This is a genomic window from Hymenobacter glacialis (assembly GCF_001816165.1).
GTDB lineage: Bacteria > Bacteroidota > Bacteroidia > Cytophagales > Hymenobacteraceae > Hymenobacter > Hymenobacter glacialis.
Genome location: NZ_MDZC01000123.1, coordinates 115,344 through 172,097, shown reverse-complemented (window position 1 = coordinate 172,097; position 56,754 = coordinate 115,344). Strand labels below are relative to the sequence as shown.

Genomic DNA, 56,754 nt, shown 5'->3' with positions numbered 1-56,754 from the left:
AAAAAGCGGGCCTCCCCGACACCGTGGAATGCACCACCGTGAACAAAGTGTGTGCCTCCGGCACGAAGGCCATCATGTATGCCTCCCAGGCCATTATGCTGGGGCAGGCCGACGTGGTATTGGCCGGCGGCATGGAGAGCATGAGCAACGTGCCCTATTACCTCGACAAAGCCCGTTTCGGGGCTAAATACGGCCACGGCCAGATGATAGACGGCCTGGTGCGCGACGGCCTCTGGGACCCCTACAACGACTACGCCATGGGCAACGCGGCCGAAAACACGGCCAAGGAAATGGGCTTTACCCGCGAGCAGCAGGATGCTTTCGCCGTGGAGAGCTACACCCGCAGCGCGGCCGCAGCCAAAGCTGGCAAGAAGAAAGACGAAATCATTCCCGTGACCATCGAGAGCCGCGGCAAAACCACGGTAATTTCCGACGACGAGGAGTACCTGAAAGTGGATTTCGCCAAGGTTCCCGGCTTGAAGCCCGCCTTTATCAAGGAAAATGGCACCGTGACTGCGGCCAACGCTTCCACGCTGAACGACGGCGCCGCCGCCGTGCTGCTGATGAGCCGCGAGAAGGCCGACGCCCTGGGCCTCACGCCCATCGGACGCATTTTGGGCTTCGCCGATGCCGAGCAGGCCCCGGAGTGGTTCACTACGTCGCCCGCGCTGGCCATTCCCAAGGCGTTGAAGAACGCTGGTAAAACTGCTGCCGATGTGGATTTCTACGAAATCAACGAGGCATTCTCGGTAGTAAGCTTGGCTAACAACAAGCTGCTGAACCTGGAAGGCACCAAGGTAAACGTGTACGGCGGTGCCGTGAGCCTGGGCCACCCGCTGGGCGCTTCGGGTGCGCGCATCGTGACCACGCTGATGAACGTGCTGAAAAACGAGGGCGGCAAAATTGGCGTGACCGGCATTTGCAACGGTGGCGGTGGCGCTAGTGCTATTGTGGTGGAAGCTTTCTAAATCGCTGATTGCCGTTGATTAACTGTGATTTCACTGCTTAATTGCCGGATTGATTTGATAGCTTGAAAAAACTATTTGTGAAAAGGCCACGCTGGGTACAGCGTGGCCTTTTCTTTGCGTAGAGCGGACGCCAAGTAAACGAAAAGCAAGGTAAAAACAGTTTACGTACTGTGGTTAATCAGTGAAATCACGGTTAATCAACGATAATCAGCGATTTATGAAATACCTAGTGCCTTTTTTTCTGTTGTTGCTGGCCCTGCCTTCGTATGGCCAAAAAGTGCGTCGATTCACGACGTTTTACGACTCTACCAAAGTAAACAAGCGGGAAGTGTACACCGCGCTGGTGGCCGGCGATACCGTGCCCCAGGGCACCTACAAGCGTTTTTACCGCAACGGCAAGCTGGAGCAGCAAACCAGTTTCCGGCAGGGCAAGCGCGACTCGGCCTACGTGGAGTTTCACCCCACCGGCAACCGGCGGCTGGAAACTACTTACCGCGACGGCATTCGCCAGGGGCCCTTCAAAACGTATTACGACAACGGCAAGGTGGCTCAGGAAGGGATGTTTGAAGATGACGAGCCCAACGGCGAGCTCACCTTTTACCACCCCAGCGGGGAAGTGAAGCTGCGCACCACGCTCGCCAAGGGCCAGCCCAACGGCCCCCTGAAAGCGCTGTACCCCGATGGCAAGACCCAGGCCGAAATCAGCTACGTGGACGGGCAGCCCAACGGGGCAGTAAAGTTCTACTACCCCAACGGCGCGGTGCAGAGCGAGGGCGTGTTCACGCGCGGGCTGCTGTCGGGGCCCTACAAAACGTACTATCCCAACGGCCAGATTGAAAACGAAGTGCTGGCCGACAAAAATGGCCGCGGCCGCTACCGTAGCTACTACCAAAGCGGCAAGCTTCAGACCGAGAGTACCTACGCCCCCGCCCCGTTGGTGCAGCGGCCCGTGAAAAACCCCCTCGGCGACGACCTGACCAAGCGCGTGGCCCCGCCCACCGGCACCAACAACCTCGACGGCGCTTCGACGAGCTACTACGAGAGCGGGCAGGTGAAAACCAAGATGACGTACCGCAGCGGGGTGCCCACCGGCAATGCCCTGGAATACTTCGAAAATGGCAATTTGCGCGAGGAAATTGATTACAGCAACAGCGGACGCGACCGCAAAACCACCCGGTACCACGACGCGGCGGGCAAGCTGGCCCAGGCCGAGCTGCAGTACAAAAACAACAAGCCCGCCGGTACCTGGAAAGAGTTTTACCCCGACGGCAAGACCCCGCGTAAAACCGAAATCTACGGCCCAATCGGCCGCTTGCTGGGCGACAAAATCACTTACTACGAAAACGGCGAAATACAGAGCCGCCAACCGTTTCTCAATGGGTTTATGGCCGGCGTTGCGCAGGAATTCTACCCTTCGGGCAAGCTGCACAAGGAGACTACCTACGTGCGCAGCGTGCTGCTGGGCCCCTTCCGTGAGTTGCGGGAAGATGGCACCCTGGCCGTGAGCGGACAGTACCGCAACAGCAAACAGAGCGGCGTGTGGACCTATTTTAAGGAGGATGGCAAAACCGAGGCGCGCTCCGTGACCTACCGCAACGGCGAACTGGTGGACCCGGTGAAAAAAGCGGCCGCTAAACCCAAGCCCGCGCCCAAGCGCAAGTAGCAGGCGCTACCCTCTGTCATGCTGAGCCCGCGAAGCATCTAATCGCCTCTGAACGACTGTCTCCACCCTGATAGGATGCTTTGCGGGCTCAGCATGATAGGCCTGGACTAGATAGGCATCTAGTAATTCATTCTTTAGATCTCGGATTCAACGACTCAGGCCCTGGCTATTTGCCAGGGCCTTTTTTGTTTTAACCACAAACAAGCGCCCGCAGGCAACCCCAAAACCAGGCTTTGCATCTGAATGATTGAGTGCGCAAACCCTCATGGCTTTGTCCCAGCGAAGGTTGAATATATTTTTCAACTCGCTACCAACTGACTATCAGAACCTAATAACAAACAAAGCATGGCTTAATGAAAATATATTGCAACAGTACCTTGCTTTACAAAGTACCTGTTTTACTTTTGTTCTGTTCAAAGCCTAGTAGCTGTGCTTAACGTGTACCAAAGATGGCCCGCTACCCACCTGCCTCAATCTCACTCACCGGAGGTGGCGCCGATGAGCAATTCATCTACCCAGCGGAGCCGCGGCCGCTGGAAGACTGGAGTTGCTCTCCTGCCCGCCTCCACTCTCACCTCTGCACCATGAAAAGTTTCGTCACACTTCTCTCTTTTCCTCCGCTTCACCACTTGGGTAGTGCCCTGCGCGTGGGGGCTTTTGCTTCGTTGTTGCTGCCGTTGGGCGCCATGGCCCAAGCCGCCGGGCCGGGCCGCGTGAGCGGTAGCCTGGTGGAGGCCAGCAATGGCAAAGCCGTTCCATTTTCCGATGTTCTCTTTCTGCGCGCCGCCGACTCCACCTTTGTGGCCGTGGCCCAAACCACGGAGCAGGGCACGTTCCAGACCGCCGCACTGCCGCTGGGCACCTACCTGATGCGGGTGCAGGACCTGAACTACAAGGCCCTGCGCCGCCGCTTTACCCTCACGGAGGCCGCACCTACCATCAGTTTTATGGGCCTGCGAATGACCGCTGCCTCAGCCACTAAGCTGGGCGAAGTGGTGGTGACGGGCCAGAAAGCCACCGTGGTGGAAGAGCTGGGCAAGCGCGTGATAAACGTGGAAAAAGACTTGGGCAGCGTGGGCGGCACGGCGGCCAACGTGCTGCAAAACGTGCCCTCGGTGAACGTGGACGTGAACGGCACGGTGACCATGCGCGGCTCGTCCAACCTCACCATTCTTATTGACGGCAAGCCCGCCGGCACCGGCAACGGCGGCGGCGCGGGCGGCCCGCGCCTCGACCAGATTCCGGCCTCGCGCATTGCGCAGGTCGAAGTCATCACCAACCCCTCGGCAAAATATGACGCCTCGGGTGGTGGCGGGGTCATCAATCTCATTACCAAGAAAGAAACCCGGAACGGGACCAACGGCACCGCCGCCCTCAACCTGGGCACAAAGGACAAATACAGCGGCAACCTGAACCTGACCCGCAAGGTGGGCAAGGCAACCTGGTCGGCGGGCTACAACGGCCGCGACGTGACCTTCGGCAGCCGCGGACGCTCGCAGCAAACCGCCCTGCTTGGCACTGCCGACAACCCCCAAACGGTGCGCACCACCCAAGTGGGCGTGGGCCGCGAGATTCACCGCAACCAAGTGGTGGAAGTAGGTATGCAGCTGGAATTGCCCAAAAACCAGAACCTGAGTTTCAACGCGTCGGCGGGCACGGAGCGGCACCTGGAAGGCGAAAGCCAGGACCTAACCCAGCAAACCGACAACGGCGCCGTGCAGCGCGCCCGCGGCCGGCAGGACCTCGACGTGGGTGTGAACGTGATGCAATACGGCGGCGACTACCGCCGCACCTGGGCCGCGCACAAGGGCCGCGAACTCTCGGCCAACCTCGGCGGTGTGCGCATTGATGCCACCGTGCCGGTGGTGCAGCGCCAGTTTGCGGAGGCCGGCTCGGGGCAGGTAGCGCAGCCGGGCACGCGCCAGGAGCTCAACGTGTTGGGCAACATCCAGTTCGGCAAGATTGACTACACGCACCCCTTCGCTGAAGGCAAAGGCCGCCTGGAAATGGGGGCAAAGCTTGAACGCCAGTCCAATGCCGGCTCTAATAAGTTCGGCTACGCCAATAGCGAAACTGCCCCCAATAGCTTTCAGGACGACCCCGCCCGCTCGCTCACCTACACCTTTACCCAGTTGGTGCCCGCCGGCTACGTGACCGTGCAGCGGCCTCTGGGCCCCAAGTGGAACGCCCAGGTGGGCCTGCGCTCTGAGTACACCCGCATCAGCGGCAGCGTGGAAGGCGGCGCGGGCATCGCTCAGCGCGGCAGCCTCGACCAGGACTACCTCAACCTCTTCCCTTCGGCCAACATCAGCCGGGAGTTTGGCAAGGAGCCCGGCCAGAACCGCCTGCAGCTGAGCTACGCCCGCCGCCTGAACCGTCCTAACTTCATGCAGCAGATGCCGCTAGCCATTTACCAGGACCCGCGCAGCTACCGCCTCGGCAACCCGCGTCTGCAGGCCGAATTCAGCCACAATATGGAGCTGGGCCACCAGCTGAGCCTGGGCGCGGCCACGCTCACCAGCACGGCCTTTGCCCGCATCACCACCAATTCCATTCAACGCCTGCGCTTTATCGACACCACGGCCACCCGCCTGGCGGGCCCCGGTGCCGGCCTGGTTACGGCCGAAACGTTCGACAACGTGGGCACCACCACCAACATTGGCGCCGAATTCAGCCTCAACCAGCCCCTGGCCAAGTGGTGGCGCCTGAATGCCAGCACCAGTCTCTACCGCGCCCAGATTGCAGCTAATGCCTTTGGCAACAACCGCCAGGCCCTGGTGGGCTCCGTGCGCCTGAACAACAACTTCACCATCCGCCCCACCCTGGAAATGCAGCTGAGCGGCAATCTGCGCTCGGCTTCGCTCACGGCCCAGGGCCGGCAGCTGGCCCAGGGGCAGGTAGACGTGGCCCTGCGCCAGCGCTTGTTCTCGGACCGCGCCGCCCTTACGCTCCGCGTTTCGGATGTGTTCAACACGCTCAAGTACCGCAGCGAAATTGAAACCGATGCCCTGCGCAGCTACCGCTCCAGCAAAGACGAGACCCGCGTGGGCTGGCTGGGCTTCACCTGGTACATCGGCGCCAGCAAGGCCAAGCCGGGCCGCATTGAGGCAGCGCCCCAGGGCGGCGGCGGTTTCGGCGGCTGAGTCTAATTTTTTGTTTGCCACCCCGCTTTTCTCACCCTCCTTTCTGCAAACAGCCCCGTCGCCGGTTCGTCCGGCGGCGGGGTGTTGCGGTTTTGAAAGGGTAAGGGTAAATGAAAAGTGCTGTTAGCTTTTCATCTGGGTGACTATACGATGCCGCTGGTATGGCAAGTATGTAACTCACCGCCTGTGTTGCGTTAGGCAGTTTGGGGAGTTTGGGATAAATACGATGCGCTTTGTTCGGGTGTCGTGCAACGACTCTACCACCCCCGTTTTCGCTGCGCGAAAACTCCCCTCCTTAAAAAAGGAGGGGAGTTTGTCGTTCTGGGTTGCCCTACCTTTGTCGGATTATGCAGAAACCGAGTATTCCCAAGGGCACCCGCGATTTTGGTCCCGCGCAGGTGGCACGCCGCCAGCACATTTTCAACATAATTCGCCGCACGTTTGAGTCATTCGGCTTTGCGCCGCTTGAGACGCCTACGCTCGAAAACCTCTCCGTGCTTACGGGGAAGTATGGCGACGAAGGCGACCAGCTGCTGTTTAAAGTACTGAACTCCGGCGACTTCGCCAAGGACGTAACTGGCGCCGATTTGGAAATCGGGAGCAAAGCCCTGCTGCCCAAAGTGGCCGAAAAGGGCTTGCGCTACGACCTTACCGTGCCCTTCGCCCGCTACGTGGCCATGAACCGGGGCACGCTCACATTTCCCTTCAAGCGCTACCAGATGCAGCCCGTGTGGCGCGCCGACCGCCCCCAGCGCGGCCGCTACCGCGAGTTTTACCAGTGCGACGCCGACGTGGTGGGCACCGATTCGCTGCTCTGCGAGGCCGAAATCGTGCTGATGATGGCCCAGGTGCTAAACGGCCTGGGGCTGGACGACTTCACCATCAAAATAAACCACCGCGGCGTGCTGCGCAACATTTACCAGGCGCTGGGCGGCGAAGGCCGGGAGTCGGATTTGTTTGTGGCCATTGACAAGCTGGACAAGATTGGGCGCGATGGCGTGACCAAAGAGCTGCTGGAGCGCGGCTTCACGGAGGCTACCGTCGAAACGCTGTTTGAGCTGTTGAGTGTGGCGGGCAACTACGAAGAGAAGCTGGAGCGCCTGATGGCCGGCTTCGTAACGGCCGGCGTGGAGCCCGACGGCCCCCGCCCCACGGCCGAAGAACCCACCGAGGTCCCGGTAGCCTACCGCGGCCTGACCGAACTGGCCACGGTGCGCGACTTACTCGCAGCCTCCGGCTTCAAGCAGTTCGACCGGCTGGAGTTTGACCCCACCCTGGCGCGGGGCCTCTCCTACTACACGGGCTGCATTTTTGAAGTCAAAATCAACAACGTGCTGATGGGCAGCGTGAGCGGCGGCGGGCGCTACGACAACCTCACGGGCAGTTTCGGGCTGCCGGGCGTGTCGGGTGTGGGCTTCTCTTTTGGCGTTGACCGCCTCTACGACTGCCTGGAAGCGCTGGACCTGTTCACGGCCACGGCCGAAACGCCCACCCGTTGCCTCATTACGCACTTCGACGCGGCCAGCGGCCGGGCGGCGCTGCCGCTGCTGGCGCAGCTGCGCGCCGCTGGCATCCCCAGCGAGCTGTACCCGGACGTGAGCAAGCTGCAAAAGCAGTTCAAATACGCCGATGCCAAGGGCATTCCGCTGGTCATTGTGCTGGGACCGGAAGAACTGGCCGCCGGCTTGGCCAAAATTAAAATTATGGCCTCGGGCGTAGAACGCGTGCTGCCGCTGGCCGAAGTAGTGACTGCCCTGACTGCAGAGTAACCCGAACGACAAACTCCCCTCCTTTTTTAAGGAGGGGACATTTCAGCAACGCTGAAATTGGGGTGGTAAAGTCGTTGCACGATGGGCGAACGACCTAGCCGGAATTTGTTCGGGTGTCGTGCCACGACTCTACCACCCCCGTTTTCGCTGCGCGAAAACTCCCCTCCTTAAAAAAGGAGGGGAGTTTTTTCGTTCTTTGCCCACCCGCTTCAACCCCACCCCCCGAATGCCCACCCATATTATTTCGCCCACCCAGCCCCTCACCCTGGCTGAGTTGGCCGCCCTGCTGGCCGATGGCCGGCCCGTGGCGCTCGGCGACGATGCCAAAGCGCGCATTGCGGCCTGCCACCACTACCTGCATCAACGCCTCGCTGAAGATAACGGGCCGATTTACGGCATCAACACCGGGTTTGGCTCGCTTTGCAATGTGAGCATACCCCTGGAGGCCCGCGCTCAACTGCAAATCAACCTGATGATGTCGCACGCCTGCGGTACCGGAGCAGAAGTGCCCGGCAACCTCGTGCGCCTCATGCTTTTCCTCAAAGCCCAGAGCCTGAGCTACGGCCACAGCGGCGTGCAAACCGCTACCGCCGAGCGGCTGGTGGCCATGTACAACCGCGAAATGCTGCCCGTAGTATACGAGCAGGGCTCTTTGGGCGCCAGCGGCGACCTGGCCCCGCTTGCGCACCTGTGCCTGCCGCTGCTGGGCCTGGGCGAAGTCAACTACATGGGCTACCGATTGAGTGCGGCCGACGCCATGAGCCTTTTTAGCTGGGAACCGCTGGCGCTGCAAGCCAAGGAAGGCCTGGCCTTATTGAATGGCACGCAGTTTATGCTGGCCTACGCGGTAGACGGCGTACTCCGCGCCCAGCGCCTGGCCAATGCCGCCGATGTAATTGGCGCGCTCTCAACGGAAGCTTTTGGGGGCTGTGCCGACCCGTTTACTGAAAATCTGCACCGCATTCGGCCCCACGCCGGGCAGGTGCTGGTGGCCCGGCGCCTGCGCGAGCTACTGGCCGGCTCCGAGCTGCAGACCCAGCCCCGCATGGCCGTGCAGGACCCCTACTCGTTCCGCTGCCAGCCCCAGGTGCACGGCGCCTCGCGCGATGCCCTGGCCTACGTGGCCCAAGTAGTGGAAACCGAGTGCAACTCCGTGACCGACAACCCCAACATCTTCCCCGACGACGACCAGATACTGAGCGGCGGCAACTTCCACGGCCAGCCCCTGGCCCTGGCTCTCGACCACCTGGCCGTGGCCGTGGCCGAGTTAGGCAGCATTTCGGAGCGACGGACCTACCAGCTGATTTCCGGCCAGCGGGGCCTCCCCCAGTACCTGGTGGCCGAGCCCGGCCTGAACTCCGGCCTCATGATTCCGCAGTACACCGCCGCCGGCATCGTGAGCCAGAACAAGCAGCTGTGCACCCCCACTTCGGTAGACAGCATTGTGAGCAGCAACGGCCAGGAGGACCACGTGAGCATGGGTGCCAACGCCGCCACCAAATCCCGCCGCGTAGTCGAAAACGTGGAGCAGGTACTGGCCATTGAGCTGCTGACGGCTGTGCAGGCGCTGGCCTTTCGGCGGCCAGGGCGCACCTCAGCCGCGCTGGAAAAGGTTGTAGAAGCCTTTGGCCAGGAAGTAAAATTTGTGGCCCAGGACCGGGTACTGTACCCGGATTTACACAAAGCCGCGGCCTTCGTCCGTAAGTTTGATTGGCAATAAAGGTTTGAGGTAAGCGTAGAAGCAGCCGGGACGGTGGTTGTTCGCCAGCCATTGTCCTGGCTCTATTACCTGGTCAGAGAACAGAAGGGCTTTAGCCGTGTTTGAACTGGTGTTTATGAAGGTAATGAACCGTTGTCTGTTGCTTTTCTGCCTGTGGCTGGGGGCCGGCGTGGCCGGAGCGCGGGCCCAAACCACCTGCGCGTCGCCCAATCAACCAGCGTGCACCTTCACAGCCATCGATGTAGCCACCAATCAGCCGGTTGATGCCTTTTGCGTAGGGCGGCCGGTGCGGTTTGTGCAATGCGCGGGGCGCAGCACCCCCTCTTCTCTGCTTTTCTATGGCGTGCTGCCGGGTACGGGCAATACGTTTTTTCCTTCCTGCATTCCACCAAATAGGTTTGATTACCAATACACGCCCACTCGGGCCGAGGTGGGCTCGGTAACGGTTTCGGAGCTGGCCAATGCCGTAGCGGGGGGCTCAGCGCCTTCCACGTACTACGTGCGCACGTTCCGGGTTTACGATAATGCCCCGCCCGCCTTCACAGTGGCGCCCTGTCCCAGCAATTCGGCTCTGGTTACCGTCACCGATGCGGTGTACGATAGCTACACGGTGCGGGTGGGCGCAGGGCCGGCCCAACCCATTGCCCGCAACCGGCCCACGGTGGTGAGCGTGCCCGCGGGCGCCACGGCCGTTACGGTGACGGGGCTGTACCTGGGCACGGACATCTGTACGGGCGAGGCTACTCAGACCATTGCCCCGCTCCTGCCGCCTCAGGTTCCGGTGTTGTCGCGGCTGAGCCTGCAGGGCCCGCTGCCCGGCGGCGCGGCCACCCTCACCCTAGGCCAGTTGCCAGCGGGCTACACCTACACCTTGCAGCGGGCCGATGGCAGCGCAGCAGGCGGCTTCCGCGATGTGGCATCGGTGCCGGCCAATAGCAGCAGCTTCACCCTGGCCAATGCCGGGGCAGGCTGCTACCGCCTGCGCCGCGCCGACCCGTGCGAGTTGGCGGTAGCGTTTTCGCCACTCGTTTGCACCGTGGGCCTCACGGGCAGTTCTACCCAAAACCGCAACCAATTGCTTCTCAGCGATGCCGGCACTGCCAGCACGTACAGTGTTACCCGGAACAACATCCCACTGGGGGCTTTTAATGTGATAGCGGGGGGCCTGGAAGACCCGAATGTGGAGTGCGGCACCACCTACACCTACCGCGTAACGGCCACGCAGCCGGGCGGCGGCACTTCGGTTTCCAACGAAGTGTCCATCACCACCCAATCGACCCTGCCGCCCGCTCAGCCCCGGCTGCTGGCCAGCTTCAACCTGCGCAATGTGGTGGAGCTGACCCCGCTTTTGGCCAATGGCTTGGTGCTCGCGCCCGGCAGCAGCCTGCGCTACCGCCGCACGGCGGCCGGGCAGATGCCCGCTGATTTTCGTACCGCCAGCAGCAGCGGGGTGCAGCGCGACTCCACGGCCATTGCGGAGCTGCTTGCCCAAACCCCGTGCTACTCGGTGCGCCTGCTGGACGTGTGCGGCAATGCCTCGCCCGAGAGCCTGGCGGCATGCCCGTCTCTTCTCACCGCTACGACCGCCGACCCCACCGGCACCACTGCCACTCTGGCCTGGACGGCCTTCAGAGGGCCCTCGGCTACGGCGCCCGCAGTTTATACCATTCAGCGCATTCGCCCCGATGGCACCGTGCTGAGCAGCATTGCTGTGGCTGACAGCAGCTTCACCGACCTCACGCCGCCTACCGACCGGCAGGTGCTGCGCTACCGCCTGCAAATTGGCGGGGCCGGGCTGCCGCCGGGTACGTTTAGCTATTCTAATGTGGCCACCGTGGTGCGGCAGCCGGCCGTGACCCTGCCCACAGCTTTCACACCCAACGGCGACGGACTCAACGACGTGCTGGAAGTGAAGGGCCGGTACCTGCAGAATTACACCTTTCTGGTGGTGGACCGCAACGGGCAGGTAGTATTCCGCAGCACCCAACGCACCGAGACCTGGGACGGTACCATTAATGGACGCGCGCCGGTACCGGGCACCTACGCCTGGCGTTTTCAGCAACAAAACGAAGACGGTAAGCCTTTTACAGCTACTGGCTCGGTCTCAATACTCAAATAATTCGGTGAAGGGTACAACCCGGGGGCTCCGCAGCCGGTAAGCCAACTTCGGTGGGTGGGCAACGTGGAAAGCTATTTTAAGCACTTTCCCTCCCTTCCCGTGTTATACCCCTACCGATTCTCACCACCTGACATTCGACCTTAATTATTATGGCATTCGACATCACCGGCATGATGGGCAAAGTGAAAGAGCTGCAGGATAAAATGCAGCAGGCCCAACAGGAAATTCAACACATTACCGCCACCGGCGAAGCGGGCGGCGGCCTGGTGCGCGCCACGGCCAGCGGCCACCGCAAGCTTATCAAGCTTGAAATTGACGAATCGCTGCTCACGCCGCAGGACCGCGAAATGCTGGCCGACCTGGTGGTAGCCGCCGCCAACAAGGCCCTGGACGAAGCCGCCGAGCTGGCCCGCCAGGAACTCCAGCGCAAAACCAGTGGCCTGATGCCCAATGTGCCGGGCCTCGACCTCAGCGGCTTTGGAGTCTAGCGTGGTGCGAGCCGGCGCCTGCGCCGATGTTGCCATTGTAATTCTGAACTGGAACGGGGCGCATTTTCTGCGCCGCTTTCTGCCTGGCGTGCTCACCCATGCCGATGGCGCCCGCGTAATAGTGGCCGATAACGGCTCCACCGACGATTCGGCGGAGTTGCTGGTGCGGGATTTTCCCTTGGTTGAGCTATTGTTACTCGAACGGAACTTTGGTTTTTGCGAAGGCTACAACCAAGCGCTGGCCCAGATTGACAGCGCGTTTTACGTCCTGCTCAATTCCGATGTGGAAGTGACCTTGGGCTGGCTGCGCCCATTGAGAGGCTTGCTGGAGGCCAGCCCGCGCATTGCAGCGGTGCAGCCCAAAATCCTGGCCCACGCCGACCCCACGTTCTTTGAGTATGCCGGTGCCGGTGGCGGCTACCTCGACCGCCTTGCTTATCCCTTTTGCCGGGGCCGCCTTTTCGATACCCTGGAGAAAGACCAGGGCCAGTACGACGACTCCCGGCCCGTGGCGTGGGCCAGCGGCGCGTGCTTCATGGTGCGTAAGTCAGCGTGGCAAGCCCTGGGCGGGCTGGAACCCGCCTTTTTTGCCCACATGGAGGAAATTGACTTTTGCTGGCGCCTGTGGAATGCCGGCCACGAAGTGTGGTACCACGGCGGCAGCGCGGTGCACCACGTAGGCGGCGGCACTCTCCCCAAAACCAACCCCCGCAAAACCTACCTTAATTTCCGCAACGGCCTGGCTATGCTGTATAAAAATGCGGCCCCAGGCGAGTTGTTGTCCAGCATGTTGCAGCGGCTGGTGCTGGACGGCGTGGCCGGAATTCGCTTTCTGCTCAGCGGGCAATTTGCCGATTTCAGGGCCGTACTGCGGGCGCATTTTAGCTTTTACGGCAATTTTGGCTATTGGCAGCGGCAGCGCCGCGCTACCCGCCCACGGCTAACAGTGGCAGCGCGGCCCGGAGTTTACAACGGCAGTTTGGTCTGGGCCTATTTTGCGAAAGGCAAGCGGAGATTCAGCGAGTTAGGGCTCAAATAAAACCGTTGGCTTTCTGATGCCAGATAAAATGCTGTCATGTTGAGCCTGCAAAACATCCTCTGACCGCAGAACATATCGTTTCCCGGTGAGAGGAAGCTTCGCAGGCGCAGCATGGCGGGTTTTAGGCAATCTACAAGTCCCACACCGTGCTGCGCTGCTGGCGCATGGCGTGGCGCACGTTCATCCAAAACGCTCCTGCGAAATAGAGCACAATGGGGGAGCCAAACGTGAAAAAGGAGGCGTATACAAAGGAGAGCCTCACGCTCCGCGTGCTAAACCCCCACTTTTGAGCGAGGGTGGAGCACAAACCAAAAGACTGCGTTTCGAGGTAGTCGGTGAAGCGTTTCATGGGCGGTAGCGGCTAGCGGAAAGCAGATAGTCTATGCTAATATAAGGCCTTCCCCAGGGCAAGGCAAATGTCCTAACGTAATTTCGCCGGCCGGGGTCCGACTATTTTGGGGGCTTTTACGTTGGTAGTGGTGGTTTTCGTTTTTTTGAGTTGTGCTTTTTAATGATAAATTTTTCGCGGCCCTTCGCCCATAGCCTCTTATTTACCACCCTGTTGCTTTCGGCGTGTGCCCTGCCGCGGGTGCTGAAGCAGGCCGAAACCGGCCGCACGGTAACGGCCCGCCCCACGCCGCTCATGGCCTCGGGCGAATCGGTGCCGTTTGAGGTGATAGCGAAGGTACCGGCCCAGCACCTGCACAAGGGCATAGCGTATGAGTTGCTGCTGCGCTACCGCTATGAACACGGCCTGCGCGAAGACACACTGGGCCGCATCACGTTCATCTCGGGCAACTATGTATACGACGAAGAGAAGAAAGGCCAGCTCGTGGCCACCCAGAAATTCATTATCCCCAACACACCCGGCCGCAACCCCGGCGAGCTGCTGGCCCACGCCCAGGTACGGGAATTAAAGAAGAACGGCCGCGTGCTGCGGGCCACCGACGATGTGCGCGTAGCCCGCGGCATTGCCGACCCCGCCCGCCTCGTGACCCGCGAAGACACCGTGCTCACCTTCCTGCCCGAGCGGGCGAATAACACCATGAGCGGCACCCGCGTGCTGCCCTTCTTTTTCGATGAAAACCAGTGGTTTATCCGCGGCTACCTGGGCACCAACGTGCAGGCCCTGGAAGACCTCATTGACGCCAACCAGGAAACCAAGCAGGTTCTCATCGTTGCCGGCCATTCGCCCGATTCCCTGGACGCGCACAACCGCCTGCTGGCCAGCAAGCGCGTGCGCATGCTGCTGTATTACTACAAGCAGCGCGTGAAGAATTTCTCTTATCTCAATCGGGTTGAGGAGATTAAGTTCGACACACTGGCTCATACGCGCAAATGGGACACGTTCCTGGGCAAGGTGATGACCTCGGCGCTTAAACCCGAGCAGATGGACTCCGTGGTCACCATCATCAACGACACCAAGGGCACGTTTGAGCAGAAAGAAAAGGCCCTGCACCGCCTCACCTTTTTCGACTATCTGGAGCAGTACATCTACCCGGTACTGCGTTTTGGCACCGTGGCCGTCGCGTATTCCGCGCCCAAGCGCTTCGATTCGGAAGTGTACCTGCTGTCGAAAAAGATTATGGACAAGCAGGTGGAGGCCGATGCCCTCACGCCGGAGGAGCTGCGCTATTCCGCCACGCTCACGCCGCTGCTGGCCGAAAAGCAGCGCATCTACGAAACGGCGGCGGCCAACACCAACAGCTGGGAAGCCTTCCACAACCTGGGCGTGGTGCTGCTGCAGCGCGCCGAAAAAGAGCCAACTGATAAGATTCGCAAGGCTTATTACCGCCGCGCCGGCGTCAATTTCACCTTGGCGGCCCACCGCAACCCCACGGCGGAATTCTTCTACCACGCCGCCACGGCCTACCACCGGGCCGGCGACCGCCTCGAAGCCCTGCAGAACTACGACTATGCCATCAAGCTCGGCGGCGAGCGCCCCTTGCTGCGCAAGATTTTCTCGGACCGCGCGGCACTGGAAATCGAAGTCGGACAACCCGACGAGGCCCTGCGCAGCCTGGAATACGCCGGCCCCTCCTACCAGAATGCCCTCAACCGCGGGCTGATTTTGGTGGGCCGGGAGGGCTACGAATCGGCCCTGGAGCAATACCGCTACGCCCAAAAGCTACGCCCCACCGCCGCCGCACCCGTCTACGGCATGGCCGTGGTAGCGGCCCGCCAAAAAGACGAGGCCGCCCTGGGCCAGCTCCTGAAACAGGCCGTGGCGCTGGACCGCACCTACGCCCAGCGCGCCGTGGAGGACCTGGAGTTCCAGGATTACGCGCAGGGCAAGGTATTTCGGGAGGCGCTGCGGTAAGGGGAATTGGAGGCCGTAGGGAATGGTGTGTGTAGGGAAGACAGAGGTAAGAAATACTCCATTTTCTCGTTCCCTCTTACGTTCCAAACCTGGACTTGCCCAACGCCCGCGCTTGTCGTAACTTTGCCCAACGGCTCAAAACCGCTGTTTACCTAAAGAATATCATGCGTCAAATTCAATTTCGTGAGGCCTTGCGCGAGGCCCTGTCCGAGGAAATGCGTCGCGACCCGCGCGTGTTCCTCATGGGCGAAGAGGTGGCCGAGTACAACGGCGCCTACAAAGTGAGCCAAGGCATGCTCGACGAGTTCGGTCCGGAGCGCGTGATTGACACGCCGATTGCTGAGCTGGGTTTTGCGGGCATCGGTGTGGGTGCTGCGGCCAATGGCCTGATTCCGGTTATCGAATTCATGACCTTCAACTTCTCGTTGGTTGCCATTGACCAGGTTATCAACTCGGCGGCCAAGATATATTCGATGTCTGGCGGCCAGTACTCCTGCCCCATCGTATTCCGCGGCCCCACCGGCAACGCCGGCATGCTCAGCAGCCAGCACTCGCAGAACTTTGAAAACTGGTACGCCAACACGCCCGGTCTGAAAGTAGTGGTGCCCAGCAACCCTTACGACGCCAAGGGCTTGCTCAAAGCCGCCATCCGCGACCCCGACCCGGTAATTTTCATGGAGTCGGAGTTGATGTACGGCGACAAGGGCGAAGTGCCCGAAGAAGAATACATCCTCGAAATTGGCAAGGCCAACGTGGTGCGCCAGGGCAAGCACGTGACCCTGGTGAGCTTCGGCAAGATGATGAAAATAGCCTACGCCGCCGCCGACGAGCTGGCCAAGGAAGGCATCGAAGCCGAGGTAATCGACCTGCGCTCGGTGCGGCCGATTGACTACGACACGATGATTGCCTCCGTGAAGAAAACCAACCGCATGGTGGTTATCGAGGAAGCTTGGCCCCTGGCCAGCATCTCCGGCGAACTGGCCTACATCGTGCAGCGCCGCGCCTTTGATTTCCTTGATGCGCCCGTTATCCGCATCAACTGCGCCGACGTGCCCCTGCCCTACGCGCCCACCCTCATCGAAGCCTCCTTGCCCAACGTGGAACGCGTGGTGAAAGCGGTGAAGGAAGTGACCTACGCCAAGAAGTAAGTCCGTCATTATTTACAGAAAAGCCCTACTGGTTTGCATCAGTAGGGCTTTTCTATGTATTGCCGGTTGCGGCGCTACTCCTGCGGCGCTTCGCTGGGCGGGCGCAGGTGCCGGGCGGTGTCTTCGGAGAGCTGCCAACAACCCCACAGCCAGCCCGTGGCCAGCACAAGTAGCGCCACGCGCCGGGCCGGGCCACCCAGCTCGTGCCACCACGTCCGCGGCTGCCAGCAGGTCGCAATGGCGGCTAGCAGGAGCATGTGCAGCGGCAGCAAAAAACGGCATTCGATGAGGGTGGGCAGCACTAGCAGGCACGGCAGCAGCACGGCCAGCAGCACCGGCGCTACCGGCGCGCGCCATAATTCCCGAGTGGGTCGCGACTGCCTGCCGCGCCACCAGACAGCCAGCGCCAACCAGGTTCCCAGTCCCAATAAGGCATAATTTAACAGCCGCAACGCCTGCTGGCCGGCGGGATGCAGGTGTCGGGGGTAAGGGGTTGGAAAGCGGATATCCAAACCATTAAACAAGTGCCGAAGGTAGCGCAGGCCGGTAGCCACGGGGTGCCGGGCTACAAACTGCAGGTAGGCCCCGTAGCTGGGAAAGCGGCCCGCTGGCTGCCGGGCCAGCAACCGCTGGCCGGCAGGGTCGGCGTACACCAGCGACTGGGGAATTTCGGGAATAAGGCTGGTCTCGTAGCGCTGAAACGCGGTGCCCCAAGTGAGCTGCTTGAGGTACAGCGGCCGCGCCTGGGGTGCCCCGGCCATCACGAGCGGCGTATTGCGCTGGAAATGGTGCCAGTTGATGCTCCACTGCGGCAGGAGCACCAAGGCGCGCCCGCCACCAGCAAACCGGCCCGCGCAACACCTTTCCGCCCGGGCGGCGCAAAACGATAAAAAAACCACAAACATCCCGGCAGGCTGGCAATGTAGATGGGCCGGATGTTGATGGCCGCCGCCAAAAACAACCCCGCCGCTACGGCCCAAACCCAATGGGAGTGCCGCAACGCCACCAGTGCCAAAACCAGCAGCGTAAGGGCCGGCATGTCGCTGAGTGTAAAGTTGAAGTAGTCGCGCCAGAAAACAAACGTCAGGGCCAGTAGCACTAGCCAGCGGCCTGCTGCCAATGCCCGGCCCGTGACCTGCGCCACCAGCGCCGGAACAGCAATACCCACGAGCAGCGCGGCCCACGCAGCCCCCAGCACCTGCGCCCCCGCCAGCATAGACCACCCGGTGAAGTGGCACAGCACCCGGGCCGGCAGAATGAGCATCGGCCCCAAATAGCCACGCACTGGGTCATTATACCCCAACAGCGAAAACCCGCCCTGCCGGGTGAATTTGAGCGAAAGCTCCCAGTACTCGGCCGCATCGAAACCAAAATCTCCTACTGCGTAGCCGCTCAAAGGCAGGTACAGCGCATACAAGGCCAAAACGGCCACTACTCGCCAGACTGCAGACCAAGGCGCACGTAATGCGGTAGATAATCGGGACATTTCAGGCAAAACTAGATGCGCCCGCCAACACTTGGTTCTTTTGCCGCTAATTAAGGCGTGGCACCGAAGTTGCAGCGGCGCGCAGCCGGGCGTTTCATTTGCTGCTTGTACCTTTCGCCCGTAGCTCACTGCAGGCCTTTACTTCACCGCTTCCACTCCCATGAATCATCGCCTACATCTCAAATTTGAACAACTGGAACGCGCCACGGAGCGGCTCCTGACCTCGGCGGAAGCCCTGGGGGCCGACAAGGCCAAGGCGCCGGCTCCGGGGCACTGGTCGGCTACGCAGGTGGTGCACCACTTGCTGTTCATTGAGGGCAACATCATTCAGTATGTAGAGAAAAAGCTGCGCGCCAACGACGCCCTGCCCAAAGTAGACCTCTTTACGCGGCTGCGGGCCCGGTTTGTGCGCCTGCTGCTCCGGCTGCCAGGCATGAAGTTTAAAGCGCCGCGCGGGGTGGCTACCCTCACCGATACCGGCGAGGTGCCCACCCTGCCCGAACTGCGGCAAACCTGGGAGGCCTCACGCCGCCAGCTGGAGCGCCTGCTCAACGAGTACCCGGGCCGGCTGATGAACCGGGCCATTTTCCCGCACCCCCGCTCGGGCCGGATTACCATTGGGCAGGTAATGGACTTCCTGCTTGACCACCTGCTGCACCACCAGCAGCAGATGGGCCGCATCACCAAGGCGCTGCGCCCCAACGCCCAGCCGGTGCTGAAAAGCTAGCTTACTGGCTTTTGCCCTCAAAGGCTGGCATGGTGCTAAACGCAGCGGCCAGCTCGGGGGGCGGCAGGGTGAGCTTGCGGCGGTCCAGGTCCAGCCAGGCACCGTCTACGGTTACGGTAGCGGCCACGCGGCCATCGGCCTTGTAAATGGTGTGCACAATGGTCCAGCGGGAGCCGTCGGCAGCGGCGGAGGCCAGCCGGCCGTCCACCTGTATTTCTTCGCCGATGCTGATTTCTTTAAGGTACTTGGTTTCTTCCCGAAACAGAATCGGGCCCAGGCGCAGCTCGGCGAAGCGGGCTACCCCGTAGCCCCATTTGGCCAGCAGCACCACGCGCTGGTCGGCGGCGTAGTCGGCGTAGGCAGAGTGGCGCATGTGGCCGTTGGGGTCCATGTCGGCCCAGCGGGTGCGGTATGTGACGGTATCAGTCATTGCAAAAAAAAGGGTTTGATTTAAAGCGGACCAACGGGTCACGTAGTAGGGTGCTCTTGTGGCCGGCTTGGTTAGCCCACCAGCGTCAGGCGTACCAAATATTGCTCGTCGTCGTCCTCGCCCAGGAATTCGGCTGAGTAGCCGGCGGTTTCGGCCGCGTCGTTGAGCAGCGCGGCATCCACGAATAGCCAGGGGAAAGTGGTGCCGGTTTGGCCGTTGAAGCTCATGGAGTACCGGACTTCGCCGTAGTACGGGCCGTTCAGGTTGATGCGCAGGGCACCTTCTTCGTCCTCGTAGAGGTAGCGAACATCGGAGGACGTCGCCAGAATTTGGCCGCCGGGCGCGAGCAGGGTGCGGGCGTGGGCCAGGAATTTATCCAGTCCGTCCAGGGTGCCGGCCAGGCCGATGCCGTTCATTAGCAGCAGAATGGTATCGTATGGCAACTCGTTGGTGGGCAGTGGGTCGAACAGGTCGTGGCGGGCCACGGTGCGCACGCCGCGCTCGGTCATCACCTGGGCGGCGCCGCCCGATACGTCCACGGCTTTCACCTCAAAGCCGCGGCTTTGCAGCTCCAGGGAGTGGCAGCCGGCCCCGGCCCCAAGGTCGAGCACCCGGCCGCGGGTTTCGTCGAGGGCCAGCCGCTCCAACTCGGGCATTTGCAGCAGGGTGCGGAAGAAATAAGCGGCCGGCAGGGTCTCGTCGAGCAGCGACTCGCCGTCGGCTACATCGCAGTGCACGGTGAGCTGGGCATCGGAGTCGCCGCGGTGGTAGGCCAGCAGGGCTTGGCCCAGCACGTCGGGAGCGGTGGTTGTGGTCATGCAAAAAAGCAAGGCGCTTGGCCAGTCTGAAGTAACTGTGCCATGGCCCCGGAAGTAAAGTGAGGTATTGAGACCCGAAAAGTACCCAAAACTTCGTGGTGGGCGCGTGCGTTTGCACCGAATCCCCCGTCTACATTCGCTACATGCTCCCCAACAAGCTTCGTAAAGGCCAGCTGCCCACCAAAATCTGCGCCACGTGCGGCCGCCCCTTCGAGTACCGCAAAAAGTGGCGCGCCAACTGGGAGGAGGTGAAATACTGCGGCGAAAAATGCCAACGCAACCGCAGTGCCACCGACTTGGCTCCGGGAGGTCCCGCATCCGGGCAACCTTTGTAGCCTGTTGGCCCGTTTCACGGTACTTTAGCCCGACTTGCGGCACATCTGCCCCACTTTTTTCACTGCATTCACTCCTCCATGGCCTCCAATCTCGATTACCTCAACCCTGCCTATCTGCCTCTAGAGGACAAAGTAAATGACTTCCTAGAAACCCAGAAGGCGCTGAGCCGCGCCCAGGTAGCGCTCAAAACTGCGCAGCTCCCGCGCCAGCCACAAGCTCCGGCCGCCAGCAGCTACACCCGGGAATCCAACCAATTGCAGCAGGAAGCAGCAGGCCTGCAGCACAAGCTAGACCAGCTGGAACGCGAAATTATCGGCATGCTGCCCACGCGCAACGAGTGGCTAAAAGTGAACCTAGGCTACGGCCCAAGCCGCGTAGGTGCCTGGCACATCCCGGCGCAGGATGGCGCAGCAGAGCGGGTTGAGCTGCGCGTGGTGCACTAAGGCCTTTGGTCCTGCTGAGCATCGCGAAGCATCCTCTCACCGCTGCACAACTTGGCCAACCCTGATAGGATGGTTTGCTGCGCTCAGCACAACAGCAGAGGCCATTATGGTTTGTTGAGATGACTTGATTACAACGAGAGCCATTTCACTCCACACCCTCTTGCAGATTCGCCCAAAACCGGTCCGAGCATGAAAAACGCGTGGTACAGCTTGGCCAAACCCGATGTGACTGTAAAGCGCAGCCCAGCTGTAGCCAACGCGCACTACTCAATCCTGGAAATACGATTTGAGAAGCACAGCCTCCAAAGCCTGCCTCGCTTCTGGATGCTTGCCTGCGGGCAACTATTCCACGCCCAAACAACAGCTGATGCCTAAACGGAAAAAGAGCTGACAGGGAAACCCCATCAGCTCTCCGTACCAAAACACCTTAAAAAACTATTCTTTCACGTTAGGGCTAACAACAACTGAACCAAAAGATTCCGTATACTTAGAAGATTTTTTTCAGTCCCCGGCATTCATGCGTTTGGGTACCGTGCTGGCCCTCGTTTTGAGTGGAACGAGCACCGGTTGACCGACGGATGGGTCTCCAGATTTGAGAAAGCAGACCATCAGCCACCGCACTAGGACCAAGAAAAAAACCCAGCCCTTACGGGCTGGGTTTTTCGTTCTTACGCTGCACGCTTAGCGCATCATGCCGCCGGGGCCGCCTTTGCCCATGCCGCCCATCATTTTCTGCATCTGGGCCATGCCGCCTTTGGTCTGGCTCATCTTGTTCATCTGGCGCATCATCTGGCGCATCTGGTCAAACTGCTTCATCAGCGCGTTTACCTGCTGAATGTCGGTGCCGGAGCCTTTGGCCAGGCGGCGCTTGCGCGAGGCGTCGAGGATGTCGGGGTTGGCCCGCTCCTTTTTGGTCATGCTCTTGATAATGGATTCCACGGGCTTGAAGGCGTCGTCGTCGATTTCCACGTCCTTCATGGCCTTGCTCACGCCCGGAATCATGCCCATCAAATCCTTGATGTTGCCCATCTTCTTGATTTGCTCCAACTGCGAGAGGAAGTCGTCGAAGTTGAACTGGTTTTTGCGGATTTTGGCGTTGATGCGCTTGGCCTCGTCCTCGTCGAACTGCATTTGCGCCCGCTCCACCAGCGAAATAACGTCGCCCATGCCCAGGATGCGCTGGGCCATACGGTCGGGGTAGAACAGGTCCAGGGCGTCCATCTTCTCGCCCGTCGAGATGAACTTGATGGGCTTTTCCACCACGGCCCGGATGCTGAGGGCCGCACCACCGCGCGAGTCGCCGTCGAGTTTGGTAAGCACCACGCCGTCGAACTGCAGCCGCTCGTTGAAAGTCTTGGCGGTGTTCACGGCGTCCTGGCCGGTCATGGCGTCCACCACAAACAGCGTCTCGCTGGGGTTGATGGCCGCTTTCACGGCTTCAATCTCGCGCATCATCTGCTCGTCCACAGCCAGTCGGCCGGCGGTGTCGATGATGACTACCTTTTTGTTGTTCTTTTTCGCGTACTCAATGGCGTTGCGCGAAATCTCAACTGGGTTCTTGTTCTCTACTTCCGAGTACACCTCCACCCCAATCTGCTCGCCCAGCACCTTGAGCTGGTCGATGGCGGCGGGGCGGTACACGTCGCAGGCCACCAGCAGCACCGTGCGGTTTTGCTTCTTGATGAAGTTGGCCAGCTTGCCCGCAAACGTGGTTTTGCCCGAGCCCTGCAGGCCCGAGAGCAGCACCACGGCCGGCTCGCCTTTGATGGTGATGTCCTTCTTTTCGCCGCCCATGAGCGCGGTCAGCTCATCGTACACAATCTTGACCATGAGCTGGCCCGGCGACACGGCCGTGAGCACGTCGCGGCCCATGGCGGCGTCCTTAATGCGGTCGGTTACATCCTTGGCAACCTTGTAGTTAACATCGGCATCGACCAGCGCACGGCGGATTTCCTTGATGGTGGCCGCAACGTTGATTTCGGAAATGCTGCCCTGACCTTTAAGGGTTTTTATGGCCCGGTCGAGCTTGGTTTGGAGGCTGTCAAACATGTATACAGTATTAAAACGAATGGAGCGGATTTCGCGGATTGAGCGGCGGTGGCCTTGCTTCAAATCAGGAAGTACCGGAACCCCAAAAGTAGCCATAAAAGCCCGAAATTCGGCAAAGTATGTACCTTCGCGCCCCCCTCGTAGTTCCCTGCTTTCGTGCCCCCCTCCCGTCCACTGCGCCTGCTTGTTATCACCTACTACTGGCCGCCTTCGGGCGGGGCCGGGGTGCAGCGCTGTCTCAAGTTCGTGAAGCACCTGGGCAGCTTTGGCGTGGAGGCCACCGTGCTCACCGTGGACGCTGCCCAGGCCACCTACCCGGTGCGCGACGAAAGCCTGCTGGCCGAAGTACCCGCCGGCTTGCGGGTCATCCGCACAGCTACCACCGAGCCGTTTGAGTCGTATAAAAAGCTCACCGGCCGGGCCGTTCCCTACGGCGGCTTCGCCAACGAGGGCAAGCCCGGACTGCTGCAGAAGGCCCTGCGCTTCGTGCGCGGCAACCTGTTCATTCCCGACCCGCGCCGCGGCTGGAACCGCCACGCCCTGGCGGCCGTGGAGCAGCTCCTGGCCGCCGGCGAGCAGTTCGATGCCGTGCTCACGTCCTCGCCGCCGCACTCCACCCAGCTCATTGGCCTGGAGCTGCAAAAGCGCCACGGCCTGCGCTGGCTGGCCGATTTGCGCGACCCCTGGACGGATATTTACTACTACAAAGACCTGCACCATACTCCGTTTGCGGCCTGGCTCGATGCGCGCTACGAGCGCCAGGTGCTGACCCAGGCCGATGCCGTGCTGGTAACTTCGCCCGAAACCAAGCGCCTCTTTTTGGCCAAGCTGCCGGATTTGCCTTCCGCAAAATTCCACGTGCTGCCCAACGGCTACGACGAATCGGATTTCCGGCTGCCTTCTCAGTTCCCCACCGACTGCCTGCGCATCACGCACACCGGCACCATTACCGAGCTCTACCACATTGGCCGCCTGCTGGAGGCCGTGGCCGCCTGCGCCAGCCGCCACCCCGACGTGCCGGTGCGCCTGCGCTTTGTGGGACAGGTATCGGCCGAGCTGCGCCGGCAAATTGAGGGCGTGGGCTTGCTGCCCGTTACCGAGTTTCTGGCCTTTGTGCCGCACGAGGAGTCGGTGCGACACCTCATGGCCGCCACGGTCCTGCTGATGGCCATTCCCGATGTGCCGCGCAACTTCGGCATCCTGCCGGGAAAGGTGTTCGAGTATTTAGCCGCCAACAAGCCCATTCTGTGCGTGGGCCCGGCCGGCTCCGACGCCGACAATCTCCTGCAGGAGTGCGCTGCCGGACACGCCCTACCTTACGAAGACGTGGGCCTGATGCTGGAAACCCTGGAGGGCCTGGTAGCACAGTGGCGCATCAACCCCAACCTCGACTTGCCGGTCATCAGCCACGAGCGGTACTCCCGCCGGGCCCTCACCGGGCAACTGGCCAGCATAATTTCGGCAAGCTGATTGGCAGCTTCAACTCTTAATTATTGCTTGGCCGCGGCACGGGTCGCCTTGCCGGTGTCGGGGAAGCTGAGCTGCTGCAAATCCTGAGCAAGCCGGGCGCTGAATGCCGCGCTGGCGGGGCGCTGCAGGTGGTTGCCGTCGGTGGTGGCGTAGGGCTGGGCGCTGTAATCGAGGTAGGGCACGGCGTGGCGGGTGGCCAACTCGCGCATCCGGGAGTCGAACGCGGGCTGGTACTGCTGCTCCAGCGCCAAAAGGCCGGCTCCTACGGGCAGCCGCACCATTACCACCTGGCCGTGCTGTTTTAGAAACGCAACGGTTTGCCGCAGTGCCTGGAGGCGGCTCTGGGAAAAGTGCTGGCTGGCCGCTAGGCGGCGGTAGTCCTGCAGCTTGCGCGCGGTGCGGGCCCGGACCTGCGCGCTGTCGATGCCGATTTTCACTTCCAGCCAGCCATCCGGGTGCAGGCGTTCGGTGGCGGTGGCGTAGTCCAGCAGCAGGCGGTAGAGCGGCTTGGTTTGGTAGTGGGTGAGGTAGGTCAGGTTGGGGTTTTGGCTCACCTGGCCGAGCTGGCCGATGAAGGAATTTTCTTCTGGGTACGTGCCTTCGGGCCCGGTGAGGGAGAGCGACCACGGGTCGACGGCTACGACGAACAGGCCGTTTTTCGCCTCCGGGCGCACCTTGCGCTGGATGCTGCGCAGGTAGGCGGGGCCGTAGGGCGAGTGCGTGAGCGTGAAAGAGTAATTGAGCCACGGCCCTTCGAAACGCCCGCTCAGCCGTTCCGCCAGCACCGCGGGCTGAATGCCCTGCGCGGCCCGCGAGGTGCCCACCACCATACTGCTCGCGAGCGGACTGGTAAACCGGCCATAAAAAGCATCGACGTACCCACCCAGCACCACCGGCCCCAGCAAGGCCAGGCCCAGCAGGCAGGCGCCCACCAGCAGCCCCAGGCGAGAAATAAGCCGAAAAATAGCCGGTGACACTGCGCGAATCAGAATTGAAAGTAGATGAATGAGGTGCTGTTGAAAATACCCAGATACAGAATCAACAGGCACAGCCCGGCGTACCCAACCCAGCGTACCCCCACCGGCCGGGCCACCACCCAGTCCTGCAGGCTGCGCGCGCGGCCGAAGTACTCCACCCCCAGCATGAGCAGCACGGCGAAGACTGCCACAGCCAGCTCGGGGCGGTAGTGCTGCGAAAACTCCAACAGCAGGGACGCTGTTTTCCGACTACTCAGGCTCCACCCGCTCAGCAGGTGCTGGCTGATGAAGACGGCATCGCCGAGGCTATTGGCCCGGAAAAATATCCAGGCGTAGGCCACCAGCCCAAACGTGACCAGCACCCCTACGCTCCGGCGTAGCCGCGGGTGCGCAGCCAGCCCCGTGGCCTGTGCCAGCTGCTGACGCAGGGGCCGGGCCCAGGTGCTGGCCACCAGGTATAAGCCGTGCAGGCCGCCCCAGACCAGAAACGTCCAGTTGGCGCCGTGCCAGAGGCCGCTGATGAGGAACACGGCCAACAGGTTGCCATAGGCCCGCGCGGGCTGTACCCGGCTGCCCCCCAACGGGATGTACACGTAATCCCGGAACCAGTTGGAAAGCGAAATATGCCAGCGGCGCCAGAACTCGGGCACCGAAGCCGACAGGTACGGCTGCCGAAAGTTCAGGTTAAAATCGAAGCCCAGCACCCGCGCCGCGCCCCGGGCCATGTCGGTATAGCCGGAAAAGTCGCCGTAAATCTGAAAGGTGAACGCCAGCGTGGCCAGCACCAGCAGAGGCCCTTCGGGGTGTTGCTGGGGGTTATTGTAAACGGGATTGACGAACGCGGCCAGCCGGTCGGCCACCACTACTTTCTTGAACAGGCCCCAGGCCATTAGCCGCAGCCCGCTCACAATGCGCGCGTAATCAAAAGAGTGCGTGCGCTGGTACTGGGGCAGCATGTGTCCACCGCGTTCAATGGGCCCCGCCACCAACTGCGGAAAAAAGGCCACAAACAAAGCAAAACGGCCCAGATTCCGCTCGGCTTCCAGCCGGCCCTGGTACACATCAATGATGTAGCCCACGGATTGAAACGTGTAGAACGAGACGCCCACCGGCAGCAGCAGCTCAAACGCCGGAATGGCCGCCTGCGGCAGATTCAGAGTACCCGCCACCTGCAGGGCCGCGTCCCGAAAAAAGTTGAAGTACTTGAACACAAACAGCGTACCCAGGTTGCTCACCAGGCTCAGGTACAGGTAGGGCCGGCGCTCGCGCTTGGTGGCCAGCTGGCCCATGCGGTAGCCGCTGTAGTAGTCGATGAGGGTAGTGCCCAGCAGCAGCAGGGCGTAGGCCGCCCGCCAGCTCATATAAAAGTAGTAGCTGGCCAGCAGCAGCAGGGCACCACGCCACCGGGCCGGCAGGCCATAGTAGAGCCCGACGATGACCGGGAAAAAGACCAGGAAATGAAGGGAATTGAATAGCATTCGCAACGCGGCAGGTGCTCCGCCGGCCAAAGGTCGGGAATGTGGCGGGGACTCGCACCGCCTCCGCTACATTCCTGCAAACTACTTTTGTGGTTCTATTTCGGCTTTTCTTTTTTCATGGCTCTCGACCTCAATCACAAATCCATCCTCGTCACCGGGGGCACTGGCTCCTTTGGGAAGCAATTCGTGCGTACTGTTTTCGAAAAATTCCCGCGGGTGAAACGCCTCGTGGTGTTTTCGCGCGATGAGCTGAAGCAGTATGAGATGAGCCAGGAGTTTTCGCCGCAGCAGTACCCGGCCATCCGCTACTTCATCGGCGATGTGCGCGACAGCGAACGGCTGCACCGCGCCTGCGAAGGCATCGACATCGTGATTCACGCCGCCGCCCTCAAGCAAGTGCCCGCGGCCGAATACAACCCGATGGAGTGCATCAAAACCAATATTTTCGGAGCCGAGAACGTCATCAACGCCGCCCTCGACTGCGGCGTGAAAGAAGTAGTGGCCTTGAGCACCGACAAAGCCGCTGCGCCCATTAACCTCTACGGCGCCACCAAGCTGTGCTCTGATAAGCTGTTTGTGGCCGCCAACAACATGAAGGGCGCGCGCGACCTGCGCTTTTCGGTGGTGCGCTACGGCAACGTAATCGGCTCGCGGGGCTCGGTGGTGCCGTTTTTTATGCAGCAGCGCCACACCGGCGTGTTGCCCATCACCCACCCCGACATGACGCGCTTCAACATCTCGCTTGAGGAAGGCGTGGACTTGGTGCTCTATGCGCTGGAACACGCCTGGGGCGGCGAAATATTTGTGCCCAAAATTCCAAGCTATAAAATCACGGAAGTAGCCCGTGCCATCGGCCCGGAGTGCGAGCAGCGCATTGTGGGCATTCGCCCCGGCGAGAAGCTGCACGAGGCCATGATAACCGAGACCGACGCCCTGAGCACCGTGGAGCTGGACCGCTACTACGTCATTCTGCCCTCGATGCCAACCTGGGACGTGGAAAAATTCATTGAGAAATTCAACGGGCAGCGCGTGCCGCTGGGCTTCCACTACGACTCGGCTAACAACGAGGAATGGATGGATGCCGAGCAGATTCGGGAGGAAATCCGGCTGCACGTAGACGCTGATTTTGCCGTTTAGCCGCTAGCGTCTTACTTCCAGCCAGCCCTTGATTTTCTGGCCGGAAGTGGCTTTGGTGAGCAGGTAATAATAAACACCGTCGGGCTGGCCCTGAGCGGCCCAGGAGTTGTCGTAAGCCGCCTGCGAAAAAACTTCCCGGCCCCAGCGGTTGAAAATGCGCAAGGCCCAATCCCCGGCATTCAGCCCTTTCAGAACGAACGTCTGGTTCTGAGCATCGCCGTTGGGCGTGATGATATTGGGAAGGCTCGGGCAATCCGCTAGCTCAACGTTCAGCTCGTCGGTCGCAACGCAGCCCTGGGGACTGGTCACCGTTACGCGGTACGTGCCGGTGAGCCGGGCACCGAATTCGGCCCCGGTACTGCCATCGTGCCAGCGGTAGGTACTTCCCGTCGGTTGGGGCCCCACGCTGAGGGTACGGGGCTCGTCGGCACACAGCGTCAGGTCGGGGCCGAGCTCGACTACCGGAAGGGGCCACACCTGCACTTGCTGACTGGTTACAAACGCCTGGCCGCTGGTAGCCGTGACGACCAGCCGCACGGTGTACGTACCGGCTTGCTGGTAGCGGTGCGTTGGCGCCTGGCCCGTTGCCTGGTTTAAAGGCCCCGAGGCCGGGTCGCCGAAGTCCCAGGCGTACGCCGTGGCTGTCACGAACGGACTTAAAGTAGAAGCGAAAGGCAGTAGCTCGCCCACACAGCCCGCTTGTCCCTGAATCGCGCCGCCACCCGTAATCACGACGGGGGGCAGGTCCAAATCGTTGGTGGTGGAGGGAAAGGTATACCGGGCGGGGGCAGTGCCTTTGCCATAGCGCACCCCATCGGCCACAAACCGGCAGAATGGGGCCAAGGCGTTGGCTTTTTCGATGCGGCCCACCCCGGAGAAAGAAGACCGAATAACGTAGATGTTGCCATCGGGACCCAACTTCAAATCGCCGGAGTCGCTGAATCCCTGACCGTTTTGGATTTGCACTGGTATGGTGGCGCGCGATGCCGCCACCGCTACCGGCGACCCGGCCAACAGGTCATACTGAAACACGCCGCTGCTGTTAACGGTATCCGCATACATGCGTGAGCCATCGGGCGATAGTTCGAGCCCTGCCAGTCGCACGAAATTGATGGCGTACTGGTTGGGGTCCGACCCGTTTATGATACGCCCTTTAAAGGGGGAAGGCAGCACGTCGTTTGCGGTTATCCGCCCGGTTGAAGGGTCAAACCGAGCTACTTCCAACTGAGTAATGGCAGATGTCCGCGTAGCCATGTACTGCACCGAAACCAACGTTTTCCCATCGGTAGAGGCCCGAAGAATGCCGTTGGCCACGGGAGAAATATCACGGGGTGCCAAACTCACTACTGGCGAGCCCATTCCTGTCGCGGAAAGCAAACAGCTAACGTACCGCCCCTCATCCGTTTGGCCGGTAATCCATACATCGCGCCCGTTGCCGTGGCGGATGGCAACCCAGTTTGTATTCAGGTAATAGTAGGGAGCGGTGATATGAGTGGTCCAGTTTGGCAGCCGAATGCTGTCGGTGGAAACTACTGCCCCTAAGCCATTGCGTTGCCTGATGTCTACTACGGCGTAAGGCATATGGGTACTGGACTGAGCAGAAACCGGGTACTGGCTTGCTACGAATTGGTTGGAGTTGCGGAAGACATAATACCGCCCGAAGCGCCCCGGCTGCCGCACGGCCAACACTTGCCGGGTACTAAACCCAACCACTGGGTGCGGGCTTACCTGGCCTGGCATGCGCTGCCACTGCCGGTCCCAAACATACTGGCCATTGGAAGCGAACAAAAACCGGCCGGCGCTGTCCGACATGCATCCGACGCCCTCCGGAAAGCTCAATTGCCCGTTTGATAACCCTACGGGCGGGTTTCCAAGAAACGTAATGCCCGCTTGAGCACCAAAATACCAGTTCAGGTATTCCCCCTGTGCATGGGCCTTGCTTGTCAAACCGAGTAGCAGCCAGCCAAGGGCCCCTAGAATAACGTGTTTCATGACGAGCAATTGGTAGATAACTGCGAACATACTCATGTTTCGAATTTCTTTCCGGCTTTGCTCCGCTCCCTATCTTTGGGGCTGCATGAACTTCACTCCCACCCGCCCCCTACCCTACGGCCGCCAGAACATCACCGAAGCCGACGTGGCCGCGGTGACGGCGGCGTTGCAAGCCGATTTCCTGACGCAGGGGCCGGCCGTGGCCGAGTTTGAAAAGCAGTTTGCCGCCTACGTGGGCGCCCGCTACGCCGTGGCCGTGAGCAACGGCACGGCGGCGCTGCACCTGTGCGCGCTGGCGCTGGATGTGCAGCCGGGGCAGCGCGTCATCACCACGCCGCTCACGTTTTCGGCCTCGGCCAACTGCGTGCGTTATTGCGGCGGCGAGGTGCAGTTTGCCGACATTGACCCGGCCACGGGACTCATTAACTTGGCCAAGGTGCGCGCCCTGTTGGAAGCCCACCCCAAAGGCCATTTCTCAGGCCTGATTTCCGTTGATTTTGCCGGGCTGGCCGTGGATTTAGAAGCGGCCCGCCAGTTGGCCGATGAATTTGGGCTGTGGATAATTGAGGACTCCTGCCACGCCCCCGGCGGCTTTTTCATCGACTCGGCAGGCCAGGAGCAGCAGTGCGGCAACGGCAACTTCGCCGATTTGGCCATCTTCAGCTTTCACCCCGTGAAGCACATTGCCACCGGCGAGGGCGGCATGATTACCACCAACAACGAGCAGCTGTTTCAGCAACTGCTGCGCCTGCGCACCCACGGCATCACCCGCGAACCGGCCGACCTCGTTCATGAGTCGGAAGGCGGCTGGTACATGGAAATGCAGGAGCTGGGCTACAACTACCGCATAGCCGACCTGAACTGCGCCCTGGGCCTGAGCCAACTGGCCCGCGCCGACGCGGGCCTGGCCCGCCGCCGCCAGCTGGCCGCCCAATACGATGCAGCCTTCGCCCAGATACCCGGTGTGACTATGCTGGCCCCCGGCCGCCCCGGCCACGCCTACCACCTCTACATCATTGAAGTAGCCGACCGCAAAGGACTCTACGACTTCCTGAAAACCAGGCAGATATTCACGCAGGTGCACTATATCCCAGTGCACCGCATGCCCTATTACGAAGGACTGGGCTGGAAAGCCGGCGATTTTCCTTTGGCCGAAGCCTATTATACCCGCTGCCTCAGCATCCCGCTTTTTCCCACACTCACGGATGAGGAGCAGGACTACGTGGTGTCGTGCATTCGGGAATTCATAGTTACCGGCCAGCAATAAAAAGAACGTCATGCTGAGCGGAGCCGAAGCATCTCAACCGTGCAAGCAATTCATTAGTATTGCAGTAGAGATGCTTCTGCTCCGCTCAGCATGACGGGCTTGAACTCTCTTTTCTAATTCCCCTACATTTTGCAGCACACCCAACAAGAGGATTTCTGGGCCGGCGACTTTGGCCGCGAATACACCGACCGCAACTCCCGCCCGCTGGAGGAATGGAACGCGTTTTACCGCGACCTCTACGGCCACACCAAGCTGGAAATAAACGCCGAATTCCTTGGCGAGCTACCCCGCGATGCCCGCATTCTGGAAGTGGGCTGCAACACCGGCATGCAGCTGGTGGGCCTGCAGGCGGCGGGCTTCACCAACCTCTATGGCGTGGAGCTGCAGCACTACGCTGTGGAGAAAGCCCGCGACTTTGTGCGCGGCGTCAATATCCTGCAGGGCAGCGGATTCGACCTGCCGTTTAAGGACAGCTACTTCGATGTGGTGTGCACCAACGGCGTGCTCATACACATTGCCCCCGACGACCTACCGCGCATTATGGGCGAAATGGTGCGCTGCTCGGGCCGCTACATCATGGGCTTCGAGTACTACGCCCCCGAAACCACTTCCATCAAGTACCGGGGCAACGAAGGCTTCCTGTGGAAGACAAACTTCGCGCAGGTATTCATCGACAATTTCCCCGAGCTGCGCCTGGTGAAGCAGCAGCTCTACCCCTACATCAACGACGCCGAGCGCGGCAACCAGGACGTGGTGTACTTGCTCGAAAAAACCGCCAGCTGATGCAGCACGCCGGCATTATTTCCCAGGTGCGCATGGGCAGCACCCGACTCCCCAGCAAGGTGCTGCTGCCGGCAGCGGGCCGGCCCCTGCTCGACTACCACGTAGCCCGCCTGCAACAAAGTGGCCTGCCCGTGCTGCTGGCCACCACTACCGAGCCCGCCGATGACGTGCTGGCCGACTACGCCGAAGCCCGCGGCCTGCCTTACCACCGCGGCAGCGAAGCCGACGTGCTGGCGCGCTATTACGAAACGGCCCGCAAGTTTGGCCTGGACGCCGTGGTGCGGGTCACCAGCGACTGCCCGCTGGTGGATGGCCACTTGATTGGGGACGCCATGCGCCGGTTTCTAGAGGAAGATAACCCGCTGGTGTACCGCTCCAACGCCATTGTGCGCACGTTTCCGCGCGGGCTCGATTTTGAGATTTTCTCTATGGAGCTGCTGGCCGAAGCCCATGCCAACGCCACCTTGCCGTATGAGCGGGAGCACGTGACGCCCTACCTTAAAGCCAATGCCGCCACGGCCGGGCGCGTGGTGTACCGCGACGAGGTATGGCCCGGCGGCGATTACAGCCGCTTCCGCATCACGCTCGACACCGCCGAGGACTACGAGGTGCTGCGCACCCTGATTGAGCAGCACGGTGCGGCCGGGCTTTCGATTCCGGAATTGCTCGCTTTGCTGGAAACCCATCCGGAAATAATGGCCCTGAACGCCCACATTGAGCAGAAGACTACATGACCCTGCCCGATACCCTGCGCCTGAACGAGTTCGGCTACTACGAAATCAAGAACAAGCCCAGCCCCGAGGAGCTGCGGAACTACTACGCCCAACGCTACTACCAGGAAAACCTGACCACCTACCAGCCCGAATACCCGCTGGAGGAGCTTGAGCACCTCGACGGCAAGCTGCGGCTGCGGCACTGGGTGTTGGCCCAGCTTCGCTTGGCGGGCCAGCAGCACGGCGCTTCGGCCTCCCCAGAGTGGAACAGCACCAGCTCATTTCTGGACATTGGCTGCGGCGAGGGCTGGGCCCTGGCTTACTTTCAGCGGCAGGGCTGGGACGTGTTGGGCCTGGATTTCAGTAGCTATGCCTTGGAGCAATTCAACCCGGAGCTGCGCGGTCAGCTTCGCACCGGCGACCTTTACGAGCAGGTCCAAAAGCTCGCCCTAGAGGGCCACGAGTTTGACGTGCTGTGGCTGGACAACGTGCTGGAGCACGTGCTGGACCCCACCGAACTGCTGCGTCTCTGCCGGACCCTGGTGAAGCCCAACGGGGTGCTGGTGGTGGACGTGCCCAACGATTTTTCGAGCCTGCAGCAGCATCTGCTGGACACCGGCAAGATAGACCGCCCGTTCTGGGTGGTACTGCCCGACCACCTCTCCTATTTCAACCAGGCCGGGCTGCGCAACCTGGCCGAAGCCACGGGCTGGAACATGGAGAAAATACTTGGCGACCAGCCCATTGACTTAAACCTGCTGAACCCGGCCACGAACTACGTAATGAACCGCGAAGCCGGCCGGGCTGCCCACCGCGCCCGCATCGAGCAGGACAATTTTCTGCTGCACACGGCATCCGTACCGGCGGTGGCCGCCTACTACGAAAGCCTGGCGGCCGTTGGACTGGGCCGCAGCATTGTAGCATTTTTGCAACCGATTTAGTTGTAGCGGTTAACGGTTAGTGGTGAATTGTTTTTAGCGGATAATGCTACTTGCATGTTTTTTACCATATCCACTGACCACCAACAATTAACCACTACTCGTTAATCATTAACCACTAATAATGTCTTCCATTTCCGTCCTCAGTGGCGCGTCGGCTCCTGAACAGGCACGGCGCGAAGATTTTGCCCAAACCCTGCGCGAGTCGCCGATTCCGAACACGGAGTTGCTGAACAATCTGGGCCTGTACCTGAACCGGCAGACGTTTTCGCGGCTCTTGTTTTTCACGGAGCTCTACCAGCAAATCATTCCGGTGCACGGCGTGGCCATGGAATTTGGCGTGCGCTGGGGCCAGAACCTGGCGCTGATGCACGCCCTGCGCGGCATCTATGAGCCGTTCAATTACAACCGCAAAATCATTGGCTTCGACACCTTCGACGGGTTTCCTTCAGTAGATGCCAAGGATGGCGACAAGGTGAAGGAAGGCGACTACGGAGTGACGGAGAACTACCAGGAGTACCTGACCCAAATTCTGGCCCTGCACCAAGCCGACAGCCCCATACCACACAAGCGCAAATTTGAGCTGGTGGCCGGCGATGCCTCCGAAACCGTGCCCCGCTACCTGAAAGACCACCCCGAAACGGTCATTGCCTTCGCCTACTTCGATTTCGACATCTACGCCCCCACCAAGGCCTGCCTCGAAGCCATTCGGCCCCGCCTCACCAAAGGCGCCATAGTGGCCTTCGACGAGCTGAACTGCCCCGAATTTCCAGGCGAAACCCTGGCGTTTGACGAGGTGTTTGGGGTAGCCAACTACGCCCTCCGCCGCAGCCCACTTAATCCGTTGATTTCGTATCTGGTGGTGTAATTGAATGTCTGAAAAGGCACGTCATGCCGAGCGCAGCCGAGGCATCTCGCGTGCTGCAGTAATCCTCACGATTGCAAAGAAGCGAGCGAGATGCCTCGGCTGCGCTCGGCATGACGTGCCTTCAACACCTACCATGACCACCTACCGCCCCCTCCCACACCCTGAATTTCGCTGGAATGCCTACCGGCTGGTTCCCATCCGCTACGAAGACCGGGAGCCCATACGGGCCTGGCGCAACGCCCAGCTGGAGGTGTTGCGGCAAGCCGCGCCACTTACGGCTGAGCAGCAGGAAGGCTATTTCCAGCGCGTGGTGATGCCCCTGTTTGAGCAGGAGCAACCCGGCCAGCTGCTGTTTTCACTCCTGGAAAACGAGGAGTTGATAGCCTACGGCGGCCTGGTTCACATTTCCTGGCCCGATGGCCGCGCCGAAGTTTCTTTTCTGATGGACCCGACCCGCGCGGCCGACCCTGAGGTGTACCACAACGTGTTTCGCGCCCACCTGCGTTTGCTGGGCGATGCCGCGTTTCACGGCCTGAAATTCAACCGCTTGTTTACCGAGACCTATGACATCCGGCCTGCCCACGTGGCCATTCTGGAAGAAGCCGGTTTCCGGCTCGAAGGCCGCTTGCGGCAGCATGTGCGCCTGGCTCCGGATACCTTTGCCGACTCACTGATGCACGGCCAGCTGGCCACCGACTATGCCACAGCCTTTGATTCTGCCATTTAAACGAATTTTTATCAGCGGCGGGGCCGGTGTTATCGGCCAGGAAATGGTGCGCCGCCTGGCCGCCCTGCCCGCCGATATTGAGGTGCTGGTGGGCGACCTGAAGCCCCGCCCCGCCGACTTTCCGGCCCGTTTCCGGTACCGCCAGGGCGACCTGAACTTCCTGACCGAGGCGGAGATTGGCGCGTTCGCGCCGGATGTGTTTATTCATCTGGCCGCCACGTTTGAGCGCTCCACGGAGACCTACGGCTTTTGGGAGGAGAATTTCCAGCACAACGTGCGCCTGAGCCACCACCTGATGACGGTGCAAAAGGACCTGCCCTCGCTGCGGCGGGTGGTGTTTGCCTCCAGCTACCTCATCTACGACCCGGCGCTGTACAACTTCACGGAGGTTCCCGCCCAGCCCCGCAGCCTGCGCGAAGACGACCCCATCCTGCCCCGCAACCTGACGGGCATGGCCAAGCTGGCCCACGAAATTGAGCTACGCTTCCTGCAAACGTTTCGGGGCGAGCAGTTCAGCACCGCCATTCCGCGCATCTACCGCGGCTACGGCCGCAACGGGCGCGACATCACCTCGCGCTGGGTGCGCATGCTGCTGGCCGGCGAAGAAATCACGGTGTACGGCGCAGAATCGTTCTTCGACTACCTCTACGCCGCCGACACGGCCGAGGGTCTGCTGCGCCTCGCGGCCGCCGAAACCGTGACGGGCATCATCAACCTGGGCACCGGCCGGGCCCGCCGCGTATCTGATGTGGTGGAAGTTCTTCAGCAGAATTTCCCCGGCATGCGCGCCAACTACGTGGCTTCCGACATTGCTTTCGAAGCCTCGCAGGCGGACATGACACTGTGGTCGAGCCAGATAGATTGGCTGCCTCCGACCACGCTGGAAACGGCCATTCCGGAAATTATTGCCTACGAAAAGTCCCGCGCCGCTGCGCCGCCACTAAGCCGCGGGCCGGGCCACGTGCTCATCAGCAGCGTGGCGGCCAAGGTGCCGCTGGTGCGGGCCGTGCGCGCCGCCGCTCAGTGCCTGCACCCCGATATCAAAATCATAGGCGGCGACATGAACGGTGCCTGCCTGGCCCAGCACTTCACCGATGGCTTCTGGCAGATGCCCGCCACCAGCGACGAGCACCTGCCCCACATTATTCAATATTGCCAGGAGCAGGGCATCGGCCACATCATCCCCACCCGCGACGGGGAGCTGACCTTCTGGAGCCGGCACCGGGAGGCCCTGGCCGAAGCCGGCATCGCCGTGCTGGTGAGTGCGCCCGAAGCCGTGCAGCGCTGCCTGGACAAGCTGGACTTTGCAATGTTTGGGGCGGCGCAGGGCCTGCCCGTTATCCCCACCGCCCGCAGCCTTGACGGGCTGCCGGGTAGCAGCGAGCCTGATTCGACCGCTGGATTTGTGGTGAAGGAGCAGTACGGCGCGGGCTCCCTCAGCCTGGGCCTGAACCTGCCCGAGGCCGCAGCCCTGGCCCACGCCAACCTGCTGCAGGACCCTATTTTTCAGCCGTTTATGACCGGCCAGGAAATCAGTGTGGATGCCTACGTGGACCGCCGGGGCACCGTGCGCGGCCTGGTACCCCGCACCCGCGACGTGGTGGTGCACGGCGAATCCCAAGTCACCACCACGCTACCCGACCCGGCCCTGGTGGCCCGGCTGACTCCCATGGTGGAGGCGCTCGGCCTCTACGGCCCGCTGGTGCTCCAAGCCCTCCTTCACGACAACGGCGATTTGCAGATTATCGAGTGCAACTGCCGGTTTGGGGGCGCATCCACGCTGGGCATTGCCGCAGGGGTCGATTCGTTTTTCTGGTTTTTGCAGGAAGCCGCTGGTGGGGATTTGGATGAGTTTCCATTCCAGCCCGCAGCCGGGCCGCTCCGGCAGGTTCGCGCCGCGGCCGATGTTGTTAGTCCGGTGGGTCTGTAGGGCTGGCCGGGAGTAGTGAATCCGTTTAGGAAGTAGAATTTGGCCGTCATGCCGAGCGCAGCCGAGGCATCTCGCGTGCCACAGTAATCAATGCCGAGTGCAACGAAGCATGCGAGATGCCTCGGCTCCGCTCGGCATGACGGCCAGAGTATTTTTGGCCAATTGGATAACCGTCTTAGCAGCTACCTTAACTCCCTCCGCTTCCACCAAACCCATGCCCATACTCGTTTTCGACTTAGACGACACGCTCTATCCCGAGCTCAGCTACGTGCATAGCGGTTTCAGGGCCGTGGCAGCGTTTCTGAGCCCGCTACTCCTGGTTCCAGCCGAGGCGTTGGCAGCGGGCATGATTGCCGAAGAGGCAGAGCAAGGCCGGGGGCAGGTGTTTGATAACGTGCTGCGGCAGCATGGGCGCTGGAGCAAAACCCTGGTAGCAGCCTGCCTACGCGCCTACCGCCAGCACCAGCCCGAATTAACGCTGTTCCCCGATGCCGAGCGGTGCCTCACGCGCTTTGCGGCCCTGCCGCAATACCTCGTCACGGATGGCCACAAGGAGGTGCAGACCCGCAAAGTAGCCGCCTTACAGCTGGCCGGCCGCGTGCGCCACGCCTACCTCACCAACCGCTACGGCCGCCACCGCGCCAAGCCCGACCCGCACGTATTCCAGCTGATTTGCCAACGCGAAGGCGTGGCGCCAAATCAGGTATTGTATGTGGGCGACAACCTCCGCAAGGACTTCGTGGGCATCAAGCCGCTAGGGTTTAAAACCGTCCGCATCCTGCGCGGCAATTATGCCCATCTGGAAGCTGATGAAGCGCACGAGGCGCACCGGCACATTCATTCGCTGGACGAGCTGACGCAGGAATTTATAGCTTCACTGTTCGGGCAACCGCTGGACCTGCCTGCTTGAGGTGTATGTTTGAATTACTGTTTAAGTGACCTCCGATTGCCGTCCGTTGGGGGGAACACCCGCCGGACCCGTCGCCGCAGGGATAGCGCTTACAAGGTGGCGTCGAACCGGCCTTCGGTGACGCGCACCACGGTGCCCGTCGCAGCGTGGCGGGCCGTAAACTCAAACGTGCCCGATACGACGCGGGAAATCGTGTCGAACCGGGTGACGACCAGGGTGCCCGTATGCTGGGCGTCCGTCAGAAATTCCTGGTCGGGGGTGGGCTTGCGAAGCGTGAACGCGGCGTAGCCGTTGGGGCCCCGGCCCCGGGTGGTGGGGCGCAGGTCGAGCACGTAGGTGCCGGCCCGGGTGATGCCTGGCAGCTCGATGTTCATGGACGTGTCGTGATGCACCAGTGTCTGGTCGGCATTGTCCTTGAGGAGGTTCAACGAGAGGATGGGCCCACCGAGCGAGGCGTTGTTCCACCAGGCATAGACGGGCTTGGGGTTGATGGCCCCAATTGTGGTGTTGTAGTAGTGAGCGACCCAGAGCTGGCCGTCCACGAAACAGCCAGCGGTATTGGCACCGGTTTGGGTAGCGGCCGGCATCGGCTGGACCGGGTAGGCCCCTTCGCCCTGCATGAGGCACTGGGTTAGGCCCAGTAAGGGCAAGAGCAGCAGCGGGTAGGTTTTCATGAAAGGAGGATCAGTAGGCGCAACGGGAGTATTACGATTCTCAAATGTAGGGGGCCGTTGGAGTACACACAATTTAAAAAACCGCTTCATTAGACTTTACTAACAGCACTTTTAATCACACAAACAAATTGCCGTCAATATTTTACAATACAATAAAAGCACATTACAAAGGGGGCACAGTGGACAGGTAGTTAACCAGAGCCTTCCTTTCCCTAAACTACCAACAGCCGCCCAATTACAGGTGCATACAAGCGCTAACGAGTATAAAAAACCCGACTAAAAGTCAAAGCTCACGGAATTGACCAACCAGATGAGTTTCTTAAACTCAAAAAGATGGTTCTAACCACAAGCAACGGGACCGAGCATTTTTAGAGTGCAGCGCGGAAGCCTCTGACCATGAGCAGCGCCGCTAGGAACCCGTAAGCCCTACCTTTGCGGGCCTGATTGGCTTTCCCTGAACATGACTGAAATTACCATCGGCGGCCGGCCCGTCGGCCCCGCGCACAAGCCGTTTATCATTGCCGAAATGTCGGGCAACCACAACCAGAGCCTGGAGCGGGCACTGGCCCTGGTGGATGCTGCCGCGGCCGCCGGCGTCGATGCCCTCAAGCTGCAGACCTACACCGCCGACACCATCACCATGGACACGGGCTTTGCCATCGACGAAGAAGGCCAGTCGCTGTGGGAAGGCAAGAACCTATACAAGCTCTACGAAGAGGCGCACACGCCCTGGGAGTGGCACGCCGAGCTGTTTGCGCGAGCGCGGCAGCACGGCATGCTGGCCTTCAGCTCCCCGTTTGACGAAACGGCGGTGGATTTCCTGGAGCAGCTGGACGTACCGGCCTACAAAATTGCCTCGTTTGAAAACGCGCACTGGCCGCTGCTGCGCAAGGTAGCCGCCACCGGCAAGCCGGTGATTGTGAGCACCGGCGCCGCCACCCTGGCCGAAATTGACGATGCCGTGCGGGTGCTGCGTGAAGCCGGCTGCCGCGAGCTGGTGCTGCTGAAATGCACCAGCACCTACCCCGCTTCCCCCGCCAACACCAACCTGCGCACCATTCCGGTGCTGGCCGAAACCTTCGGCTGCCCCATTGGCCTGAGCGACCATACCATGGGCGTAGGCGCGAGCGTGGCCGCCGTGGCGCTGGGTGCCTGCGTCATCGAGAAGCACTTCACCCTGAGCCGCGCCGAGGGCGGCGTGGATTCGGCCTTTTCGCTGGAGCCGCACGAGTTGAAAGCCCTGGTGGAGGAAACCGAGCGGGCGCACCAGGCCCTGGGCACGGTGCAGCTCTGCATTCAGGCCGGCGAGGAGAAAAGCCGGCTCTACAAACGCAGCATCTACGTGGCCAAGCCCATTGCGGCAGGCGAGGAATTCACTACGGATAACCTGAAAATCATTCGCCCCGGCGACGGGCTCTGGCCCCGGCACTGGGACGTGGTGCTGGGCCGCCGGGCAACCCAGCCCCTCCAGCCCGGCACCCCGCTCACCTGGGACGCCCTGTAATGCCCGCGCCCAACCTGCCGCTCCTCGCGCGTCTGCGCGACATTTTGCAGCTGCGCTTTACGGCGGTGTTTGCGGCGCTACCCCCGGCGGCGCTGGCTGATATTTCGCCCGCCAACCCCGTAAAGCGGCTGGCGCGGGTGGCCGGCTACGCGGGGCTGCGGCTGCTGGGCAATATTTTCAGCCCCATTAATAACCGGGACGAGCTGCAGGGCAAGGTGTGGCTGTACGTGGTGAGCGCCAACAATTACGACGCCCTGGCTTTCATCAAAGAAGCCCGGCCCGATGCGGTGCTGGTGGCGGGCCAAGCCAAGCACATTGGCAGGTATAACGCGGCTGTGAACCGCCTTTCCCTGCGGCGCAAGCTGCTATTCTACTGGCAATTTCCGGCGGCGATGGCAGGCTTGCTGCGCACGGAAGGCCGGCGGGCGTGGCGGTTTTTCGACTTCATTTTTTACGCCATCGGCTATTACGAGGTGTACCGCCGGGCGCTGCGGCACTACCAGCCCCAGGCCGTGGTATTCTCCAACGACCACAACGACGACACCCGCTCGCTGCTGCTGGCCTGCCGGGCCGAGGGCGTGCCTACCGCCTACGTGCAGCATGCCAGCGTGAGCGCCAATTTCCCCCCCCTGGGCTTCGACCTGAGCCTGCTGGAAGGCCAGGATGCCCTCGATAAGTACCGCCTCTGCGGCCCGGTGCACGGGCGCGTGGAGCTGGTGGGCATGCCCAAGGCTGATGCCTACCTGGCCCGCCGCAACACCGCCCCGGCCGTGCGCCGCGTGGGCATTGCCTGCAACGTGCACGACCCCCTGCCGGCCCTCACCGCCACCATTGCGCTGCTGGCCAAAGAGTTGCCGAAACTCACCTTCACCCTGCGCCCCCACCCCAGCGATGGGCGCGACTTTGAGCCGCTGCGGCAGCTGGTGCCCGGCCTGCAGTGGTCCAGCGCCCGCGAGGAAAACGTGTTTGATTTCCTGCTGCGACAAGATGCCCTGGTGGCCGCCGATACCTCCACGCACCTCGAGGCCACGCTCCTGAACGTGGCCAGCGTGTACTACCGCTTCGGCACCAACCCGCTCACTGACGACTACTACGGCTACGCGGCCCGCGGCCTGGTAGCGCGGGCCGATACTCCGGCCGAGCTGGTGGCCTGCCTCCGCCGCTACGCCGTCAGCAAGCCCGCCGACCTATACCGCCGCGCCGTTTACTACAACGCCACGCTGGGCACGCCCGACGAAGGCCGCAGCCAGCCCCGCACCCTGGCCCTGCTGCACGAGTGGCTGCAGGCCCCGCGCTAGGGCCCGCAGTTGCCAGCAGGCACCGCTGTACTTTTACCACCATGCCCGCCCCTGCCCGTTCGTCTGCCCTGCCGCTGCCAGTGGCCGCGCCCATCACCGGGGAAATGCGGCTGGCGTACGTGCTGCGGCATTTTCGGCTGGCGTATGCCAACGTACCAGTGGTGGCCATTGGCTACGGCGGCACAGGTCTCGCTATTCGGGTAGCTGAAGGCGCGTCGGGCTTTTTTGAGCAGTCTGCCCCCTACCCGCCCGCACCCAATTTTCGGGAATGGAGGGGCCAGCGGGTGCCGTTTTTCTTTGATAGGGAGCCGGATGCGCCGCTGCTGGAGCTGCACGCGGGACAGGCCATCATCAGGGCCGACATAATCTCGGCGGCTTTTTACCTGCTTAGCGGATGGCAGGAGTATTTTTCTGACACGCGTGACCGGCACGGCCGGTTTCCCTACGCATCCAGCGTACAAAGCCAGTACGGCTTTGTGGCGCTGCCCGTGGTCAACTACTACTTTGACGTGTTGAAAGCGGCCGTGGAGCACGCGAGTGGGCTGCCGTTGCAGCCTCGTACCTGGCAGGGCGGCGCGCCATTCGCTGCCTTCGTCACGCACGACATCGACAGCCTGCGCAGCGGTTGGAAAGGCCCCGCCAAGGCGGCATTGCAACAGGGCCGCCTGCTACAATTCGGGCAGCAGTTGTGGCGGCATTTCACCCGGCCCGATGCCTGGGACAACCTGGAAGCAGTAGCCGCCGTGGTGGCTTCCTACGGGGCCAGGTCTACCTTTTTTATCCTGCCCGAGCACCGCCCCGGCCCCGACGACACGCCCAACGCCGACTACTTTCTGAACCCGAAATTGCTGGCGCGACTGCGGAAGCTTGGGCAGCTGGGCTGCGAAATCGGACTGCACGGCAGCATCGGCACGGCCGCTGATTCGCGCCAGCTGGACCGTGAGGCTTTCACACTGGCCCCCGTGGCAGGGAGTGGCCTGCGCTTTCATTATCTACGCTGGGAACCGCGCCTTACGCCGGCCATTGTTGCAGCGGTTGGCGGATTTTCCTACGATTCGACCCTGGGCTTCGCCGAGCATTTTGGCTTTCGGCATTCCTACTGCCACCCCTTCTATCCCTTCGATTTTGCCACCGGCGGCGAGCATGGTTTTCTCGAAATCCCACTGAATGTGATGGACACTACGCTGCATCACCCGCATTACCTGCAGCTGCAGGCCACCAACATTCTGCCGGCTTTGCAGCCGGTGTTCGCGGAAATTGAGAAGTTTGGCGGCGTGGCCACCCTGCTCTGGCACAACAACCATTTTGACCCGACAAACACCATCAACGGCCCGCGCCAGTTCGCCGAAATAATGAGTTACCTGCAGCAGCGCAGTGCAGCTTTTTTGGGCGGAAGCCAGATTGTGGCCGAACTTTGAGCTTGTAGCACATGCTTTAGCTTGTGCTTTTTTTCGATGCACAAGCTAAAGCATGTGCTGCATTTCACTCCTCCCCCCAATTGGGCATCGTTCAGCGCCAGGGCATTCGCAATACCCTGATTTCCTACATCGGCCTGGCCATTGGCTTTGCCAATACCATCCTCATCCTGCCCCGGCTGCTCTCGTCGAGCCAGATTGGCCTCACGGCTGGCGTGCTGGTGCCGTTGGCCACCATTGGCGCGCAGGTGGCGGCTTTTGGGTTTGCCAGTGCGGGCATGCGCTACTTCCCGTTTTTCCGGAACCAGGGGCGCAACCACGGCGGCTTTTTTCCGCTGCTGCTGGGGCCGCCGCTGCTCGGGTTTGTGGTGGTGGCGCTGCTGATGTGGGTTGGGAAGCCGCTGGTTATTCAGTGGTACGCCTCGGGCGCCGATGCGGCCCTGCTGGCCTCGCACTACACGGTGGCCATTGGCCTGGCGGGGTGCATCATGCTGGGTTCGCTGCAGGATGCGTACCTGAAGTCGCTGTTTCACACGTCTTTCTCGTCGTTTGCACAGGAAATCCTGCTACGACTCATGCTGGTGGGGGCGGCCGTGGCCTACAGCCAGCACTACATCAGCTTCCACGAGTTTGTGCTGGCCTATACCGGGGCGTATGCGGTAGTGGCGGTGCTACTCACCTGCTACCTGGCCGCCATCGGCGAGCTGCACCTGCGGCCTACCCGGGCGGCGTTGCGCATCAAGCCGTTGCGTGAGATGCTGGGCTTTGGCGGGTTTATGCTGCTGAGCAACATTTCGGGCACCGTGCTGCTCAACATCGACACCCTGCTGGTGGGCACCAAGCTCAGCTTGGCTGCAGCGGGCATCTACCTCATTGCCACCAACATCAGTACGGCGCTGGTCCTGCCCTTTCGGGCGCTCTACAAAACCGCCTTTTCGCTCATCGCCGAGTACTGGAAGGAAGGCGATATGGCCAAGATGGCCGATTTCTACCGCCGCAGCACCCGCATCAATACCCTGCTGGGCTGCTACCTGGCGCTGGGCATCGGGCTGAATCTGGACTTTATATATGGGCTGATTGACCGTCCCGAATACGCGGTGGGCACCAGCGCGGTGCTGCTGCTGCTGGCCGGGCGGCTGGTAGACGGCATTACCGGCGTCAACGGCATCATTGTGGCTACCTCGCCCCGCTACCGCTTCGATTTGGTGTTCAACATCTCCCTGGCCATTGCCGTGGTGGCCCTCAACTGGGTGCTGATTCCGCGGATGCAGCTGGCGGGCGCGGCCCTGGCGTACTGCGCGGCCCTGGTCAGCATCAACATCGCCCGCACGTGGTTTGTGTGGCGCCACTACGGCCTGCAGCCCTTTGATGGCCGCATCCTGCGGATACTGGCGGTAGCGGCGGTGGCCGGCGGCACCGCGTGGCTCATGCCCGACCTGGCCAGTGCCTGGCTCAATCTGCTCCTGCGTGGAGGCACGCTCACGGTGCTTTACGCCGCCGGGGTACTGCTCACGCGCACGGCCCCCGAGCTCACCGGCTTGCTGGGCAGCCTGAAGGCTCGCCTGGCCAAAAGCTAGCGCCGCTGGGCTGATTGTCTTGTTCGGAAAGAACTTAAACCAGCGTAAGGGTTAGCAACACCACGAAGCTGGTTGATGCCAGCAGCGTTTGGTACCACCGCAGGTGAGATGCCTCTGCAGCACCGGCGCCAGGCTGAAGGCTGCCGCAGGTAGCGCCCGTTCCCATTCCCTCCGGCCATAGCAACTCGGTGAGGCCGGTGAGGCCGCGAGGAACCATGCCGCGCACCGTATTGCGCAAGCCCAGCAGCGCAACACCCAAGGCCTCCGGACGCAGGTGGTAGGTTTCGGTGTATTGGCCCAACAGGGCGGGAAGTACGGCCCCAACCAGCCGCAGAACCGTGCCCGCCGATTCTGCTTTGATGCCCGCATAGGCGCTGACTGCTTCCGCAATCGCGGCATCAGGCTGGTTAAACAGTGTAGCCAGCAGCCGTTCACCTTGCGCCAACAGCCCGCTGGCATCGGCACCACTGCCCATAATACCCAGCAAATCAGTAACGGAAAAGTCTTTCCTGTCAGTAGAATGGAAAGCCCTGACACTGTGCTCATGAATTGCCAAACAGGCCCCGGTTCCAACGCCGTTTATAATGCCGCCCATTACCAAAGGCAGCAACGCATTTACGGTTCTACTTACCCCACTTTCGCTTTCGCCCAACCGGGCCGCTAAGTGCCCCACCAGTTCCCGGGAAAATGCAGCTTCGACTGTCTTAAGTAAGATGGGCATTGCAGAAGGTTAGGAGCAGTGGAGAGAGCAACCCCTTATTGGAGCATTTCTGCAATAATATAACAAAATAAATACCTTATATTATTATAATTTACGATAAACTCAGTATAATCCTCGTTAAACTGGTCCTTTCACGCTTTAAATAATACCAACCATAAACACAATTTGTTCTTTATTATCTGCATATTACAACCCCTCCCATTGAGCCTGTACTGGCCATGGACATAAAATTTATTATTTTGGTGATGGACGCTGCTCGCAGCCACAGCCCGACCGGCACGGGCAAGCAGGACCGGTAGAGCGAAGCTTCAAGGAGGACTATAATAGCAGGACTCTCACGCTATATTGACCCCAGCCTGGTGTGGGACAGGCACAGCCGGAGTAGCGCGAAGCGGCGCCACGTAGGCATCACCAAAATTATTGGGAGTGCGAGCGAGGCATTGCCTTCGCATGCGGCACTGTTGCGCCGGGCCAATCACAGCCACCGCACGTCCTGAGGGAACGAAGCGGTGCAGATGCCTGGAGCAGCGAAACAGCAGCGGTTTTGAAGCCATTGTACTGCCCGCGCTAGTCGTCTTCATAATCCAGGCCCAGGCAGGCGTTCAGGGCTTGCAGGAGCTCGCTGGCGGCGTGCTGCTGGCCGGCTTTGCGGGCCACTACCAAGCCGGTGCGATAAACTTTTTCGGCTTCGTTTTTCTTATCAAACTGCTCGAGCAGCTTGCCTGCGTGGTAATAGGTGCCCACGTAATCGGGGTGCTCGGCTAGTAGTTTCTCATAATAGCCCCAAGCCTTTTCCGGCTCTTGCGCCCGGTATTCGGTAGCCAGGGCATAAATGGTAAAGGCATCGTTGGGGTCGGCGTCGTAGAAGGCCAGCAGTTGCTGCAACCGGGTGGGCGGTGTGTTCATTCGGGGGTGGTTTCGGGTTATCTTTGCGCCAAATTTGCGGTTTTTCCGCGTAGCATCTCATCTTCTCTGATTTCAGCCCCCTTGCATGAAATTTCTCGTTTGCATCAGTAACGTGCCCGACACGACCACCAAAATCACCTTCACGCCCGATAACAAGGAGTTTAACAAGGCCGGGGTGCAGTTCGTGATTAACCCCTGGGACGAATACGCCCTCACCCGCGCCATTGAGCTGAAAGAGGCCGCTGGCAGTGGTACCGTCACGGTGCTCAACGTGGGCGAAGCCGACACCGAGCCCAACATCCGCAAGGCCCTGGCCATTGGCGCCGACGACGCCATTCGCGTGAACGCGGCGCCGCAGGACGCCTACTTCGTAGCCGAGCAAATCGCGGCCATCGCCAAAGAAGGCGCTTATGACGTGATTCTGATGGGCAAGGAGAGCATCGACTACAACGGTTTCCAGGTGCACGGCATGGTGGGCGAAATGCTGGGCATTCCCACGGTGGCCCCGGCCATGAAGCTGGATATGAGCGGCAACACCGCCACGCTGGAGCGCGAAATTGAAGGCGGCAAGGAGATTGTGAGCGTGAACACGCCCTTCGTGGCCTCGTGCCAGCAGCCCATGTGCGAGCCCCGCATCCCCAACATGCGCGGCATTATGACGGCCCGCACCAAACCCCTGAAAGTGGTGGAGCCCGTGGGCGAACCCGCTCGCACCAAAGTAGCCGAGTTTGCGCTGCCGCCCAAGAAGCAGGGCGTGAAGCTCATTGATGCCGAAAACGCCGGCGAGCTCATCAAGCTGCTGCGCAACGAAGCCAAAGTCATTTAGTTGAATTATGAATTAAAAATTATGAAGTATGAATTGGCAGAAAAGTCGATTCATAACTCATAAAATCTCAACTCATAATTGCTAATTCATAATTTATAATTCTCTCAAAATGTCCGTATTAGTAGTAGTTGAATGCGCCGATGGCGAAGTAAAAAAGTCCTCGCTGGAAGTGGCCTCCTACGGAGCCGAGGTGGCCGCCATGCTGGGCACCACCGCCACCGCCATTGCGGTGGGCGAAGCCACTACCGCCAACCTGGCCACGCTGGGCGAGCAGGGCATCAGCAAAGTGCTGTATGATGCCGAGCCGCGCCTGAAAGATTTTGTTAACAATGCCTACACCAAGCTCATTGCCACGGCGGCCGAGCAGGAGCAGGCTAAAATCATCATCCTCGCCAACTCCAACATTGGCGCGGCCGTTGGTTCGCGCCTGTCGGTGCGGCTCAAGGCCAGCCTGGCCACCAACGTGGTGGAGCTGCCCAAAACGACCGACGGCCAGTTTATGGTGCGGCGCGGTGCTTTCTCGGGCAAGGCGTTTTCGGACGTGCTGCTGAGCGGCGACCGTAAAATCATTGCCGTGAAAAAGAACTCGACCGGAGCCAAGCACCAAGCCGGCAAAACGGCCGAGGTGGTGACCTTCGCGGCCCAGCTCACCGACGCGGACTTTGCCGACGCCCCCACCCAGGTGGTGATGCAGGACCAGGCCGGCGGCATTCTGCTGCCCGAGGCTGACTTGGTGGTATCCGGTGGCCGTGGCATGAAGGGCCCCGAGAACTGGGGGCTGATTGAAGACCTGGCCAAGGCCCTGGGTGCGGCTACGGCCTGCTCCAAGCCGGTGTCGGACGTGGACTGGCGCCCTCACCACGAGCACGTGGGCCAGACCGGCATCACGGTCTCGCCGAACCTGTACATTGCCTGCGGTATTTCGGGCGCCATCCAGCACCTGGCTGGCGTGAACAGCAGCAAGGTGATTGTGGTCATCAACAAAGACCCCGAGGCGCCTTTCTTCAAAGCGGCCGACTACGGCATTGTGGGCGACGTATTTGATGTGCTTCCCAAGCTGACTGCCGCCGTGAAAGCACTAGGCTAATATTTTTTTCATCATTTGGGGACTCAGGGGACTGGATTTCGTAAGGAAACCAGGGGCCTGAGTCCCCAAATGCTTTGATAAGCGCCTGCCGAAGGAGGATTTCCGCGCTTGGTAACCGGACTTTTCTTTATTTGCACCTACATCTCCTGGCCCCATAGCCACGGCGCACCGCCCACCCTTCCCCAGCACCAAGACCCAACTTCCCCACTCCCTTGAAAAAAATCCAGCTTGAAATCCTGGGCCTTTCGTCCAGCCAGTCACAATCTGGCTCCTTTGCGCTGATTTTGGGCGAGAAGGGCGGCAACCGCCGTTTGCCCATCATCATTGGCATGTTTGAAGCGCAGAGCATTGCCATCCAAATCGAAAAAATCAGCCCGAACCGGCCGCTCACCCACGACTTGTTCAAGTCTTTTGCCGAGCACGTGCACGTGGTGATACTGGAAGTGGTGATTTCTGATTTGAAAGAAGGCGTGTTTTATTCTCGCATTGTGTGCTCCGATGGGGCCACGACGTTCGATATCGACGCTCGTCCCTCCGATGCCATTGCCATTGGGCTGCGGTTTGGGGTGCCCATTTTCACGGTTGAAAGCGTGCTCAGCGAAGCCGGCATTATCCTTTCTGACCTCGACGAGGCCGAAGGCGAAACCGACGATGAGGACGATGACGACGATGACGACACCGATTCGGACTCGCCGCGGCTCAGCCGGGCGCAGCCCGAGCCCCGCGACCCAAGCGGCCAGGTTTCGCTGGATGAGCTCACCAAGATGCTTGCCCAGGCCCTGGAAAAAGAAGACTACGAGAAAGCCGCAAAAATCCGCGACGAGTTGAACAAGCGCAACGGCTAGGCCTTTGAGGCACTGCCAGTCGCCCCCCCCCCCCAAAAAAGCCCCCTTCTACGCCCGCATGGGTGGAGAAGGGGGCTTTTTTCATATAATAGTATATGATTTTCAGAGCGTTACGCCTCGCCGCGGGCAGGGTAGTTCTTAGTCTTCACAAACTTGAGGCCTCCCAGTAGGTCCTCAAAATCGGGGCGGGTGAAGGGCATGGTCTGGATGGAGGCAGCGTAGAGGGTGCCGTCGGGCTGCACCAGGAAAAGACCTGGCTCGCTAAACTCGGCCGGCTCGGAATCGCTGATGGCTTTTGAGACGAACAGGCCCCATTCGCGGGCCTTTTCAATGGTAAGGCCGTAGCCTACGGCTACGTCGGGCAGGCTCCATTCCTGCTTGGTCTTCTCGGCCAGTTCCTGGGTATTGGTGGAAATAGCAACGGCCTTAATGCCCAAGCCAGTAAAGTCGGCGAGCGTGGCTTGCAACTGCTGCAGGCTCTTTTTGCAGACGGGGCAATGGTGGCCGCGGTAGAAAACCAGCATGGTCATGAACTCGGCGTTGGCATCAGCCAAGTTCCAGCTGCCGCCATCGACCAAGGCAACCTCGAGGGTGGGGACTTTTGTGCGGGGCTTAATCATTGGAAAAAATTGATTTGGAAATACTGTTGTTATCTTAATCAGACAGTTCCGCTTTCAGATAGTTCTACGAAGCACCAAAATACGGAGCGGCCGGGAGCGGGCGTACCCGGCCATGCTGTGATTTGGCCTCCGTCCAGCAACGCCAGTATCCGCCTGACCTGCGTACTTGCGGGCATGAATACGCCCGACGAATCCCTTAGCTTTCCCATTGGCCGTGTGCAGCTGCCGGAAGGTCGCCTCAGCCCGGCCCAACGCTCTGCCCTCGTCCAACAGATTGCCGACTTACCGGCCCAGCTCACGGCCGTGGCCACGGCCATTGGTAGCGCGGGCCTGGAGCGCCCCTACCGCCCTGGCGGCTGGAGCGGCCGGCAGGTCATTCACCACCTGGCCGACTCGCACATGAACTGCTACTTCCGCTTCCGCCTGGCCCTGACGGAGGAAAATCCCACCGTGCGCCCCTACGACGAGCAAGCCTGGGCCGAGCTGCCGGATGTAGCGGCCACGCCCATCAGCGTATCATTGGCGCTGCTGGAGCCCCTGCACACGCGCTGGGCCACGCTGCTGCACCACATGAGCGCCGAGCAGTGGCAGCGCACGTTCTACCATCCGGGCACCAAGCGCGACTTTACCCTCGACCAGGCCCTGGCGATGTATGCCTGGCACGGCCAACACCACCTAGGCCACCTGAAACTGCTGCTGGCGTAGGGATTTAGTGGCAGGTTTCAAAATTACTGGCCTGTCGTTCACCCTAGCGCCTCACCCCCCGGCCCCTGCCGGGGGGTGAGGCGTGCATTCGCGCCGGTTGTGCAGCTATCTATCAACCAAAAAGCAGCGTCCCCTGAGTTGATAACTCAGGGGACGCTGCTTTTTAAAATACGTTCCGGCGAGAGCTAGATGCCGGCGCCGGCGTCGCCCTCTTCGGCGAAAGCGGCCATGCCGCCTTCAGTCTCTTCGTCGATGCGCTTGGCGGCCCGCACCAGGCTGCTGCTGAAGATGAAGTCCCGCAGCTCGGGAACCGTGGCATTCAGAATTTCTTCCTTGGTACCGTCCCAGAGCTTTTTGCCCTGGTGCAGGAAAATAATGTGCTCCCCAATTTCAATCACGGAGTTCATGTCGTGCGTCACGATGACGGTGGTGATGTCGTACTCGTGGGTGATTTCGTAAATGAGCTGGTCGATTTTGATGCTGGTGGCGGGGTCGAGGCCGGAGTTGGGCTCGTCGCAGAACAGGTAGGTACACTGCGGGGCGATGGCGCGGGCAATGCCCACGCGCTTTTTCATGCCACCCGAGATTTCGGCGGGCATTTTATTGCCGGCGTTTTCCAGCCCCACGCGCTTAAGGCAAAACGCTACCCGCTCGCGCCGCTCTTCGGGGGTCATTTCGGGCGTGAGCATCTGCAGCGGAAACTCCACATTCTCGGCCACCGTCATGGAGTCGAACAGGGCCGAACCCTGGAAGAGCATCCCGATTTTGCGCCGGATTTCCTGCCGGATATCAACCTTGCTGTTGGTGTATATGGTGCCATCGAAGGTGATGGAGCCGATATCAGGCTTCATCAGGCCCACAATGCACTGGAGCAACACGCTTTTGCCGGTACCGGAGCCGCCCAGCAGCAGGTTGCACTTGCCGGTTTCGAACACGCACGAAATCCCTTTGAGAACAGCAGTGCCGTCGAAGGATTTTTCAATATTGGATACTTCAATCATTTTTTTTTAGCTGTTAGCCAATAGCCGTTAGCTGTTAGCTTTTGAACCATCAAATTGAGCGCGGCTAATACCTGGCAGCTATTAGCTAACAGCTTAAAGCAACAGGGCCGCCAACGCAAAGTCAGCAAGCAGAATGGCGATGATGGAATTGGTAACGGCGCCGGTGCTGGCCGCTCCTACTTCGAGGGCGCCGCCGGTGGTGTAGTAGCCCTTGAACGCCGAAATGCCAGACACCAGGAAGGCGAATACCACGGCCTTAATCAAGGCAAATACGATGTTGTAGGGAATGAAATCGGTGCGAATGCCTTCGATGTAGGCCTGCGAAGTCATCACACCGGTAAGGGTGCCGGCCAGGTACCCGCCCAAAATGGACAGCATCATGGCCACAATAACCAGCAGCGGGAACATGAGCAGGGCCGCAATGATGCGCGGCAGCACCAGATAAGAGGTAGAGTTGATGCCCATCACCTCCAGCGCCGACACCTGCTCGGTGATGCGCATGGTGCCCAGGCCACCCGCAATGCTGCTGCCCACTTTGCCAGCCAGCACGATGCTGGTGATGGTGGGCGCCAGCTCCAGAATGGTCATTTCGCGCACCATGTAGCCGATGGTGGACTGCGGAATGAGCGGGTTGGTGAGGTTGTAAGCAATCTGCACACAGGTAACGGCTCCGATGAACGCCGAAACGATGGAGACAATGACGATGGAATCGACCCCGATGAGCATGGCCTCTTCCATGGTGCGGTTCCAGAGCACCCGAAAACTCTCGGTGCGCGTGACCATGCCACGTAGGAAAAGGATGAACGTACCAAAAGTTTTGAGCATTGGGCAGGAGTTGGGGAATAAAAACCGAAGTTTGGGCGGCCGTGTTGCTGCTAGCCAGAGGCGGTGCAATGCGGCACCTTACGTAAAATCAGAAGCAAAAAGTGCAAACGAACGAAAAATTAATTGTCGTCACCGGCGGCAGCAAAGGTATTGGCCGCGCCGTAGTGTCGCGCTTTCTGCAGGCAGGCTACCCAGTGGCCACTTGCGCCCGGTCGGCCGATGATTTGGCCGCCCTTACAACTGCTATGGAAGCCGTTGTTCCCGGCGCCATATTGCATACAATGCCGGCCGACCTGAGCCGGGCTGAAGACTGCGCCCGGTTTGCGGCTTTCGTACTGGCAGTGGGCCTGCCCGTGGAAGTGCTGGTGAACAATGCCGGCGCCTTTGTGCCCGGCCGCTTGCAAGACGAGCCCGCCGACGGCTCGCAGCTCCGCCAGATGCTGGCCGTGAACCTGCTCAGTGCCTACGACGTGACCTTGCCCCTGCTGCCGGGCTTCCTAGCCCGGCGCCGCGGGCATATTTTCACCATTTGCTCAACGGCCAGCATCACGGCCTACCCCAACGGCGGCTCCTACGGCATTGCCAAGCACGCCCTGCTGGGCTTCACCAAAAACCTGCGCGAGGAGCTTAAGCCCAGCGGCGTGCGCGTGACGGCCGTGCTCCCCGGCCCCACCCTCACGGCCAGCTGGGAAGGCATCGACCTGCCCGCCGACCGGTTCGTGAAATCCGAGGATGTAGCCGAGGCCGTTTTTGGAGCCTACTCCCTTTCGCCCCAGGCCGTGATTGAAGAACTGCTGATTCGGCCGCAGCTGGGCGATTTGTAGATTTTTACTCGGTTTTCTGACTGCCTTTACCGGTAATCTTGATTTCGGTGAAGGCCGGATTGCCACCGTAGTAAAGCGTGCCGGTGCCCGCGTGGGTGCCGGCCACGGCGTCGGAAGCGCGCACGTGAGCGTCGCCGCCGCTGTCGCGGGTCATGGTGAAATAGCAGCGGCGCAGGGACAGGTTTTGGGCAAACAGGCGGCCGATGCCTCCCAGCGTGAAATTCATTTCCTCGGCCGACCCGCGCACGTTGATGTCGCCCAGCTCGTATTGGTCGAGGAATAGCATTTTGGCTTTCACGTCGATGTCGTAATCGCCGGAGCCGATGTTGTGGAAGAAAATGGTGTCCTGCACGAACTGGCCCACGGTGCTGCCGTTGCCCTGGCCCCGCAAAAACACGTTGGTGATGCTGGGCAGGTGCAGCGTGACCACGCGGGGCGAGTCGTAGCGCCGGGCCCAGTTGCAGCGGCTGGTGTTGGCAATTTCGAGGGCGTCGCCCTTGCGGGTGAATTCGATGTCGCCGATTAGGTTTTTGCCGGCCTGCACCTCGGCGTAGGTTTGGGTGTCCTGCACCAGGCGCAGGTCCACGTTGTCGTAGGCCGTGACGGTGACGAGGCCGGCTTCCACGTCCCGGCGTTCGGTGATGATGGAGCCGGTGCTTTTCAGGCAGTCGCCGCCGTGGCCGGGCCCGCAGGCGCTGAGGCCGGCCAGCAACGCCAGGCCCGCTAGGCCCCGGCCCGCCAGCACCTGCCCCCCAAACCCCTCGGCGCGGCTAACTTGCGGCCGCAAACTCGTATCACGCATTTGCTTTTCTAATTTTATCAAAGATAAATGGACCTTACTGGCAAAGTCGCTATTGTTACGGGCGCAAGCAAAGGAATAGGCCGCGCCACCGTGGAAGCGCTGCTGGCCCGCGGCGCCGCCGTGGCCGGCTGGGGCCGCACCGCCCCCGAAGGCCTGGTGCACGAGCGGTTTCAGTTTTTTGAGTGCGACGTGCGCGACGAAGTGGCCGTGGCCGAGGCGCTGACCAACACCCAGCGCGAGCTGGGCCCCGAAATACACGTGCTGGTGAACAACGCCGGCCTGGGCATTGCAGGGGCCGTTGACGGGTTTAAGACCGACGATTGGAAGCTGATGTTCGACACCAACGTACACGGCACGTTCTTCTGCTCGCGCGCCGTACTACCCCAGATGAAGCGCCAGCAAGTGGGCCACATCATCAACATAGCCAGCATTGCGGGCACCACCGGCATCGAAAACATGGCCGGTTACTGCGCCTCCAAATTTGCGGTGCGCGGCTTTTCGCAGTCATTGTTTAAGGAAGTGCGCAACCATGGCATCAAAGTGACGTGTGTTAGCCCGGGCTCGACGCAGACCAACTTCTTCGATGACATTCCGGGCACTACGCCCAACGATGCGATGATGAGCCCGGCCGACATTGCCGGCTTCATCATCTACTCTCTCGAAACGCCCTTCAACTTTCACGTGGTGGAAGTGGAAATGCGGCCGCTGCAACCCAAGAAGTAGCCCGGCATTGCTTAGTCCTTTTAAATACTTCGTTTCCTACCCATGAAAAGAATGTTCGCCGCCGTTGTAGCCGTTCTTGGCGTTGCCGAAATTGGCCACGCCCAAACCGGCGAGCAGGCGCTGGCGCAGTACCAAGCTGCACTGGGCACGCTCAATACGGTGGCCTACATGGTACAGCGAATTGATACGTTCCCCAATAAAGCTGTCTGGAACCGCAAGGGGCAGGCCATTATGCAGCGCGACCCCGCGAGCAGCGTCTTCGGAGCAAGGTTTCTGGGCACCCACTTCGACGCGGCAAGAGGGTACTGGTACGATGGCAAAGTCGGCTACGAACTGGATGATAAAGCCAGGACTTTTAAACTAAACATTAACCCTTATAGACCCGGCCTACCAGGTAGCCCTGGCGGCCAGATGCTGGTTCCAGAACTTCTGGCTATCGAGCCGGGCTACGAATCCGTGACCTACCAAACCGGGCCGCAGGGAGCCATCCTACGGCTGCACTACTCCGACCGTCCCAACGTTGACGAGCGGAACCGCTACACCTACCTCGTGCTGGACGAAGCCACCAACCGCCCGAAAATGGTGCGTACGGTAAGCCAAAAAGCCGGGGGCCAGTCGAGTATCATCAAGATTTTGTCTGAAACTCGGGTTAATAACCCCCTTGACGAGCAAGTCCTTGCAAGCAAATCGTTTTTGACGACTCACACGGCCGCTCCCGTCGTGGCCGAGGAGCCGCGCAAGGCGTCGGCTCTTGTGGGGAAGCCCGCGCCGGCTTTCAAGCTGGTAAACTTTGCCAAAGCGCCGGTTCAGCTGAGCAGCTACCGCGGCAAAACCGTGCTGCTGGATTTCTGGACCACGTCCTGCAGCCCTTGCATTGCGGCGATGCCTGAAATACAACACTTGCAGGACGAGTACGCCAAGCAGGGATTCGTCGTGCTGGGCGTGCTGATGGACCCGAAAAGTGCGGAACGCGCGCAGGGAATTATGAAGCGGCAGCAAGCCCGCTACGTCACCGTGCTGGGCACCGAGGCGGTGGAAGCAGCGTACCAATTACGCTCTTTTCCCCGCTATGTGCTCGTTGGAAGAAACGGCAAAGTAGTTCTTGACGAATCCGGGTACACTCCCCAACTTGAAGCGGCCATCAAAGCAGCCTTGAAAGAATAATTTAGCGAGCCAACACCGCTCTTCTGATGGTAGAAATAGAAAACCTGACCAAAACCTATGGCACCCAAAACGCCGTGGACAACATCAGCTTCACGGCTGGCAAGGGGGAAATAGTGGGCTTTCTGGGGCCGAATGGCGCGGGCAAAAGCACCACCATGAAAATTGCCACCGGCTACCTCCCGCCCACGGCCGGTACGGTGCGCGTGGCCGGGTTTGATGTGCTCAGCCACAGCCTCGACGTGCGCCGCCACGTGGGCTACCTGCCCGAGCACAACCCGCTCTACCTGGACATGTACGTGCACGAGTACCTTGAATTCATTGGGTCGGTGCACGGGTTGTCTGGCAAAAACCTACGCGCCCGCGTGGCCGAGCTGGTGCGCCGCGTGGGCCTGAGCCGCGAGCAGAACAAACAGATTGGCGCGCTGAGCAAGGGCTACCGCCAGCGCGTGGGCCTGGCCCAGGCCCTGATTCATGACCCGGATGTGCTCATTCTCGACGAGCCTACCACCGGCCTCGACCCCAACCAGATTCTGGAAATTCGCCAGCTCATCCGCGAAGTGGGCGAGGATAAAACCGTCATTTTCAGCACCCATATTCTGCCAGAAGTCACGGCGCTGTGCTCTCGCGTGCTCATCATCAGCCGGGGCAAGCTGGTGGCCGACAGCCCCGTGGCCGAGCTGGCAGCCCGCGCCGTCGGCGAAACCGTGGTGCGCGCCGAGTTTGAAGGCCCCGTGGACACCGCCAAGCTGGCCCAACTGCCCAACGTGCGCTACGTGGAGTTAGCCCCCGATGGCGCGGTCCTACTGCGCACCGCGCCGGGCACCGACGTGCGCGCCGCCGTGTCGCGCCTGGCCGGGCAGGAAGGCTGGATACTGCTAGGCCTGCGCCAGGAGCAGCAGAGCCTGGAAGAGGTGTTTGGGGAATTGACAAAATAGAAATGCCTGAATAGAACGACCAAAATAGCACGTCATGCTGAGCGCAGCCGAAGCAGCTCTACCGCAACAGTATACCAATCGGTGCAACGAAGCGGTAGAGATGCTTCGGCAAGCTCAGCATGACGTCCTGCAACAATTGGCTTCAGATACCTTATGCTAACCATCCTTCAAAAAGAATTCAACGCTTTTCTGAACTCCCCCGTGGCCTATGTGGTGCTGGGGGTGTTTTTGATTGCAACCGGCCTGTTCGTGTGGGTATTTCCCGATAGCAGCGTGCTGGACTACGGCTACGCCGACCTGCAAACGCTGTTTAACCTGGCCCCGTGGATATTTCTGTTCCTGATACCGGCCCTCACCATGCGCACGTTTGCGGAGGAAAAGAAGGCTGGCACCATTGAGCTGCTGCTGACCCGGCCGCTCACCGATGGTCAGATAATCGGGGGCAA

52 protein-coding genes (2 of these 52 running past the window's edge) are annotated in these 56,754 nt (G+C 60.8%); 36 read left to right on the top strand and 16 right to left on the bottom strand.

All coding sequences use genetic code 11. From position 1 onward, the window contains the following. The 8 genes from BEN48_RS17155 to BEN48_RS17120 all read left to right on the top strand — a co-directional run. Window positions 1-968: the 3' portion of an acetyl-CoA C-acyltransferase gene (locus tag BEN48_RS17155; RefSeq protein ID WP_083321174.1), read on the top strand. It extends 217 nt beyond the left edge of the window; the window shows 968 of its 1,185 coding nt (coding positions 218-1,185); the start codon falls outside the window, past its left edge; it ends in the stop codon at window positions 966-968. A 217-nt stretch (window positions 969-1,185) separates the two neighbouring features. Continuing rightward, window positions 1,186-2,631, top strand: a complete 1,446-nt coding sequence (locus tag BEN48_RS17150) for a toxin-antitoxin system YwqK family antitoxin (protein ID WP_070736396.1) — start codon at window positions 1,186-1,188, stop codon at window positions 2,629-2,631. A 584-nt stretch (window positions 2,632-3,215) separates the two neighbouring features. Then, window positions 3,216-5,774, top strand: a complete 2,559-nt coding sequence (locus BEN48_RS17145; protein WP_158010235.1) for a TonB-dependent receptor domain-containing protein — start codon at window positions 3,216-3,218, stop codon at window positions 5,772-5,774. Window positions 5,775-6,121: 347 nt separating this feature from the next. Continuing rightward, window positions 6,122-7,543 carry a histidine--tRNA ligase gene (hisS, locus tag BEN48_RS17140; protein WP_070736393.1) on the top strand — a complete coding sequence of 474 codons (1,422 nt, stop codon included), beginning with the start codon at window positions 6,122-6,124 and terminating at the stop codon, window positions 7,541-7,543. A gap of 226 nt (window positions 7,544-7,769) precedes the next feature. Further along, entirely contained in the window at window positions 7,770-9,263 is a 1,494-nt protein-coding gene (gene hutH, locus BEN48_RS17135) for a histidine ammonia-lyase (protein WP_070736390.1), read from the top strand. A 124-nt stretch (window positions 9,264-9,387) separates the two neighbouring features. Continuing rightward, window positions 9,388-11,382, top strand: a complete 1,995-nt coding sequence (locus tag BEN48_RS17130; RefSeq protein ID WP_158010234.1) for a T9SS type B sorting domain-containing protein — start codon at window positions 9,388-9,390, stop codon at window positions 11,380-11,382. A gap of 149 nt (window positions 11,383-11,531) precedes the next feature. Continuing rightward, entirely contained in the window at window positions 11,532-11,870 is a 339-nt protein-coding gene (locus BEN48_RS17125) for a YbaB/EbfC family nucleoid-associated protein (RefSeq protein ID WP_070736387.1), read from the top strand. Next, the gene (locus BEN48_RS17120) at window positions 11,860-12,909 is read left to right on the top strand and encodes a glycosyltransferase family 2 protein (protein ID WP_241502312.1); all 1,050 of its coding nucleotides are present in this window, start codon (window positions 11,860-11,862) and stop codon (window positions 12,907-12,909) included. Before BEN48_RS17125 ends, BEN48_RS17120 begins: the two co-directional genes overlap by 11 nt. A gap of 130 nt (window positions 12,910-13,039) precedes the next feature. Here BEN48_RS17120 and BEN48_RS17115 read toward each other — a convergent pair whose 3' ends face one another. Continuing rightward, on the bottom strand, window positions 13,040-13,258 hold the full coding sequence (locus BEN48_RS17115) for a PspC domain-containing protein (RefSeq protein ID WP_070736385.1): 219 nt from the start codon (window positions 13,256-13,258) through the stop codon (window positions 13,040-13,042). 162 nt (window positions 13,259-13,420) lie between these two features. On the opposite strand from BEN48_RS17115, the gene BEN48_RS17110 reads away from it, so the two are divergent. Beyond that, window positions 13,421-15,229 (top strand): tetratricopeptide repeat protein, encoded by a 1,809-nt coding sequence (locus BEN48_RS17110; protein ID WP_070736383.1) that lies wholly within the window; start codon window positions 13,421-13,423, stop codon window positions 15,227-15,229. A 164-nt stretch (window positions 15,230-15,393) separates the two neighbouring features. Further along, on the top strand, window positions 15,394-16,377 hold the full coding sequence (locus BEN48_RS17105) for a pyruvate dehydrogenase complex E1 component subunit beta (protein ID WP_070736381.1): 984 nt from the start codon (window positions 15,394-15,396) through the stop codon (window positions 16,375-16,377). Between the two features lie 74 nt (window positions 16,378-16,451). Here BEN48_RS17105 and BEN48_RS17100 read toward each other — a convergent pair whose 3' ends face one another. Together BEN48_RS17100 and BEN48_RS17095 are read right to left on the bottom strand one after the other, a co-directional pair. Beyond that, window positions 16,452-17,201: a hypothetical protein gene (locus tag BEN48_RS17100; RefSeq protein ID WP_125932709.1), complete on the bottom strand. Its 750-nt coding sequence runs from the start codon at window positions 17,199-17,201 to the stop codon at window positions 16,452-16,454. After that, window positions 17,138-17,809 (bottom strand): hypothetical protein, encoded by a 672-nt coding sequence (locus tag BEN48_RS17095; protein ID WP_125932708.1) that lies wholly within the window; start codon window positions 17,807-17,809, stop codon window positions 17,138-17,140. The genes BEN48_RS17100 and BEN48_RS17095 overlap by 64 nt, the downstream gene beginning before the upstream one ends. 214 nt (window positions 17,810-18,023) lie before the next feature. Here BEN48_RS17095 and BEN48_RS17090 point away from each other — a divergent pair, with 214 nt between their 5' ends. Next, window positions 18,024-18,590 carry a DinB family protein gene (locus BEN48_RS17090; protein ID WP_070736369.1) on the top strand — a complete coding sequence of 189 codons (567 nt, stop codon included), beginning with the start codon at window positions 18,024-18,026 and terminating at the stop codon, window positions 18,588-18,590. A 1-nt stretch (window position 18,591) separates the two neighbouring features. On the opposite strand, the gene BEN48_RS17085 is transcribed toward BEN48_RS17090, so the two are convergent. Both BEN48_RS17085 and BEN48_RS17080 read right to left on the bottom strand, forming a co-directional pair. Further along, a complete protein-coding gene (locus BEN48_RS17085) occupies window positions 18,592-19,020 on the bottom strand; it encodes a thioesterase family protein (protein ID WP_070736368.1) in 429 nt (142 codons plus the stop codon). Window positions 19,021-19,091: 71 nt separating this feature from the next. After that, window positions 19,092-19,838, bottom strand: a complete 747-nt coding sequence (locus BEN48_RS17080) for a class I SAM-dependent methyltransferase (protein ID WP_070736362.1) — start codon at window positions 19,836-19,838, stop codon at window positions 19,092-19,094. Between the two features lie 143 nt (window positions 19,839-19,981). Between BEN48_RS17080 and BEN48_RS17075 the strand changes: the two genes are divergently transcribed. Continuing rightward, entirely contained in the window at window positions 19,982-20,173 is a 192-nt protein-coding gene (locus BEN48_RS17075) for a DUF2256 domain-containing protein (protein WP_070736358.1), read from the top strand. Window positions 20,174-20,251: 78 nt separating this feature from the next. Continuing rightward, window positions 20,252-20,617: a hypothetical protein gene (locus tag BEN48_RS17070; protein WP_070736355.1), complete on the top strand. Its 366-nt coding sequence runs from the start codon at window positions 20,252-20,254 to the stop codon at window positions 20,615-20,617. Between the two features lie 681 nt (window positions 20,618-21,298). Here BEN48_RS17070 and ffh read toward each other — a convergent pair. Further along, window positions 21,299-22,666, bottom strand: a complete 1,368-nt coding sequence (gene ffh / locus BEN48_RS17065; RefSeq protein WP_070736433.1) for a signal recognition particle protein — start codon at window positions 22,664-22,666, stop codon at window positions 21,299-21,301. Window positions 22,667-22,822: 156 nt separating this feature from the next. On the opposite strand from ffh, the gene BEN48_RS17060 reads away from it, so the two are divergent. Next, complete coding sequence (locus BEN48_RS17060; protein ID WP_241502311.1) at window positions 22,823-24,136, top strand: glycosyltransferase family 4 protein; 1,314 nt, start codon at window positions 22,823-22,825, stop codon at window positions 24,134-24,136. Between the two features lie 20 nt (window positions 24,137-24,156). Here BEN48_RS17060 and BEN48_RS17055 read toward each other — a convergent pair whose 3' ends face one another. Next, entirely contained in the window at window positions 24,157-25,113 is a 957-nt protein-coding gene (locus BEN48_RS17055) for a hypothetical protein (protein WP_070736354.1), read from the bottom strand. Window positions 25,114-25,121: 8 nt separating this feature from the next. Continuing rightward, the gene (locus BEN48_RS17050; protein ID WP_070736353.1) at window positions 25,122-26,591 is read right to left on the bottom strand and encodes an MBOAT family O-acyltransferase; all 1,470 of its coding nucleotides are present in this window, start codon (window positions 26,589-26,591) and stop codon (window positions 25,122-25,124) included. A gap of 117 nt (window positions 26,592-26,708) precedes the next feature. On the opposite strand from BEN48_RS17050, the gene pseB reads away from it, so the two are divergent. Beyond that, window positions 26,709-27,728 carry a UDP-N-acetylglucosamine 4,6-dehydratase (inverting) gene (gene pseB, locus BEN48_RS17045; RefSeq protein WP_070736424.1) on the top strand — a complete coding sequence of 340 codons (1,020 nt, stop codon included), beginning with the start codon at window positions 26,709-26,711 and terminating at the stop codon, window positions 27,726-27,728. A 3-nt stretch (window positions 27,729-27,731) separates the two neighbouring features. Here the strand turns inward: pseB and BEN48_RS19215 are convergent, their stop codons facing one another. After that, window positions 27,732-28,901 (bottom strand): T9SS type B sorting domain-containing protein, encoded by a 1,170-nt coding sequence (locus BEN48_RS19215; RefSeq protein WP_158010233.1) that lies wholly within the window; start codon window positions 28,899-28,901, stop codon window positions 27,732-27,734. Between the two features lie 904 nt (window positions 28,902-29,805). Between BEN48_RS19215 and pseC the strand changes: the two genes are divergently transcribed. The 8 genes from pseC (at window position 29,806) to BEN48_RS17000 (ending at window position 37,856) form a co-directional block, all read left to right on the top strand. Then, window positions 29,806-30,987: a UDP-4-amino-4,6-dideoxy-N-acetyl-beta-L-altrosamine transaminase gene (gene pseC / locus BEN48_RS17035; RefSeq protein ID WP_070736349.1), complete on the top strand. Its 1,182-nt coding sequence runs from the start codon at window positions 29,806-29,808 to the stop codon at window positions 30,985-30,987. 129 nt (window positions 30,988-31,116) lie between these two features. Beyond that, entirely contained in the window at window positions 31,117-31,770 is a 654-nt protein-coding gene (locus tag BEN48_RS17030; protein WP_070736348.1) for a pseudaminic acid biosynthesis-associated methylase, read from the top strand. Further along, window positions 31,770-32,504, top strand: a complete 735-nt coding sequence (locus BEN48_RS17025) for a cytidylyltransferase domain-containing protein (protein WP_070736346.1) — start codon at window positions 31,770-31,772, stop codon at window positions 32,502-32,504. The genes BEN48_RS17030 and BEN48_RS17025 overlap by 1 nt, the downstream gene beginning before the upstream one ends. Next, on the top strand, window positions 32,501-33,424 hold the full coding sequence (locus BEN48_RS17020) for a class I SAM-dependent methyltransferase (protein ID WP_070736344.1): 924 nt from the start codon (window positions 32,501-32,503) through the stop codon (window positions 33,422-33,424). Before BEN48_RS17025 ends, BEN48_RS17020 begins: the two co-directional genes overlap by 4 nt. A 121-nt stretch (window positions 33,425-33,545) precedes the next feature. Then, window positions 33,546-34,289, top strand: coding sequence for a class I SAM-dependent methyltransferase (locus BEN48_RS17015; protein ID WP_070736343.1), 744 nt, complete (start codon window positions 33,546-33,548; stop codon window positions 34,287-34,289). Between the two features lie 133 nt (window positions 34,290-34,422). Further along, window positions 34,423-35,016: a GNAT family N-acetyltransferase gene (locus tag BEN48_RS17010; protein ID WP_070736341.1), complete on the top strand. Its 594-nt coding sequence runs from the start codon at window positions 34,423-34,425 to the stop codon at window positions 35,014-35,016. Further along, window positions 35,000-36,946 (top strand): NAD-dependent epimerase/dehydratase family protein, encoded by a 1,947-nt coding sequence (locus BEN48_RS18355; RefSeq protein ID WP_206599879.1) that lies wholly within the window; start codon window positions 35,000-35,002, stop codon window positions 36,944-36,946. The genes BEN48_RS17010 and BEN48_RS18355 overlap by 17 nt, the downstream gene beginning before the upstream one ends. Window positions 36,947-37,160: 214 nt before the next feature. Continuing rightward, the gene (locus BEN48_RS17000) at window positions 37,161-37,856 is read left to right on the top strand and encodes an HAD family hydrolase (RefSeq protein ID WP_070736339.1); all 696 of its coding nucleotides are present in this window, start codon (window positions 37,161-37,163) and stop codon (window positions 37,854-37,856) included. A gap of 89 nt (window positions 37,857-37,945) precedes the next feature. Here BEN48_RS17000 and BEN48_RS16995 read toward each other — a convergent pair whose 3' ends face one another. Next, on the bottom strand, window positions 37,946-38,530 hold the full coding sequence (locus tag BEN48_RS16995; protein ID WP_070736337.1) for a DUF6252 family protein: 585 nt from the start codon (window positions 38,528-38,530) through the stop codon (window positions 37,946-37,948). 460 nt (window positions 38,531-38,990) lie between these two features. Here BEN48_RS16995 and pseI point away from each other — a divergent pair, with 460 nt between their 5' ends. The 4 genes from pseI to BEN48_RS16975 all read left to right on the top strand — a co-directional run bounded on the left by pseI (window position 38,991) and on the right by BEN48_RS16975 (window position 44,324). Further along, window positions 38,991-40,034: a pseudaminic acid synthase gene (gene pseI / locus BEN48_RS16990; protein WP_070736335.1), complete on the top strand. Its 1,044-nt coding sequence runs from the start codon at window positions 38,991-38,993 to the stop codon at window positions 40,032-40,034. Next, entirely contained in the window at window positions 40,034-41,332 is a 1,299-nt protein-coding gene (locus BEN48_RS16985; RefSeq protein WP_241502310.1) for a glycosyltransferase family protein, read from the top strand. The genes pseI and BEN48_RS16985 overlap by 1 nt, the downstream gene beginning before the upstream one ends. Window positions 41,333-41,373: 41 nt before the next feature. Next, complete coding sequence (locus BEN48_RS16980; RefSeq protein ID WP_070736333.1) at window positions 41,374-42,750, top strand: DUF7033 domain-containing protein; 1,377 nt, start codon at window positions 41,374-41,376, stop codon at window positions 42,748-42,750. An 80-nt stretch (window positions 42,751-42,830) separates the two neighbouring features. Continuing rightward, on the top strand, window positions 42,831-44,324 hold the full coding sequence (locus BEN48_RS16975; RefSeq protein WP_070736331.1) for a lipopolysaccharide biosynthesis protein: 1,494 nt from the start codon (window positions 42,831-42,833) through the stop codon (window positions 44,322-44,324). 34 nt (window positions 44,325-44,358) lie between these two features. On the opposite strand, the gene BEN48_RS18350 is transcribed toward BEN48_RS16975, so the two are convergent. Together BEN48_RS18350 and BEN48_RS16965 are read right to left on the bottom strand one after the other, a co-directional pair. Then, the gene (locus BEN48_RS18350; RefSeq protein ID WP_083321168.1) at window positions 44,359-45,045 is read right to left on the bottom strand and encodes a DUF937 domain-containing protein; all 687 of its coding nucleotides are present in this window, start codon (window positions 45,043-45,045) and stop codon (window positions 44,359-44,361) included. A 567-nt stretch (window positions 45,046-45,612) separates the two neighbouring features. Further along, window positions 45,613-45,951 carry a tetratricopeptide repeat protein gene (locus BEN48_RS16965; RefSeq protein ID WP_070736327.1) on the bottom strand — a complete coding sequence of 113 codons (339 nt, stop codon included), beginning with the start codon at window positions 45,949-45,951 and terminating at the stop codon, window positions 45,613-45,615. A gap of 85 nt (window positions 45,952-46,036) precedes the next feature. On the opposite strand from BEN48_RS16965, the gene BEN48_RS16960 reads away from it, so the two are divergent. From BEN48_RS16960 to BEN48_RS16950, 3 genes are all read left to right on the top strand, one after another. After that, window positions 46,037-46,777: an electron transfer flavoprotein subunit beta/FixA family protein gene (locus tag BEN48_RS16960; protein WP_070736325.1), complete on the top strand. Its 741-nt coding sequence runs from the start codon at window positions 46,037-46,039 to the stop codon at window positions 46,775-46,777. A gap of 109 nt (window positions 46,778-46,886) precedes the next feature. Continuing rightward, a complete protein-coding gene (locus BEN48_RS16955) occupies window positions 46,887-47,864 on the top strand; it encodes an electron transfer flavoprotein subunit alpha/FixB family protein (protein ID WP_070736323.1) in 978 nt (325 codons plus the stop codon). A gap of 212 nt (window positions 47,865-48,076) precedes the next feature. Then, window positions 48,077-48,709 carry a bifunctional nuclease family protein gene (locus BEN48_RS16950; protein WP_070736321.1) on the top strand — a complete coding sequence of 211 codons (633 nt, stop codon included), beginning with the start codon at window positions 48,077-48,079 and terminating at the stop codon, window positions 48,707-48,709. Window positions 48,710-48,819: 110 nt separating this feature from the next. Here the strand turns inward: BEN48_RS16950 and BEN48_RS16945 are convergent, their stop codons facing one another. Beyond that, window positions 48,820-49,329 (bottom strand): peroxiredoxin-like family protein, encoded by a 510-nt coding sequence (locus BEN48_RS16945; protein ID WP_070736319.1) that lies wholly within the window; start codon window positions 49,327-49,329, stop codon window positions 48,820-48,822. Window positions 49,330-49,503: 174 nt separating this feature from the next. On the opposite strand from BEN48_RS16945, the gene BEN48_RS16940 reads away from it, so the two are divergent. After that, complete coding sequence (locus BEN48_RS16940; protein ID WP_070736317.1) at window positions 49,504-50,034, top strand: YfiT family bacillithiol transferase; 531 nt, start codon at window positions 49,504-49,506, stop codon at window positions 50,032-50,034. 185 nt (window positions 50,035-50,219) lie between these two features. On the opposite strand, the gene BEN48_RS16935 is transcribed toward BEN48_RS16940, so the two are convergent. Next, window positions 50,220-51,035, bottom strand: coding sequence for an ABC transporter ATP-binding protein (locus BEN48_RS16935; protein WP_070736314.1), 816 nt, complete (start codon window positions 51,033-51,035; stop codon window positions 50,220-50,222). A 93-nt stretch (window positions 51,036-51,128) separates the two neighbouring features. After that, entirely contained in the window at window positions 51,129-51,860 is a 732-nt protein-coding gene (locus BEN48_RS16930; protein WP_070736312.1) for an MlaE family ABC transporter permease, read from the bottom strand. Between the two features lie 101 nt (window positions 51,861-51,961). Here BEN48_RS16930 and BEN48_RS16925 point away from each other — a divergent pair, with 101 nt between their 5' ends. Next, on the top strand, window positions 51,962-52,684 hold the full coding sequence (locus tag BEN48_RS16925) for an SDR family oxidoreductase (RefSeq protein ID WP_070736310.1): 723 nt from the start codon (window positions 51,962-51,964) through the stop codon (window positions 52,682-52,684). A gap of 4 nt (window positions 52,685-52,688) precedes the next feature. Here BEN48_RS16925 and BEN48_RS16920 read toward each other — a convergent pair whose 3' ends face one another. Then, entirely contained in the window at window positions 52,689-53,486 is a 798-nt protein-coding gene (locus BEN48_RS16920) for a GIN domain-containing protein (protein ID WP_083321167.1), read from the bottom strand. Between the two features lie 27 nt (window positions 53,487-53,513). Here BEN48_RS16920 and BEN48_RS16915 point away from each other — a divergent pair, with 27 nt between their 5' ends. From BEN48_RS16915 to gldF, 4 genes are all read left to right on the top strand, one after another. Continuing rightward, window positions 53,514-54,209, top strand: a complete 696-nt coding sequence (locus tag BEN48_RS16915; protein WP_070736306.1) for an SDR family oxidoreductase — start codon at window positions 53,514-53,516, stop codon at window positions 54,207-54,209. Between the two features lie 42 nt (window positions 54,210-54,251). Beyond that, window positions 54,252-55,373: a TlpA family protein disulfide reductase gene (locus BEN48_RS16910; protein ID WP_083321166.1), complete on the top strand. Its 1,122-nt coding sequence runs from the start codon at window positions 54,252-54,254 to the stop codon at window positions 55,371-55,373. A 23-nt stretch (window positions 55,374-55,396) separates the two neighbouring features. Next, a complete protein-coding gene (gene gldA / locus BEN48_RS16905) occupies window positions 55,397-56,308 on the top strand; it encodes a gliding motility-associated ABC transporter ATP-binding subunit GldA (protein ID WP_070736302.1) in 912 nt (303 codons plus the stop codon). A 153-nt stretch (window positions 56,309-56,461) separates the two neighbouring features. Further along, window positions 56,462-56,754, top strand: the start of a protein-coding gene (gene gldF / locus BEN48_RS16900; protein WP_070736300.1) for a gliding motility-associated ABC transporter permease subunit GldF. The gene runs 433 nt beyond the window's last position; only the first 293 of its 726 coding nucleotides appear in the window; it begins with the start codon at window positions 56,462-56,464; the stop codon falls past the right edge of the window.

What these genes read in the sequence shown, in the direction of transcription:
- BEN48_RS17115 (WP_070736385.1), bottom strand. Translation starts at nt 13,258, where the DNA reads ATGAAACGCTTCACCGACTACCTCGAAACGCAGTCTTTTGGTTTGTGC.
- BEN48_RS17110 (WP_070736383.1), top strand. Translation starts at nt 13,421, where the DNA reads ATGATAAATTTTTCGCGGCCCTTCGCCCATAGCCTCTTATTTACCACC.
- BEN48_RS16995 (WP_070736337.1), bottom strand. Translation starts at nt 38,530, where the DNA reads ATGAAAACCTACCCGCTGCTGCTCTTGCCCTTACTGGGCCTAACCCAG.
- BEN48_RS17150 (WP_070736396.1), top strand. Translation starts at nt 1,186, where the DNA reads ATGAAATACCTAGTGCCTTTTTTTCTGTTGTTGCTGGCCCTGCCTTCG.
- BEN48_RS17080 (WP_070736362.1), bottom strand. Translation starts at nt 19,838, where the DNA reads ATGACCACAACCACCGCTCCCGACGTGCTGGGCCAAGCCCTGCTGGCC.
- BEN48_RS17075 (WP_070736358.1), top strand. Translation starts at nt 19,982, where the DNA reads ATGCTCCCCAACAAGCTTCGTAAAGGCCAGCTGCCCACCAAAATCTGC.
- BEN48_RS16960 (WP_070736325.1), top strand. Translation starts at nt 46,037, where the DNA reads ATGAAATTTCTCGTTTGCATCAGTAACGTGCCCGACACGACCACCAAA.
- BEN48_RS17025 (WP_070736346.1), top strand. Translation starts at nt 31,770, where the DNA reads ATGCAGCACGCCGGCATTATTTCCCAGGTGCGCATGGGCAGCACCCGA.
- BEN48_RS17085 (WP_070736368.1), bottom strand. Translation starts at nt 19,020, where the DNA reads ATGACTGATACCGTCACATACCGCACCCGCTGGGCCGACATGGACCCC.
- ffh (WP_070736433.1), bottom strand. Translation starts at nt 22,666, where the DNA reads ATGTTTGACAGCCTCCAAACCAAGCTCGACCGGGCCATAAAAACCCTT.
- BEN48_RS16920 (WP_083321167.1), bottom strand. Translation starts at nt 53,486, where the DNA reads ATGCGTGATACGAGTTTGCGGCCGCAAGTTAGCCGCGCCGAGGGGTTT.
- BEN48_RS17010 (WP_070736341.1), top strand. Translation starts at nt 34,423, where the DNA reads ATGACCACCTACCGCCCCCTCCCACACCCTGAATTTCGCTGGAATGCC.
- BEN48_RS16915 (WP_070736306.1), top strand. Translation starts at nt 53,514, where the DNA reads ATGGACCTTACTGGCAAAGTCGCTATTGTTACGGGCGCAAGCAAAGGA.
- pseB (WP_070736424.1), top strand. Translation starts at nt 26,709, where the DNA reads ATGGCTCTCGACCTCAATCACAAATCCATCCTCGTCACCGGGGGCACT.
- BEN48_RS17070 (WP_070736355.1), top strand. Translation starts at nt 20,252, where the DNA reads ATGGCCTCCAATCTCGATTACCTCAACCCTGCCTATCTGCCTCTAGAG.
- BEN48_RS16940 (WP_070736317.1), top strand. Translation starts at nt 49,504, where the DNA reads ATGAATACGCCCGACGAATCCCTTAGCTTTCCCATTGGCCGTGTGCAG.
- BEN48_RS16935 (WP_070736314.1), bottom strand. Translation starts at nt 51,035, where the DNA reads ATGATTGAAGTATCCAATATTGAAAAATCCTTCGACGGCACTGCTGTT.
- BEN48_RS17090 (WP_070736369.1), top strand. Translation starts at nt 18,024, where the DNA reads ATGAATCATCGCCTACATCTCAAATTTGAACAACTGGAACGCGCCACG.
- BEN48_RS16945 (WP_070736319.1), bottom strand. Translation starts at nt 49,329, where the DNA reads ATGATTAAGCCCCGCACAAAAGTCCCCACCCTCGAGGTTGCCTTGGTC.
- BEN48_RS16930 (WP_070736312.1), bottom strand. Translation starts at nt 51,860, where the DNA reads ATGCTCAAAACTTTTGGTACGTTCATCCTTTTCCTACGTGGCATGGTC.
- BEN48_RS17015 (WP_070736343.1), top strand. Translation starts at nt 33,546, where the DNA reads ATGTCTTCCATTTCCGTCCTCAGTGGCGCGTCGGCTCCTGAACAGGCA.
- hisS (WP_070736393.1), top strand. Translation starts at nt 6,122, where the DNA reads ATGCAGAAACCGAGTATTCCCAAGGGCACCCGCGATTTTGGTCCCGCG.
- hutH (WP_070736390.1), top strand. Translation starts at nt 7,770, where the DNA reads ATGCCCACCCATATTATTTCGCCCACCCAGCCCCTCACCCTGGCTGAG.
- BEN48_RS16980 (WP_070736333.1), top strand. Translation starts at nt 41,374, where the DNA reads ATGCCCGCCCCTGCCCGTTCGTCTGCCCTGCCGCTGCCAGTGGCCGCG.
- BEN48_RS17130 (WP_158010234.1), top strand. Translation starts at nt 9,388, where the DNA reads ATGAACCGTTGTCTGTTGCTTTTCTGCCTGTGGCTGGGGGCCGGCGTG.
- BEN48_RS16910 (WP_083321166.1), top strand. Translation starts at nt 54,252, where the DNA reads ATGAAAAGAATGTTCGCCGCCGTTGTAGCCGTTCTTGGCGTTGCCGAA.
- BEN48_RS17125 (WP_070736387.1), top strand. Translation starts at nt 11,532, where the DNA reads ATGGCATTCGACATCACCGGCATGATGGGCAAAGTGAAAGAGCTGCAG.
- pseI (WP_070736335.1), top strand. Translation starts at nt 38,991, where the DNA reads ATGACTGAAATTACCATCGGCGGCCGGCCCGTCGGCCCCGCGCACAAG.
- BEN48_RS17050 (WP_070736353.1), bottom strand. Translation starts at nt 26,591, where the DNA reads ATGCTATTCAATTCCCTTCATTTCCTGGTCTTTTTCCCGGTCATCGTC.
- BEN48_RS16965 (WP_070736327.1), bottom strand. Translation starts at nt 45,951, where the DNA reads ATGAACACACCGCCCACCCGGTTGCAGCAACTGCTGGCCTTCTACGAC.
- pseC (WP_070736349.1), top strand. Translation starts at nt 29,806, where the DNA reads ATGAACTTCACTCCCACCCGCCCCCTACCCTACGGCCGCCAGAACATC.
- BEN48_RS16955 (WP_070736323.1), top strand. Translation starts at nt 46,887, where the DNA reads ATGTCCGTATTAGTAGTAGTTGAATGCGCCGATGGCGAAGTAAAAAAG.
- BEN48_RS18350 (WP_083321168.1), bottom strand. Translation starts at nt 45,045, where the DNA reads ATGCCCATCTTACTTAAGACAGTCGAAGCTGCATTTTCCCGGGAACTG.
- BEN48_RS17020 (WP_070736344.1), top strand. Translation starts at nt 32,501, where the DNA reads ATGACCCTGCCCGATACCCTGCGCCTGAACGAGTTCGGCTACTACGAA.
- BEN48_RS17145 (WP_158010235.1), top strand. Translation starts at nt 3,216, where the DNA reads ATGAAAAGTTTCGTCACACTTCTCTCTTTTCCTCCGCTTCACCACTTG.
- BEN48_RS17105 (WP_070736381.1), top strand. Translation starts at nt 15,394, where the DNA reads ATGCGTCAAATTCAATTTCGTGAGGCCTTGCGCGAGGCCCTGTCCGAG.
- BEN48_RS16985 (WP_241502310.1), top strand. Translation starts at nt 40,034, where the DNA reads ATGCCCGCGCCCAACCTGCCGCTCCTCGCGCGTCTGCGCGACATTTTG.
- BEN48_RS17000 (WP_070736339.1), top strand. Translation starts at nt 37,161, where the DNA reads ATGCCCATACTCGTTTTCGACTTAGACGACACGCTCTATCCCGAGCTC.